Here is a 56,167-nt window from a genome sequence, read left to right as displayed (position 1 = left end):
CTGGAAGGACTATCGTCAGCGCCAACGCAGATTGTCGCGGCCAAGGTCGCTCAGCGTCTTCGCCCCCATCAATTTCATGCCGCGTTCGATTTCGGCGCGGAGCAATGTGCCGGCGCGCGCGACTCCATCCTCGCCCGCCGCGGCGAGCGCGTAGAGATAGAGGCGCCCGCCCGAACAGGCTTTCGCGCCGACCGACAAGGCCTTGAGCACATGCGTTCCGCGGGTGATGCCGCCGTCGCAGATCACCTCGACCTTGTCGCCGACGGCATCGACGATGTCCGCGAGCGCGTCGAAAGGCGAAATGCTGCCGTCGAGTTGTCGCCCGCCGTGGTTCGACACCATGATCGCGGTGGCGCCGATGTCGACCGCGCGTTTCGCGTCCTCGACCGCGACAATGCCCTTTAGGCAGAAGGGGCCGTCCCATGCCTTGCGAATGGCCTCGGCGCGGGTCCAGTCGAGGCTCTGGTCGAGCATCGAGGTGAAATAATCGGCCACCGACCTGGGCACGCTCGATCCCTCGGACACGTGGGTGGCGAGGTTGGGCAGGCTGAATTTCTCCCGGAGAACATAATTCAGGCCCCAGCCGGGTTTCGCGGCATAGCTCAGCATGTTCGACGCGGTGAAGCGCGGGGGCGAGGTAAAGCCCGAGCGCAGGCAGCGTTCGCGATTTCCCCCGACGATGGTGTCGACGGTCAGCGCAACCGCGTCGAATTTCGCTTCGCGCGCGGCGTCGAGCATCGCACGGTTGAGCCCCTCGTCCTTGTGAACATAGAGCTGGAACAACTTGGGCCCGTCGGTGAGGGCGCCGGCTTCGGCCAGGCTGATCGTCGCAAGGCTCGAAATGCCAGCGACCGTGCCCGCCTTCGCCGCCGCGCGCAGCACGGCGCGCTCGCCCTGCCAGTGGAACAGGCGCTGGAGCGCGGTGGGGGACAGGAAGAGCGGCATCGACACCTCGCGCCCGAACAGGGTCGTGCGCATATCGACGCTTTCCATCCCGGCGAGCACGCGCGGGATCAGGTCGCAGCGGTCGAAGGCGTCGCGGTTGCGGCGGCGCGTCACCTCGTCGTCGGCGGCGCCGTCGATATAATCGAACACCGGCCAGGGCAGCCGCCGTTTTGCGAGCGCCCGGAAATCGTCGATATTGTGACAGTCGGTCAGCTTCATTCTGCCCCGTCCGTTCGTGTCGAGCCCTTCGACTGCCTTGACAGGCGCCCAGGATAAACTTGGGATTTTCGCCGAAGTGGAGACGCCTCGCAAGGTTGCGCCAGATCGACGGGCATCCCGACTTCGCTCGAGGCGAACGCGGAAAGGACGGACGAGCGCGCGTGGCTTGCTGTCATGTTGACCCGCCTACCAACCGCGAGAGCGCCCATCGCGGCTCGACCGGCCGGCTCGCATCTTCGACATGCGCGGCCACGCGCCCCCCGATCGCAGGGGCGAGAGCAAAGGCGCGACCCGCGCCGCCGCCGGCGAGCCATACGCGCGGATGCCCGGGCAGGCGGTCGAGCAGCAGGTCGCCCGTTGCGGTGCGGCAATCGTGCGTCGCGGCACTCGCGACCACGGGCGCGTCGGCCAGACGAGGCAGCCGGGTCGCGACCCATTGCCGGGCCTCGGCAAGCGCCCGCCCGTCCGACCCGGCGTCGGTGCGTCGGTCGAAACTGTCCGGATCGACGCTGGCGTCGGGCGCGCTTTTCCACACGCGCACCCCGACACCTTCGACGTCGGGGATCAGGTTGAAGCCATAGGCGCGGTCGACGAGCGCCGGCATGGCGGGCGGGCGGTAATGGACGTCGCCCTGACCGGGACCGAAGTGGAAGACGGTGTAGCGTACCGCCGACAGATGGTGCGGCGTTAAAAGCTGGGGGAACAATTCGGTCAACCACGCCCCGCTGGCATAGACCAGCGTCCTGGCGGTGCCGCCGTCGGGCAGGACATACAGATCGCGCTTCTTGTCGTGCAGCGGCGCGGGCATCACCACGGTCTCCGGGTCGACCTGCGCATCGGGGATCGCTTCGAGCACGCCCCGCCGTCCCGCGAGCATCGCCCCGGCCTGGGCGACGAGGGCCGCTTCTTCGGGGCGCCACGCGACCTGCGTGTAGCGCGGACGGAGCGCATCTCCGCCGATCCGCGCGGTGCCGTCCGGCGGCACGACCGCGTCGGTTGCGGCGAGCGCGGTGACCGCTTCGCACGGGGTGAGAATCGGCAGGCTTGCACTGTCCGACAGGCGCGCCCACGCCTTGCGGCTCTCTTCGACCAGCGCCGCATACAGCGCGTCCCCGCCCTGGACCGGATCGAGCATCATCGTGGGAAGGTTCGACGCCGCGCGGCGGTTGCCCGCGCCATAGGCGTCGAACAGGCGGACATGCAGCCCGCGCCGTACCAGATGCCATGCGGTCCAGGCGCCGATCGCACCCGCGCCGATCACGGCGACATCGACGTGGCGCTCGGGCGGCTTGGCGCCCTTGCGCGCTCGCGAGCGGCGGGGTTCGGGCGCCTCGCGGCGCTTCGGCTCCTTCTTTGCGCCGCCGAGCGCGAGCGCCGTCGGCGCGGCCGCCATTGCGGCGAGCAGGCGACGGCGGCGCACGTCAGCCGCCCTTGCGCTTGTAATAGCGGTAGCCGCCGATCCAGGTTTCCAGCGGGGTCATGTTGCGGATCTCGCCGGGGCTGGCAAGCATCGGGTCGGCGTCGAGGATCAGGAAATCCGCGCGCATTCCCGGCATCAGCGTACCGATACGATCCTCGGCAAAACCCGCGAAGGCGGCGCTGCGGGTGAAGCCATCGAGCGCGGTTTCGCGGCTCACCGCCTCTTCGGGGTGCCAGCCGCCGAACGGCTGGCCGTCGGCGTCGGTGCGCGAGATCGCGGCGGCGATGCCGGGGAAGGGATTGGCGCTCTCTACCGGTACGTCCGATCCGAAGGCAAGGCGCACGCCCGCTTTCTCCATGCTGCGCCACGCATAGGCGCCCACCAGTCGCTCCGGCCCCAGCCGCGCTTCGGCCATCAGCCGGTCCGACGGCTGGTGGATCGGCTGCATCGAGGCGACGACGCCCAATTGCTTGAAGCGCGGAATATCGGCAGGGTCGACGATCTGTGCATGTTCGATACGCCAGCGGCGCTCGCCGGGCAGATCGGCGTTGAGGTCGGTGATCGCGTCGAGCGCCTCGGCGTTCGCGGCATCGCCGATCGCATGGATCGCGACCTGGAATCCGTCCATCGACGCGCGCACCATCTTGTTGCGCAGCTGGGCGGGGGTGAGCAGCGGCAGGCCCGTCTGTCCGGGCGCGTCGGCATAAGGCGCCTTCAGCCACGCGCCGCGCGATCCAAGGGCCCCGTCGAGGTAGAGCTTTACCCCGACCATCCGCAGCTTGTCGTCATAGAGCCAGGGCGTTGGCCCCGGTCCGCCGATCAGCGCCATATTGTCGACGTCGTGGCCATAGCTGATGATGCGGATCGCCAGCTGGTGCTTGTCGCCGGCGCGGCGATAGCTCTGCCAGTCGTCGATGGTCGTGCCCATATCGGCGATCGCCGTGATCCCCTGTTCGAGCAGCTTTTGCTGCGCGAGCAGGAAGGCGCGGTCGCGATCGCGCGCAAGCGGCTTGGGCACCGCCCCGCCCACCAGTGCGGTTGCGGCATCGACGAACACACCGCTCGGCTGACCCTTTGCCATTTCGATCCGGCCGCCCTCGGGGGCCTTGGTCGACGCGGTCACGCGCGCGGCGCGCATCGCGGCGCTGTTCGCCCATCCCGCATGTCCATCGACGCGTTCGAGCCATACCGGGCGATCGGGGACCGCGGCGTCGAGGTCGGCGGCGGTCGGGAAGCGGCCGAGCCCCCAGGCCTCCTGGTTCCAGCCGCCGCCGATGATCCACGGCAGCTCGGGGTTGTCGGCGGCATATTTGCGGATCGCGGCGAGCGCCTCGTCGAGCGACCGCGTGCCCGACAGATCGAGCGTCATCAGCGAAAAGCCCAGTCCCATGACATGCCCATGCGCGTCGATCACGCCGGGGATCAGCGTCTTGCCCTTCGCATTTTCCTCGAAATCGGGACGCTCCGGGCGCTTGTCCTTGCGGTCGAGGAGCTGCTTGACCTTGCCGTCCTTGTCGATGAGCAGTCCGGTGAAACGGATCAGCTTGCCGTCCTTGTCGAGCGTCAGGCCGTTGACATTGTCGATCAACGTATCGGCGTGCGCGGGTGCGGCGAACGCCAGCACCAGCGAAGCACAAAGGGCGGCGCGGATCACTTCGGCAGCCTCGTCACCAGCGAACTCGTGTCCTTTCTGCCGCCGCCGGCCTTTTGCACCTCGGCATAAAATTGGTCGACGAGCGCCGCGACGGGCAGCGTCGCCCCATTGACCCGCGCTTCGTCGAGCGCGAGACCCAGATCCTTGCGCATCCAGTCGACCGCGAAACCGAAGTCGAATTCGTCGTTCGCCATCGTGGCCCAGCGGTTCTGCATCTGCCAGCTGGCGGCCGCGCCGCCCGATACCGCTTCGAAAACCTTGTCGGTGTCCAGGCCCGAGGCCTGGGCGAAGCGCACGGCTTCGGACAAGCCTTGCAGCACGCCGGCGATCGCGATCTGGTTGACCATCTTCGTCGTCTGCCCGGCGCCCGCGCCGCCGATATGGACGATCCGCGCGGCATAGGCGCGCATTACCGGCTCGGCCGCGGCAAAGGCGGCATCGCTGCCGCCGCACATGATCGACAGCTTGCCCGCCTGAGCGCCCGATTCGCCGCCCGACACCGGCGCATCGACGCTGAGCAGCCCGTGCGTTTCGGCCTCCTGGGCCAGCCGCCGCGCGATTCGCGCCGATACGGTCGTATGATCGACAAAGACCGCGCCCTTCTTCATGGCGTCGAAGGCGCCGTCCGCCCCCAGCGTGACTTCGGCGAGATCGTCGTCGTTGCCCACGCAGGCGAGAACCGCGTCGGCGTCCTTCGCCGCTTCGGCGGGCGTCGCTGCGGCGCTGCCGCCATATTCGGATGCCCAGGCGTCGGCCCTGGCGCGGGTACGGTTGTAGACAGTGACGCTGTGGCCGGCCTGGACGAGATGCCCTGCCATCGGGCCGCCCATGACGCCGGTGCCGATGAAGGCGATACGCAATTTTTCTTCGCTCATGCGCGGTCCATAGCATTGTTTGCTTCATGCGCCAGATGGGGTAGGGCGCTTGCCGCTATGACCGATCAACTCACCCTGACCCCCGCTGCCGATTTTCCGGCGATCACGTTGGACGATGTGCGCGCGGCGGCGGAGCGAATTGACGGCGCGGTTGTCCGCACGCCGACGCTGAAATCGCAGACCTTGTCCGAACTGGTCGGCGCCGACGTGTGGCTGAAGTTCGAAAATCTGCAATTTACCGCGGCTTACAAGGAACGCGGTGCCCTCAACGCGCTGATGCTGCTCGACGATGCGGCCAAGGCCCGCGGTGTGATCGCGGCGTCGGCGGGCAACCACGCGCAGGGGCTGGCCTATCATGGCAAGCGGCTGGGCGTTCCCGTCACCATCGTGATGCCGAAGACGACCCCGCAGGTAAAGGTATCGCAGACCGCGAGCCACGGCGCGACGATCGTGCTGTTCGGCGAAAAGTTCGACGACGCCTATGCCCATGCGCTCGAACTCGAAAAGGAACGCGGGCTGACCTTCGTCCATCCCTTCGACCATCCGCACGTCGCGGCCGGGCAGGGAACGGTCGCGCTCGAAATGCTGGAGGATGTGCCCGAGCTCGACACGCTGATCGTGCCGATCGGCGGCGGCGGACTGCTGACCGGCATGGGGACCGCAGCGCGCGGGATCAAGAATGACATGCGCCTCGTCGGGGTGCAGGCCGAACTCTATCCGTCGATGTATGCCGAATTGAACGGCGTCGACATGGCGTGCGAGGGCGACACGCTGGCCGAAGGCATCGCGGTCAAGCAGCCCGGCGCCTATACGCGCAAGGTCGTCGCCGAGCTCAACGACGATATCGTCCTTGTCGCCGAACGCCACCTCGAGCGTGCGGTCAGCCTGCTCTTGCAGATCGAGAAGACGGTGGTCGAGGGCGCGGGCGCCGCGGGGCTTGCCGCCATGCTCGCCCACCCCGAAGAATTCGCCGGGCGCAAGGTGGGGCTCGTCCTGACCGGCGGCAATATCGACACGCGGCTGCTTGCCAATGTGTTGCTGCGCGACCTTGCGCGGTCGGGCCGCATCGCGCGGCTGCGTATCCGCCTTCAGGACCGACCCGGCGCGCTGTTCAAGGTGATGGAGGTGTTCAACGCGCACCAGGTGAACATCATCGAGATCTATCACCAGCGCATCTTTACCACGCTTCCCGCCAAGGGGCTGATCACCGACATCGAATGCGAAGCGCGCGACCGCGAGCATCTCGACGCACTGGTCAAGGCGCTGCGCGACGCCGGCTATATGGTGACGACGGTGGAACTCGCGTAGACTATGCCGATATTCAGCCCGTGACGGGCTGCGAACGGCCGTCTCCTGCGCTTCCGGTGCTCACGTACTGACGTACGCTGCGCGCCGGTTCTCGGAGCCAGCCATTCTCTCTCCACCGCGAACTGAATCTCGACATAGTCTGGACGGCCGATGAAAGAATTCTCGCTTCAACTCACAGCAACCCCGGATGCGATCGACGAACTCGGCCACGTCAACAATGCCGTCTGGGTCCAGTGGATCCAGCAGGTCGCCACCGGCCATTGGGACGCCGCGGCGCCGCAGAGCCACAAGAACACCTATATCTGGGTCGTGGTGCGGCACGAGATCGACTATCTGCGCGCGCTCGGCCCCGGCGAGAGCGTGACCGCGCGCACCTGGGTCGCCGACAAGCCGCGCGGGGCGAAATTCGATCGCTTCATGGAATTCACCGGCGCCGACGGCAAGGTCCACGTCCGTGCCCGCACGGTCTGGGCGCTGCTCGACAAGGCCAGCGGCCGGCCGCTGCGCGTGACCGACGACATCGTCGCGCCTTTTGCAGGGTAGCGGACGTCGGGACGCCCGAAAGTCGGCGCTATGCGTAGCCGACCCAGCCGCGCCAGGTGAAGGCGGTATAGAAGGTTTCCACACCGGTGAATCCCGCCGCGCGCAGCACCGCTTCATCCTCTTCGGGGCTCAGCATCGCGACGTGGGTGGCGACGGCCTGGCGGCCCTTGGCGACCTGTTCGGGATCGCCGCCCGAGGCGACGGCAAAGGCGGCATAGCGGTCGAGCCAGCGATCGCGCGCGTCGGCCGACTGTGGGAAGCTACCGTGCGCGGCGACGAAGGGTGCGCCGGGTTTCAGCCGCGCGCGAATTTCGGCCGCGGTGCGGATGCGTTCGGCGCGGTCGAGGAAATGGAGCGTCAGGAGGCAGGTTGCCCCGTCGAACGGGCCGGGCGGGGCATCGTCGATATACCCCTCGATCAGGTCGGCGCGGTCGGCATCGGGCCCCATCACCCGTTCGGCAAGGTCGAGCATCGCCCCCGCGGGATCGACCCCGGTGAAGCGCCAGCCCGGATGGGCGTCGGCCATCGCCTTCATCTCGCTGCCGCCGCCGGCACCGAGAACCAGGATATGCGCGTCGGACGGCGCGCGCTCGGCGAGCAGCAGCCCCGTCATTCGGTGCAGCCCGTCGAGCCCGGGGACGAAGCGGCGCGGCCCTTCGCCATAGTGCGCAACGGCGGCGGGGTCCTTGAAGCTGTCGAGGAAATATTGGACGCCTTCAGCCATGAACATGCTCCTGCGAGGGGGTGGGGCGCGCCGCCATGCGGCGATGGAAATCGGCGGCGAGCGCGGCGAGCGTCACGGTCTCGAAGCGCGCGAGCAGCAGGGCTTCGGCATCGCGAAAACTGGTGTCGAGCGCCGCGTTGACCGCCTGCTCGACAAGGCAGCCGGGCGCTTCCGTACGGTTGCCCATCGCCATCAGCCGGGGACGACCGATCGCATCGTAGATGTCGCGCATCGTGACCGTCGACAGGTCGCGCGCGATCGTCCAGCCGCCGCCGTGGCCCTTTTCCGAATGGACGAACCCGGCCTCGCGCAGGCCGCCGAGGATACGGCGGATTACGACGGGGTTGGTCTGCATCGCCTTGGCAAGGCGTTCGGACGTGAGCGGCGTGCCCGCCTGTGCCATGTGGAGGAGGACGTGCAGGACGCCCGAGAGCCGGCTGTCGCGTTTCATGTAACTTCTATTATTTCGTGAAATGCGGCGCGTCAAGGTGGCAGATTGCTGACGGTGCGCGACTCAATTGACAGCTGCGAAGGACGGGGGGTATCGGCGACCCGCCGGGGATTTTCTGTCATGTCGAGAATGTTATGAAAATTCTTCCCCTGCTGTGTCTTGTCTTGCTGGGTGCGTGCGCCGCCCATCCGCCGTTGCCGGACACGGCGGTGCATTCCGCCGCCGCGACGCCGACGAACCATGTGCTTGTCGCGCGCGATCGCGGCGGATGGACGGCGCATTTCCGGTTCGCGGCCGATGCGCCGATCTGGGCATTTCAGCGATCGGCCTTGCTGCGGATCGACGCGACCCCGTGGCGCCCGAAAAGCTGGCAGGTGGAAACGCCAGGCGTATCGCTGGCACGGATCGGCGATTTCGACGCCTTCGTCGCCGCCGACGGCAATGTCCCGTGCGAGGTGACGATAGCTTTTCAACCGCTTGGCGAGGATCTGGTCGCCGACTATGATCCCGCGATCATCCTGTCCGATGGCACGATGGCACTTTATGGCGGGCATTTCGCCACCTTTCCGATGGAAAGTCGCGAGGCGCTCGCGGCGCTGCGCGAGCCCGGCGACTATTCCAACGATATCGGGCTTACCGCTGGCGGCGCGCCGCTGTTGTTCGACGGACACCGGGTCACGCGGGCGGAAGATATCGGCGACAATTATGTCTATGTCGGCGACGTGGCGCTGTCGCCGGACGATCCCGTCGCGACGATCCTGGACCCCGGTCTGCCGGCGTGGATCGCAACGCGCCTGCGCGATTTCACTCCGGCGGTGTTTGGCGCCTACGAAGCCGAAATGGGTGCACACAAGGGCAGCCGGCCGACGGTGATCGCAAGCTGGGCCGGTGCGAATTTTGCCGGCGCCAGCACAGGCGGCAGCGTCTCCCCCGGCCTGATCACGATGCGACTGGAGGGCAAGCAATTACTGACCCAGTCGCCGGGCGCGCTCGATCAGATGCGCTGGTTCATCGCGCATGAGGCGGCGCATTTCTGGCTTGGGCAGACCATCGGCTACGCCTCTCCGGACGACGCGTGGATCACCGAGGGCGGCGCAGATTATCTGGCGATGCAGGTCGCGAAGCGTGCAGATTCGCATTATGACGCCGGCGCCTTCATGGACGAGGCACGGACCGATTGCATCGCCGCGCTCGCCAAGGGCTCGCTTGCCGACGCGCGCCGCCGGAACGACCAGCGCGCTTATTATGCCTGCGGAGCCCTGTTCGCGCAGGCCGTGGACGCCGCCGGCCGGCCGCGCGGCAAGGGCTTTGCCGATTTTGTTCGCGGCCTGATCGAAACCGATGCGGACGGCCGCGTGACGGCTGCCGAATGGCTGGATGCGGCGCGCGCCTTCGGGGTGCCGGCCGACCGGGTGGCGCGTATCGAAACGCTGATCGCCGGCGGTCCGGAGGCGGCGCCCGCGCTCGATGCGTTGCTCGGCGATTGACCGGCACGGGAAAGGCGCATAGACCCGCTCGCGATGACCGGTAACCGATCCACTCCTTTCAGCGTGTATTGGCGCTCCTTTATCTAGGAGCGGCATGGCATCATCCTGTGACCATCGCCGCCGTGTTCGGACAGGCGAATGGTCATCATCACACCACTACCCCCTCCGGTCACGGCGTGCGCTTTTGAAGAAGACGCGACATGACCGATACCTTGCTTGCCTTGTCGACCGACCATTGTCGCATCACGCCCCTGTTGGCGGACGATGCGCGTGCCCTGTCTGCGATCACCGATGCTTCGGTGACGTCGCAGGTGCATTTCCTGCCCGATCCGTTCACCGAAAGCGATGCGCGCGCCCTGATCGCGGCATCGGGCGGAGGCGACGTGTACCATGCGGTGCGCGACCGGCGCGATGCGGCCTTGGTTGGCGTTATCGGCGTTCACCGCCGGCCGGGCCGGGAATATGAAGTCGGTTACTGGTTTGCGGCGGCGGCACGGGGCAGGGGACTGGCGACCGAGGCGGTCGGCGCGATGGTCGCGTCGCTTGCGGCGTCGCGGCCGGACTGTGCGATCGTCGCCGAATGCCATCCGGCCAACGAGCGTTCGCGCGCGCTGCTGCGGCGGCTCGGTTTCGCGGCGACGGGCGAGAGGGGATGCCGCCCAGGACGGATGCGTTTCCGGTGGCGCGCCGGGGCGGGCTATCGCATCGACGTATGCTGAGGGCGAAAACGGAAGACGCCGCTCGCCGTTGTCCGCAAGCCGCTTTCAAAGACATCGTAGCGGGCGACTTCCCGAAGTCGATCGAGCGGTAGCGGGCGGCGCCACGGATCGCCGACGAGGATATCGAGCCCCGCATCGAGGCAGCGGGCGAGAAAGGCGGTAACGCGGCCGGCGAGGTCTTCGGTGTAGAAGAGGTCGCCGACCAGCACGAGGTCGGCGTCGGGGACGGGCAAGGCGCCGACATCGGCATGGCACACCGCGACGTCGACGTCGTTCAGCGTCGCATTGAGGCGTAGCGCCGCGACCGCGTGGCGATCGCGTTCGACCGCCGTGACCGACGTCGCTCCGGCTATCGCCGCGGCGATTCCAACGAGTCCCGATCCCGCGCCAAGATCGAGGACTCGGCGGCCGCGCACGATCCCGGGTCGGTCGAGCGCATGGCGAGCAAGCGCAAGCCCGCCCGCCCAGCGATGCGCCCAATAGGGGGCGGCGACGCCGGCCCGGTCGTCCTGCGCCAGCCGTCCGATGCCGCTCGAGGGCACGGCGCCGTGCAGGCGGATTTCGGGAATGCCGGGGACGGGTGCGACGGGCAGGTTGGCGCGGATGAAGTCCGCGAGATCGGCGTCTGTCATCGGGTCGCGGCGGCGTCCTCGTCGACCTTCTCGGTCAGGGCTTTCGCGATCGCTGCGACCGATGTCGGGGCATAGGCGAAGCCCATATGGCCGCAATCGACCTCTATCTGCCGGTCGCTTTCGTGCGGAAGGCCGCGCGCGCTGTTCACCGCGATGACGCCGTCGTGCTTCGACCAGAGCGCGAAGGTCGGCATTTCCGGGCGCGGGGCCGGGTGGAAATCGATCGGCGGATTGTCGACCGGGTGGCGCGCGATCAGGTGATAGAGGCGCCACGCGCGATTGGCGCGGCGGCTGCCCGAGAAAGGCGACCCCAGCGTCACCACGCGCGCGACCTTGCCTGGATGATGCTTCGCATATTCGCGGGCATAAATGCCGCCCAGGCTCCAGCCGACGAGGGCGGGCGCTCGTCCGGTGCGCGCCATGATCCACTCGACACGGCCGTCGATGCGCTCGATGATGTCGGCGGTCGCGCCGCGATTGAAGCCCAGGCCCCAGGCGTAGCAGCGGAAGCCCGCGCGGCGCAGGTCGGCGCGCAGCGCTTTGGTGGCCCAGTCGCCCGACAGGAAGCCCGGCAGGACCATGACGGGCGGATAGGGGCTGTCCGGATTGGCTTCGGGCGGCATGGGCCGGACGCGGCCGCCGATCGCGCGCAGCAAGGCCCCCGCCTCGCGCCACAGCAGTCCGAGCCGGGGGGGCGCGTCGGGATCGGGCACGCGCGCCGGCCATTCGGCGCGGCGAGAGAGGAAGGCGCGGATCATCAGCCCTTCGGAACCAGCTTCACCAGCTTGCCGTCCTTCCCGTCGGTCAGGAGCCAGACCGATCCGTCCTCGTTGACCTCGACCTCGCGGATGCGCGTCCCGAAATCCCAGCGGTCGGACTTGTGCAGCGCGTCGCCGTCGATCGCCATGCGGATCAGCCCTTCGCCCGACAGCGCGCCCATCAGAAGGCTGTTCTTCCAGCCCGGATAGAGGCTGCCATCGTACCAGGCGAGCCCGGCCGGCGAAATCGACGGATTCCACCACAGCTTGGGCGCGGTGAATTCGGGATGCGTCGGGTGGTCGGGGATATCCTTGCCGTCATAATGGTCGCCGTTCGATACGATCGGATAGCCGTAATTCGCGCCGCGTTCGACGAGGTTGACCTCGTCGCCGCCCTTTGGTCCCATCTCCTGCTGCCACAGCCGTCCGGTGCCGTCGAATGCCAGCCCCAGCAGGTTGCGGTGGCCGAGCGACCAGATTTGGGCGGTGATGCCGTTCCGATCGGATCCTGAAGCGTCGGCAAAGGGATTGTCGGCGGGAATGCTGCCATCGGGCTTCAGGCGGATGACCTTGCCCAGATTCTTGTCCATGTCCTGCGCGGGATCGAATTTCTGCCGCTCGCCCGAACTGATGAACAGATATTGCCCGTCGGGCGAAAAGGCGAGCCGGTGCGAGAAATGGCCGCGGCCGGGGACTTTGGGGTCCTGTTTCCAGATGGTCGCGAGCCCTTCGAGACGCGGCGAGGCGCCATCGACCAGCCTGGCCTTGCCGACGACGGCGCCATAGGTGTCGCCGCCGCCCGCCTCGATCCAGCTGAGATAGACGCTGCCGCTCGATGCGAAATCGGGCGCCAGGATCACGTCGCCGAACCCGCCCTGCCCGCCATAGGCAACCGTGGGGGCGCCCGCGACCTCCAGCGTCTCGCCGTCAGCCTGCCACAGCTTGAGCTTGCCGGCCTTCTCCGTGACGAGCGCGCGCTTGCCGCCGGGCAGGAAGGTCATGGCCCAAGGTTCGTCGAATTCGGCGACCTCCTCGACGGTGAAGGGCGCATCCGCGAGCGGGGCGGCGGGCTGCTTGCCCGACGCATCGAGTGCGGCCATGTCGCCCGACGCGGCTTCGCTCGGCGCGCTGCCGGCCGAACAGGCGGCAACGACGAAGACCGCGGCGAGCGTGAATGTCGGAAGAGTTTTCATGCCGGACGTCGCCTTGTTGTGGAGGACAGCGCCGTTCTGGCGCGGCGATGCCGCAAAGTCGAGGGGGCAGGATCGGGAGCCTATCGTTCGCTTCCGCGCCGCGCGGCGATTTCCTCGACGCTGCCCATGATCGCGTCGACCGCCTCGCTCGCCGGCGGTGCATCCGACCGTTTTTGCGAAAATTGGCCGCTCGCCATGATGTCTTCGAGCGCCGTTCGCGCGCGCGAAACCCGGCTCTTCATCGTGCCGAGCGCGCAGTCGCAGATCTGTGCCGCCTCTTCGTACGACATGCCGCCGGCACCAACGAGGATCAGCGCCTCGCGCTGGTCCTGCGGCAATTCCATCAGTCCGCGTTGCAGGTCGGCCATTTCGCCCGAATCCTCCTGCGCGGCCGGCGTCGCGAGCGTGCGTTCGACGACGCCTTCGTCATATTCGCCCTTGAACTTGTTGCGCCGCATCTGGGACAGAAAGGTGTTGCGCAGGATAACGAAGGTCCAGGCCTTGATCGACGTTCCGCGCTCGAATCGTGCGCGCGACGCCCATGCCTTGACCATCGTATCCTGAGTCAGGTCGTCGGCCAGGTCCGGATTTCCGCACAGGCTTCGCCCATAGGCGCGCAAATGGGGAATGACGTCCGCGAGCAACGCCTTGAATTCGCTGTCGGACAGGCCGTTGTCGTCGGAGGGCTGCAAAGCAGCTTGGGGACGGGTCATTCGGGGCTTTTCTGATCGAGCTGGGACAGGAGGTCGAGCATGCGGTCGGGAAGATCCTCCGCAACGATATTGCCATAGATCATGCGCAGTTTCGCGCTCACCGGCTCGGGCGACTGACGCCCCGTAAGCGCGCGGTGCCACTGATCACCGCCCGTGCCGGGGAAGCTCCCTCGGGCCTTCGGGGACGCGTCGGTCACCGGGCGCGGAGCGCCTTTGCCGTTCATCCTGTTATCGCCGTGCGTTGCCATGACAAAGCAACGACAGAAGGGGGCGCAAGTTCCCGGCGCGTGCGATTTTTCGAATTGGGGCGTTGCCAAGAAACCACAGTTCGCCCTAACTCAGATTAACGCCACAGCGCGGGCGAGCGACTAGAACAGCTCTCTGGCGGCTTAGCGCCAGTTCAAGGAAAGGGCCGCACTTGCTCTCCGTCATCTATGTCAGCGTGGCCGATCCCGGCCTGACGCAAGACGATATCCTCGCCCTTCTCGAAACCGCGCAGCGCAATAACGCGCGCGACCAACTGACCGGTGCGTTGATCTATAACGGCCAGAATTTCATGCAGCTTCTCGAAGGGCCGATCGAAAAGGTCGAGGCGTGCCTTGCCGCGATCCGCGCCGACCGGCGTCACAACGGCATGATCGAAATTCGGCGGCGCGTGATCGAAGAGCGCGAATTTGCCGGGTGGTCGATGCTCTATACCCCGCTGTTCCGTGGGCACGACGAAAATCTGGCCCGGCTTGCGGCGAACGGCCGCCTCGATCCGCAGGACGAGCATATGCTTGCGAACTTCCTGGCGCTGGGGCATCGCAGCGGCACAGCCGTGTGACGGCCCGGCCGGCACGAGCGGCGCCTCCGCACTTGGGCTTTGCTTTGCCCGCGCCACCGGCTAAGCCGCGCGAAGATGAAATATATTTCCGTTCCGCCTCTCCAGCGCCCGGGCCTTAGCAGGCGATGACGACCGATATCGCTCCCCAGCCGCTCGACGACGCGAGTTTCAAGCGCGAACTCGCCGCGATGCTGCCGCACCTGCGCGCGTTCGGGCGCAGCCTGTGCGGCAATGCCGACATGGCCGACGACCTGGTCCAGGAAACCATGCTCAAGGCGTGGAAGGCGCGCGCGCAATATGTGCCGGGTCCATCGAGCATGAAAAGTTGGGCCTTCGTCATCCTGCGCAATTGCTTTCTGTCGCAGATGCGGCGCAAGAAATTCACCGCCGATTACGACGAACTCGCCGCCGAGCGGCTTTTGGTGGCACCCGACGATCAGGACGACAGCCTGCATCTGGCCGACGTTCAGCGCGCGCTGCTGCAATTGCCGGTCGATCAGCGCGAGGCGCTGGTGCTTATCGGGGCGGGCGGCCTCAGCTATGAAGAAGGCGCCGCCATCTGTGGCTGCGCGGTCGGCACGATGAAAAGCCGCGTCTCGCGCGCCCGCTCGGCCTTACACGATATATTGGATGGCGGTGACATGCCGCTGCGCAGTACCGATGTCCTGCCTGCCAGCGAAACCTTTGCCGCGATCATGGACAAGGTCGACGATCTGACCGCGAACGGTCCCGGCGCCGACGGTTAGCGACCGCTTCCGGGGTCAGGCCGCGAGCTCCGGGGTGAAGAGCAGGCTCTGGCTGATCGCCGCGCGCACGGTATTTTCACGAAACGGTTTCGAGATCAGAAAGGTCGGTTCGACGCGGTTTCCGGTCAGCAGCCGTTCGGGGAAGGCGGTGATGAAGATCGTCGGCACCGGGGCGAGCGCCAGAATGTCCTGCACCGCGTCGATCCCCGACGACCCGTCGGCCAGTTGGATATCGGCGAGCACGAGCCCGGCTTCGGTCCTCTCGAATGCCGCGACGGCATCGGCGTGGGTTGCGGCGACGCCGGCGACTTCGTGACCCAGGCCGCGCACGATTTCTTCGAGCTCCAGCGCGATCAGCGGCTCGTCCTCGATGATGAGGACCGAGGTGCGCGATTCGCGGTCGAGGTCGGCAACCGCTTCGCCGAGCAGGGTCTCGACGGTCGCTTCGTCGGTTCCTGTTATCCGCGCCGCCTCGTCGGTCGAAAATCCTTCGAGCGCGGTCAGCAACAGGATCTGACGGCCGAGCGGGGTGATCCGCGCCAGCCGCCGGTTCGCGGCGCGCACCAGCGCGTCTTCGTCGCTGTCGTTTTCGCCGTCGTCGATGAACGCGCTTTCCCAGATGCGATGGAAGGCGCGGTAGAGGTCGATACGCGTCCCGTCGCCGGACGCGAATTCGTCGGGCGCGGCAACGATCACTTCGAGCAAGGTGTGAACGAAATTGTCGCCGTGCTGCTGGCTTCCCGTCAGCGCGCGCGCGTAGCGGCGCAGGAACGGCAGATGTCCGCGAATTTCATCGCCCAGGCTCATGCAGAAGACCTCCCTCTTAAAGGGGTCATACGCCCTCCGCGGCGGTCTGGTTCCCATCTCGCGCGACAAAAGCGCCAAAAAGGGCTGCAACTTGTTACGGGATAATGCGTAATCGTGGACGGGACGCTTCGGGGCCGGGGCCCGGACCGTTGATTTGTCAGCGGTTGGGTCCGTTTTTTGGGGCCAGCATGCTTTTGTAGGGACCAGTTTCATGGCACAGCGGCCCTGGAAATCGAACGATGCGGCGGCATCGGCAGGCGAGGGGGGGCGGCAGTTGGCGGACGGTGGGGAGAGGGACGCGGAGTTCGAAGAGCGCCGGCGGCTGAGGACCCTTCGCGAATACCGCATCATGGATACCGGCCCGGAACAGGCTTTCGACCGTGTGACCAAGCTGGTCGCCGACCTGTTCGACGCGCCGATCGCGCTGGTGTCGCTCGTCGACGACTGCCGCCAATGGTTCAAATCTGCCTATGGTCTCGATGTGCCGGAAACGCCGCGCGATATCAGCTTTTGCGAGCATGTGATCGCCGACGACAAGCCGCTGATCGTCGCCGATGCGCGGCTCGACCCCCGCTTTCGCGACAATCCGCTCGTCACCGGCGAACCGGATATCCGTTTCTATGCCGGAGTTCCGCTGCGCGCCTATAATGGCGCGGTGCTCGGAACTCTGTGTATCATCGACCGCAAGGTTCGACCGGGGCTCGATCGACGCGAACTGGAACGGCTCGAGGATTTTGCCGCGATCATCATGGCGGAAGCCGAACTGCGCCGCACCGCGGTCGAACGCGACGAAGCGCGCCATATGCTCGAACGGGCGCTCGATTTCTCGGGCATCGCGACGTGGCTTTATGACGCGCGGACAGGGGAGGTTCGCTGGCGCGGCGCGGTCGCCGACCTGTGGGGCGCCGACCATGCCGACGCGCTCGGCGATGTCGACGGCGTTTTCGATCGCATGCATCCCGACGACCGCGACCGGGTGCGCAAGGTGCTTGAGGAATCGGTGGCGTCCGGCGGCAGCTATGTCACCGAATATCGCGTCGTCCATCCCGAAAAGGGGGTGCGCTGGCTCGCCGCACGCGCCGATTGGGACGTGCAGGCGAACGATGCGGTACTGATGGGGATCAGCCTCGACATCACCGAGCAAAAGAGCCGGCAGGAAAATGCCAATCTGCTGATGCGCGAACTGCATCATCGGATGCGTAACCTGTTCGCCACCGTCGGCGCGATCATCTCGCTCACGCGCCATTCGGCGCACGACGTCGACGATTATGTCGAACGGATCAGCAGCCGGCTCGACGCGCTGAACCGCGCGCAGAACGTCCTGCTCGGCGCCAATTTCATGACCGGGTCGATGTATGCGCTGATGCAGGAGGTCGAGGCTGCCTTTCCGCGTGTGCGCTGGTCGGGCCCCGACCTGCTGTTGCCCGAAAATGCGCTCGTTGCCATGGCGTTGCTGTTCAACGAGCTGGCGACCAACGCGGTCAAGCATGGCGCGCTGTCGGCCGAAGGCGGCCGCGTCGACGTTACCTGGTCGCAGGACGAAGGCGACGCGGAGGACAGGCAGTTCCGGATGACATGGGCCGAAAGCGGGGGAAGCGGCGATGTGATCGCACCCGACCGTACGAGTTTTGGCACCTTGCTGATGGAACGCAGCGTTCGTAATAACCTTGGCGGGACGATCGAGCGCCTGTGGGAGCCGACGGGCCTGGTCGTTAACATCACGCTGCCGGCAAAGTGGCGCGAAGCATAGGGGCGGGGCGATGAGCCCCGGGGACGGGGACGAAATGGCACTCGAGGCGCTGATCGCGCGGCTGCATTATTACAGCGATCTGGGGGAGGCGGAGCGCGCGGCGCTTGCGGGACTGTCGGTCGCGCCGCGCCGTTTTTCGGCGAATACCCAGATCATCAGCGCGGGTCAGGAAATGGACGCGGTGCTGGTGATGCGCGACGGATGGGCCGCGCGTTTCAAGGCGCTCGAGGACGGGCGACGCCAGATCCTCAACATCCTGCTGCCCGGCGATATCTTCGACTTGCAGGTCCTTGTCGCGGCCGAGGCCGACCATAGTATCGTCACGGTGACCGACGGGTCGCTCTACGCGGTCGCGCCCGGCGCGGTGCGCGACATATTGGCGGGCTCGGGCGCGCTGAGCATGGCCTTTTGGTGGACGCAGGTGCAGGAAGAGGCGTTCCTGCGCGAACAGATCGTCCGCAACGGCCGCCAGACGGCGCAGGAGCGCATCGGTCACCTGCTCCTGGAACTGCATCGCCGTGCCCGGATCGTCAACCAGGCAAGCGAGGATGCGATGCCCCTGCCGCTAACCCAGACACAGATTGCCGACACGCTTGGCCTGACGCCCATTCATACCAACCGCGTCTTGCGCCGCCTCGTGCGGGCTGGCCTGATCGAAATGAACCGCCAGCACATCCGCTTCCTCGATCAGGATGCGCTGGCTGAAATGTGCGATTTCGATCCGAGCTATTTTCACCTCGACGCGTTTCGTATGCGGCTTGGCCGCGGCGTCGGCGGACGCTGAAGGGCGAGCCGGGAAGGGGCGCGCGGCGGCGGCCCCCCTCTTCCGGCCGAGGCTTCACGCTGCAAGGGCGCGGAGCATCCAGGCATTTTCCTCATGCTTACCGATCCGCGCGGTCAGCATGTCGGCGGTAAACACGTCGTCGGCTTCTTCGGCGACCGCAACGAAATCGCGCATCCGTTTCGCAGCGGCCTCATTGTCCGCGATCAGCACCGCCAGCATGTCTTCCGCCTTGTGCGGGACCTTGTCGCTGGTGATCTGGGACAGGTCGCCGAATTCGACGAACGAGGCGGGGGCGAGTTCGCCGAGTGCGCGAATACGCTCCGCGATCGCGTCGATCGCGTCGTCGAGGTCGGTATATTGCTCTTCGGTCAGCTTGTGGACGCTGTAGAAGCCCGCACCGACGACGTTCCAGTGGACGCCGAGCGTCTTCAAATAGAGGGTGAAGCTGTCGGCCAGGGCTTCGCGAAGCGTCTGCGCGACCTTCTTGCGCTTGGCGGAGGTGATCCCGGTGTCGACCTTCGTGGGCTTGGTGACGGCTTCCATCGTGTCGCTGGACATGGACGGTCCTTTCTCTTGTCTGTGATTGAGGGGCGCCGAACGGCGCTCGCTCTACTAACGGCACAGTGCGGCCAGCCGTTCCATCGACGCCGCCGATGACGGCCAAAGAAAAAGTCGATCAGGCTAATTCATGTTTGTTCTTGCTTCGTTCCGAATGCTAAGCTGGCGCGATGAACGACAAGTCGCCCCTTCAAAAGCTCGCGATTCTTGCCGATGCCGCCAAATATGACGCCTCCTGCGCGTCGTCGGGAACGGTGCGGCGCGATTCGATGGCGAGCAAGGGGATCGGGTCGACTGAAGGCATGGGCATATGCCACAGCTATGCGCCCGATGGCCGCTGTATCTCGCTGTTGAAAATATTGCTCACCAATTTCTGCGTGTACGATTGCCGGTTCTGTATCAATCGAGCGTCGAGCAACGTAGCGCGGGCGCGGTTCGCCCCGCACGAGGTCGCTGCGCTGACGCTCGATTTCTACAAGCGCAATTATATCGAAGGCCTGTTCCTCTCTTCGGGGATTATCCGGTCCGAAGATTATACGATGGAGCAGCTGGTCGAGGTCGCGCGCCTGTTGCGCGAGGAGCATCGCTTCGCGGGCTATATCCACCTGAAGACGATCGCCGGCGCGGACCCGGCGCTGATCGCGCTTGCTGGTCTGTATGCCGACCGCCTCTCGACCAATGTCGAGCTTCCGACCGAAGCGGGGCTGGCAAGCTTCGCGCCCGAGAAGAAGCCGGCGACGATCCGCAAGACGATGGCGTCGGTCCGAACCCGCGAAGCCGACGTGCTCGACGCTGCGAAGAGCCGGTTGATCGGCAAGGCGAAGCCGCCGCGCTTTGCGCCGGCAGGCCAATCGACGCAGATGATCGTCGGTGCCGACGGAGCCCGCGACGACGATATATTGCAGGCCGCGACCAATCTCTATTCGGGCTATCGGCTGCGCCGCGTCTATTATTCGGCTTATAGCCCCATTCCCGACGCGAGCGGCGACCTGCCGCCGGTGCGGCCGCCGCTGATGCGCGAGCATCGGCTCTATCAGGCTGACTGGCTGCTCCGTTTCTATGGGTTCGAACGCGCCGAAATCATGGCGGGCGCGTGCGACGGCATGCTCGACCTGTCGATCGACCCCAAGCTCGCCTGGGCGCTCCAGCGGCGCGAGGCTTTCCCGGTCGACGTCAATCGCGCCCCGCGCGAGATGCTGTTGCGGGTGCCGGGACTTGGCACGCGCGCGGTCGAGCGAATCGTCGCGGCGCGGCGGTTCGGCGCGCTGCGGCTCGGCGATCTGGCGAAGCTGACGATTTCGGTAAGGAAATTGCTGCCTTTCATCGTCACGCCCGATTGGCGTCCCGGCAAGCTGACCGACAGCGCCGACCTGCGCGCGCGCTTTGCGCCGCCGCCCGAACAGCTCGCGTTCGCGCTGTGAGGGAGGTGGTCCTCCATACCCCGGGCGATTTCGCGGAATGGCGGCGCGCGGCGCGGCTTTTGCTGGCGGAGGGCGTCGCGCCCGAAGCAGTAAGCTGGCGCGGCGTCGATGAGAGCGCCTCTTTGTTCGGCGCGCCGCCACCTGCGGCATCGGCCGGGGCCACCGTGTCCATCCCGCGCGACCTGCTGGCCATTGCGGAACGTGTCGCCTGTCACCGCGATGGCGATGTGCCAGCGCGCCTCTATCGCGTGATCTGGCGCGCGGTCGCCGACCGGCATCTGCTCGAACGCCGCACCGATCCGGACGTCGACTGGTTGATGAACGCCGACAAGGCCGTCCGCCGCGACATGCACAAGATGCACGCCTTCGTGCGCTTCCGCCGCATCGGCGAAGCCGCGGGGCGTGAGAGTTTCGCCGCGTGGTTCGAGCCCGCGCACCGCATCGTGCGGCTGACGGCGCCTTTTTTCCAGCGCCGCTTTACCGGCATGGACTGGGCGATCGTCACCCCCGACGCGCGGGCGATCTGGAAGGATGAGGCGCTGAGCTATGGTCCCGGCGGTACGCGCGACGAGGTTCCGGACAGCGACGTGGTCGAGGATCAGTGGCGAACCTATTATGGCGCGATCTTCAACCCCGCGCGGGTCAAGGTCGCCGCGATGCGCGCGGAGATGCCGAAAAAATACTGGAAGAACCTTCCCGAGGCGCAGGATATCGCGTCCCTCCTGGCGGGCGCCGGGGCGCGGGTGGAACGGATGCGCGCGGTGGCCGTTTCGGCTGCGAACTCGCGAACGGAGAAATGGCGCAAGCGCATGACCGACGACGATGTCCCCGCCGAAGCGATCGAAACGCTCGACCAGCTCGCGCGCGCGGTCGATCGCTGCACGCGATGTCCGATCTATTGCAACGCGACACAGGGCGTGACGGGCGAGGGGCCAAAGGATGCACGGATCATGCTTGTCGGCGAACAGCCCGGCGATCGGGAGGATTTGCAGGGCCGCCCCTTTGTCGGTCCGGCGGGGCAGCTTCTCGACGACGCACTGGCGGCGGCCGGCCTCGATCGACACAGGCTGTTCCTGACCAACGCGGTCAAGCATTTCAAGTTCGAACCGCGCGGAAAGAGGCGGCTTCACCAGACGCCGACCGCAGGCGAAATCGACATCTGCCGTTGGTGGCTCGACAAGGAACGCGAACTTGTCGCGCCCCGGCTGATCGTCACCCTGGGCGGCAGCGCGCTGCGCGGGGTGGTCGGCAAAAGCGTCAGCATCGCGTCGATGCGCGGCGAAGTGCACGACCTTGCGGGCGGAGCGAAGCTGATCGCGACGGTCCATCCCTCTTTCCTGCTGCGCCTGCCCGACCGCGATCGTGCCGCGCAGGAGCGCAAGGCGTTCGTCGCCGACCTTGTCCATGCGCGAAAGCTCGCCGCCTGATGGCAAAGGCGACGCACTGGCTCGAGCCGCATCCCCACGGCCTTTATGTCAGGCCCGCCGACCTGTGGATCGACCCCTCGCGCCCCGTCGCGCGCGCGGCAGTGACCCACGGCCATGCCGACCATGCGCGTAGCGGGCATGAAGCGGTGTTCGCGACCCCCGAAACGCTGGCGATCATGGCGCTGCGCTATGGCATCGACGCCGCGGCGAGCCATAATGCCGCCTTGTCCTACGGCGACGGGTTCGAGCGTGGCGGCGTTCGCTTTTCCTTCCATCCGGCGGGCCATGTTCTCGGCAGCGCGCAAATCCTGATGGAGCATGCCGGCGAGCGGATCGTGGTCACCGGCGATTACAAGCGCCGCGCCGATCCGACCTGTATGCCGTTCGAGGTCGTGCCGTGCGACATCTTCATTACCGAGGCGACTTTCGGTCTTCCGGTCTTCCGGCACCCGCCGACCGCCGAAGAGATCGCCAAGCTGCTCGCCGCGGTGCGCGCCGAACCCGATCGCGCGGTGCTGATCGGCGCCTATGCGCTGGGGAAGGCGCAGCGCGTGATCGCCGAGCTGCGCCGCGCCGGCTGGGATGCGCCGATCTTCATCCACGGCGCGCTCGAACGCATGTGCGCGCTCTATGCCGAGCATGGCGTCGACCTGGGCGAGCTACGCCTCGTCAGCGATGCCGACAAGGCGGAGATGGCGGGGCAGATCGTGCTCGCGCCGCCGGCGGCGCTGAACGATCGCTGGTCGCGGCGACTGCCCGATCCGGTGACGGCGATGGCGTCGGGCTGGATGCGCGTGCGCCAACGCGCGCGGCAACGCATGGTCGAGCTGCCGCTCGTCCTGTCGGACCATGCCGACTGGGACGAACTCACCGCGACGATCGCCGAGGTGAACCCGCAGGAAAGCTGGATCACCCACGGCAGCGAGGACGGCCTGCTGCGCTGGTGCGAACTCCACCAGCGCAAGGCGCGCGCGCTGCATCTGGTCGGCCGCGACCTGGAGGAGGAGGCGTGAAGCGTTTCGCGGCCCTGATCGACCGGCTGATCTACACGCGCTCGCGCAACACGAAGCTCGCGCTGATCGTCGACTATCTGAAACATACCCCCGATCCCGACCGCGGCTGGGCGCTTGCGGCGCTGACCGATGCGCTCGATTTTCCGGCGGTGAAGGCGGGAACGGTGCGCGCGCTGCTCGCGACCCGCGTCGACGAGGAATTGTTTCGCCTGTCGCGTCAATTCGTTGGCGATACGGCCGAGACGGCGGCGCTGCTGTGGCCCGAACCTGTTCGCCCCTCCCCTTCAGGGGAGGGGACGGGGGTGGGGGCCAGAGGCCTTGCGCAAGGTATCGAGCCCCCACCCCAAACCCCTCCCCTGAAGGGGAGGGGCTTAACGGTTTCCCAGGCCGTCGCTGCGCTCTCCGCCGCCAGCCGCAGCGACGCGCCCGCAATTCTCGCCGCGCTGCTCGACCGGCTCGATGCCGACGGGCGGTACGCCTTGCTAAAGCTCGCGCTCGGCGGAATGCGCGTCGGCGTGTCGGCGCGGCTCGCCAAACAGGCGTTCGCGCAGGCGTTCGACGTGCCCATCGACGATGTCGAAGAGCTTTGGCATGCGATCCCAGCGCCTTACCAGCCGCTCTTTGCATGGGGCGAAGGGCGGGCTCCGCGCCCCGACCTTGCCGATGTCCCGTTCTTTCGTCCCTTCATGCTCGCCCATCCGCTCGAGCAGGAGGCGATCGACCTTGCAGATTTTGCTGCCGAATGGAAATGGGATGGCATCCGCGTCCAGATCGTACGAGCCGGTGGCCGGAGGGGCGGCGAGACGCGCATCTACAGCCGCGGCGGCGAGGAGATAAGCGGCGCCTTTCCCGAACTCGTCGCAGCCTTCGACCAGGATGCGGTGATCGACGGCGAATTGCTTGTGCGCGGCGAAGCGCAGGGCGGGGTCGAGGGCGGCGCGGCGAGCTTCAACGCGCTCCAGCAGCGGCTGGGGCGCAAGACGGTGACGAAGAGGATGCTCGCCGACTTTCCCGCCTTTGTGCGCGTGTACGACCTGCTCGACGTCGACGGGGAGGATCTGCGCGGCCTGCCGTGGGAGGCGCGGCGGCGGCAGCTCGAAGCCTTTGTTCCGCGCCTTGCGGAAAGCCATTTCGACCTGTCGCCGGTGATCGAGGCCGATCATTTCGATCATCTTGCCGAACTGAGGGCCGGCGCGCGCGACGCGGCGATCGAGGGGGTGATGCTCAAGCGGCGCGATGCGCCCTATGTCGCGGGACGCCGCGCGGGCCTGTGGTATAAATGGAAGCGCGACCCGCTCACCGCCGACTGCGTGATGATGTATGCCCAGCGCGGCAACGGGCGGCGCGCGAGCTTCTATTCGGATTATACCTTCGGCTGCTGGACCGACGCGGGCGAATTGTTGCCGGTGGGAAAGGCCTATTCGGGTTTCACGGACGAGGAGCTGAAATGGCTCGATAAATTCGTCCGCGATCACACCGTCGACCGCTTCGGTCCGGTGCGCGAGGTCGAAAAGGCACTGGTGCTCGAAGTCGCCTTCGATTCGATCCATGCGTCGAAGCGCCACAAGTCGGGGCTCGCGATGCGCTTTCCCCGCATCGCGCGCATCCGCCGCGACAAGCCCGCCGAAGAGGCCGACCGGATCGCGACGTTGCAGGCGATGGTGACGTGATGCTTTCCTGCCATCGTCATCCCGGACTTGATCCGGGATCCATTGCCGCGGTCGTAGCTTGGATCCCGGATCAAGTCCGGGATGACGATGAATGACAGATCGCCTTTTGGTCGATAGCGGCCGAGGCTTGCAAATGGACTGATCGCTTCTTCGGAGAAGGAAGAAGGTGATGAATATTTGCCTTCACAGGGTTGCAACCGCTAAGCGCGATACCGAGTTAGTGACCCCATAGTTCATACAGAAAATGGAGACTGCCATGACGATCGCCTTTCCGCCGCTGCCCTATGCCGAAGACGCGCTGGCGCCGCATATTTCGGCCGAAACGTTGCAGACGCATCATGGCAAGCACCACAAGACCTATGTCGACAAGGTGAATGCCGCGATCGAGGGCACCGACCTTGCCGACAAGAGCCTCGAGGAGATCATTCACCACGCCGAAGGGGCGGGCAACAAGGGTCTGTTCAACAATTCGGCGCAGTCGTGGAACCATGCCTTCTACTGGAACAGCATGGCGCCGTCGAAGACCGCTCCCTCGGGCGACCTCGCCGCGGCGATCGACCGCGACTTCGGTTCGCTCGACGAGCTGAAAAAGAAGCTCAAGGACACCGCGGTCAACCACTTCGCGTCGGGCTGGGCGTGGCTCGTTGCCGAAAACGGCAAGCTGTCGGTCACCGATACGCACGACGCCGGCACCGAGCTGACCAAGGGCATCAAGCCGCTGCTGGTCATCGACGTGTGGGAACATGCCTATTACATCGACCGCAAGAATGTGCGCCCCGACTATGTCGGCGCCGTGGTCGACGAACTGCTCAACTGGGACTTCGCCGCCGAAAACCTCGCGCGCGACGGTGCCTGGACCTATCCGGGCTGAGCAGCGCGTCAATAGCTGTAACCCCATAGCTGAAACGATGTGTGCTCCCGCGAAGGCGGGAGCCCATCCCCGGCCCCGGTCGGTGCTATCGTGAAACGGCCGGTGATGGGTCCCCGCCTTCGCGGGGACACACAAGATTATTCTTTGGCCTTGGCATCGCTGACCGGGATTTGGGGCCTGTCGCCCCGGGGCGCCTTCGCCTATACGCCGCCGCCATGACGATCAGTCTCTTCGAACTCTTCAAAATCGGCGTCGGCCCTTCGAGCTCGCACACCGTCGGCCCGATGGTCGCGGGACGGCGCTTCGGACTGTGGCTGGGCGAGCATAACCTTCTCGACCGCACCGCGCATGTCGAGGCCGACCTCTATGGTTCGCTTGCGCTGACGGGGAAGGGGCACGCCTCCGACACCGCGCTCGTCGCCGGGCTCGCGGGCGAAATCCCCGCCGAAACCAGCCTGTCCGCAATCGAGGCGCATTGGGCGCGCGCCGAAGCCGAGGGCGCGCTCTATCTGCTCGGGCGCCGTCGCGTCCGCTTTCAGCCGAAGCGGGACCTTCATTTTCTCACCCGCCAGCGCCAGCCCTTCCACACAAACGCGCTGTCCTTCACCGCGCGCGATGATGCCGGCGAAATCCTGGCGAAGCGCATGTATTTCTCGATCGGCGGCGGCTTCGTCGTCGACGAGGAGGAGGCGGGGCGCAACAGCCGCGGCGGCGAGGACGAGGTCGAGCTGCCCTATCCCTTCACCTCGGGCGCCGACCTGATCGAGATGGGCGCGGCGTCGGGCAAGAGCTTCGGCGAGATGATGCTCGACAACGAACTCGCGCACCGCAGCCGCGAGGAAGTCGAGGCCGGGATCGATGCCGTCGCGGCGGCGATGGACGCCTCGATCGATGCGGGTTGCTGTAGCACCGGCACCCTGCCCGGCGGGCTCAAGGTCCGCCGCCGCGCGCCGCAGATCGCCGCCGACATCCGCGAACGCCACGAGGCGAACCTGTCCGAACCGCTCGCGATGATGGACTGGATCAACCTGTGGGCGATGGCGGTCAACGAAGAGAATGCCGCCGGCGGCCGCGTCGTCACCGCGCCGACCAACGGCGCCGCCGGGATCATCCCCGCGGTGATCCGCTATTACAAGCGGGGCTGCCGCGGCGATGCGAAGGGCGTGCGCACCTTCCTCCTCACCGCCGGGGCGATCGGGGCCTTGTATAAACGCAACGCCAGCATCTCGGGCGCCGAAGTCGGGTGCCAGGGCGAGGTCGGGGTCGCCTGTTCGATGGCGGCGGCGGGGCTGACCGCGGCGCTCGGCGGCACCAACGCGCAGATCGAAAATGCCGCGGAGATCGGCATGGAACATAATCTCGGCCTCACCTGCGATCCCATCGGCGGGCTGGTGCAGATCCCGTGCATCGAGCGCAACGCGATGGGCGCGATCAAGGCGATCGACGCGAGCCGCATCGCGATGATCGGCGACGGCACGCATGTCGTCAGCCTCGACACGGTGATCGCGACGATGCTGCAAACGGGCCGCGACATGCGCGACAAGTATAAGGAAACGTCGAAGGGCGGGCTGGCGGTCAGCGTGGTGGAGTGTTGAGCCCGACACCCTTTTCATCGTGGGAGCGAGTGGCGAAGGCGAGGGATCGCGCGCTCGCATCTTGCATTGCTACCCCATTTGCCTGATTGGAGCGCGCAAGAAGGAGACCGCCCATGAAGACCCGCGCCGCCGTTGCGTTCGAAGCGAAGAAGCCGCTGGAGATCGTCGAACTCGATCTCGAAGGCCCGAAGGCGGGCGAGGTGCTGGTCGAGATCATGGCGACGGGAATCTGCCACACCGACGCCTATACGCTCGACGGCTTTGACAGCGAGGGCATCTTTCCGAGCGTGCTCGGCCATGAGGGCGCGGGCGTCGTGCGCGAAGTCGGCGCGGGCGTCACCAGCGTGAAGCCCGGCGACCATGTGATCCCGCTCTACACCCCCGAATGTCGCCAGTGCAAAAGCTGCCTTTCGGGCAAGACCAACCTCTGCACCGCGATCCGCGCGACGCAGGGCAAGGGACTGATGCCCGACGGCACGACGCGCTTTTCGTACAAGGGCCAGCCGATCTTTCACTATATGGGTTGCTCGACCTTCTCGAACTTCACCGTGCTGCCCGAGATTGCGGTCGCGAAGATCCGCGAAGACGCGCCCTTCCAGTCTAGCTGCTACATCGGTTGCGGCGTGACCACCGGCGTCGGCGCGGTCATCAACACCGCGAAGGTGCAGGTCGGCGACAATGTCGTCGTTTTCGGGCTCGGCGGCATCGGGCTCAACGTGATCCAGGGCGCGCGGCTGGCTGGTGCGAACAAGATCATCGGCGTCGACATCAACGCGACCCGTGAAGAGTGGGGCCGCAAGTTCGGCATGACCGAATTTTTGAACTCGAAGGGCATGAGCCGCGAGGATGTCGTCGCGGCGATCGTCCAGATGACCGACGGCGGCGCCGATTACACCTTCGACGCGACGGGCAATACCGAGGTGATGCGGATCGCGCTCGAGGCCTGCCACCGCGGCTGGGGCACCTCGATCATCATCGGGGTCGCCGAGGCGGGCAAGGAGATTGCGACGCGGCCCTTCCAGCTCGTCACCGGGCGCAACTGGCGCGGCACCGCCTTCGGCGGCGCCAAGGGGCGCACCGACGTGCCGAAGATCGTCGACATGTACATGCAGGGCAAGATCGAGATCGACCCGATGATTACGCATGTCATGGGGCTCGAAGAGATCAACAAGGGTTTCGACCTGATGCACGCGGGCGAGAGCATTCGCAGCGTCGTCGTATTCTGACGCGGAGAGGGACACGCCATGTTCAGCCATGTGACCCTGGGGTCGAACGATATCGCCGCGAGCAAGCGATTTTACGACGCGATCCTCGGCGTGCTCGGCGCGCCCGAGGGGGTGATCGACGAGCGCGGGCGGCTCATCTACATGCACGCCGGCGGCCGGCTGGTGATCACCCGGCCGGTCGACGGCAAGGCCGCCGCATGCGGCAACGGGCACACGCTCGGTTTCCTGGCATCGTCGCCCGAAATGATCGACGCCTGGCACGCGGCGGGAGTCGCGAGCGGCGGCACCACCGCCGAAGACCCGCCGGGCGTCCGCAACGCGACCGAGGGGCGCGTCGTCTACCTTGCCTATCTGCGTGATCCGAGCGGCAACAAGCTCTGCGGCTTCCACAAGATTTCGGGCTGACATGACCGACGATCGCGGGCCCGCCTATGTGCTGACCTTCAGCTGCGTCGATGCGGTGGGCATTGTCGCGGCCGTGACCGGACTTCTCGCCGACACCGACGGCTTCATCCTCGACAGCCAGCAATATGCCGACCTCGATTCGGGGCGCTTTTTCATGCGTGTCGAGTTTCGCGGCGCGGGGCCGCGCTTTCCGCAAGGCGCGGATGCGGTGCGCGCGGCCTTCGTGCCGGTCGCCGAGCGCTTTGCGATGGACGCGCGGATCAGCGACGCGAACGCCAAGCCGCGCTTCGTCATCGCGGTGTCGCAGGGCAGCCACTGCCTCAACGATCTGTTGCACCGCTGGTCGACCGGCAATCTCGCGATCGACATCGTCGGCGTCGTGTCCAACCACGAGCATCTGCGGCGTCTGACCGAATGGCACGGCGTGCCGTTCCACTATCTGCCCGTCGACAAGGATAATCGCGCCGATCAGGAAGCCGCGATCCTGCGGGTGATGGACGAAGGGCAGGCCGATTACCTGGTGCTCGCGCGCTATATGCAGATCTTGTCGGAGGATATCTCGTCGAGGCTCGCAGGGCGATGCATCAACATCCACCACAGCTTCCTTCCGGGCTTCAAGGGCGCGCGGCCCTATCACCGGGCGCATGAGCGCGGGGTCAAGCTGATCGGTGCGACCGCGCATTTCGTGACCAGCGACCTCGACGAAGGGCCGATCATCGAACAATCGGTCGAGCGCGTCGATCATCGCGACCCGGTCGAGGCACTGATCCGCATCGGCCGCGATATCGAGGCACAGGTGCTCGCGCGCGCGGTGCGGTGGGTCGCCGAACAGCGCGTGCTGATCGACGGGCGCAAGACGGTGGTCTTTCGTTAGTCACGCGAAGCGGATAAGTCCCGAATCGCAACGAATCAGGAGGAGCCAGAGGCGATGTACAGTCACAATATGGTCGGATCGAACGACCTCGACGCATCAAAGAAATTCTATGACGCAACCTTTCAGGCGATCGGCGGCAAGCCGGGGATCGTCGACGACAAGGGGCGGCTGATCTACATGCACAATGGCGGGCTGTTCCTCGTCACCGCGCCGATCGACGGCCAGCCCGCGACCGCAGGCAACGGCTGCACGATCGGCATCGCGATGGAGGGTCCCGAACAGGCCGACGCCTGGCACAAGGCGGGCGTCGAAGCGGGCGGCACCGCGATCGAAGACCCGCCGGGCGTGCGCGAGGGCAATGGCATGAAAATGTATCTCGCCTATCTGCGCGATCCGTCGGGCAACAAGCTCTGCGCGCTGCACCGCGTCGTCTGATCGCGCCGACGGGATGATGCGCGGTGAAGACGGATTGCTGGCGGACCTCGATGCGCTCGCCATTCCCTTCGCCGCGCACGAGCATGTCGCGGTGTTCACGGTCGCGGAGAGCGACGATGTGAACGCCGCGATCCCCGGCGCGCATACCAAGAATCTGTTCCTCAAGGACGCCGGCGGCGCCTTCTGGCTCGTCACCGTGCCGGGGGAGAGCCGCGTCGACCTGAAGGCGCTGCCCGCTGCGATCGGCTGCAAGCGCGTGAGTTTCGGCAAGGCCGACGACATGCAGCGCCTGCTCGGCATATCGCCGGGGTCAGTGACGCCGCTCGCCGCGATCAACGCCGCGCCGGGGAGTGTCACGGTGGTGCTCGACGCGGGGCTTGCCGCGGCGCCGCGTGTCAACGTCCATCCGCTGCGTAACACCGGCACGCTCGGCTTGTCCGGCGCCGCGATACTGGACCTGCTGCGCCATTGGGGCCATGAACCCCGGACCGCCCCCATTCCGATGCAGGACAGCCCATGACCCTCGAAACCCTTTCGACCAACCGCAGCCACGGCGGCACCCAAGGCGTCTACAAGCACAAGAGCGCGACGACCGGTACCGACATGACATTCGCGGTCTTCGTTCCCGACCATGACGAGGGCGTCAAGCTGCCCGTCCTGTGGTATCTGTCGGGACTGACCTGCACCCACGCCAATGTCATGGAAAAGGGCGAATATCGCGCCGCCTGCGCGCAGCATGGCGTCATCTTCGTGGCGCCCGATACCAGCCCGCGCAGCGAGGATGTACCCGACGATCCCGACGGCGCGTGGGACTTCGGGCTCGGCGCTGGCTTCTATGTCGATGCGACCGAGGCGCCGTGGGCGGCGAACTATCGCATGCGCTCCTATGTCGAAGACGAACTCCCGTCGCTGATGCTCCGCCACTTCCCGATGGCCGACATGACGCGGCAGGGGATCAGCGGCCATTCGATGGGCGGCCACGGCGCGCTGACCGTCGCGCTGCGCACCCCCGACCGCTTCCGCTCGGTTTCGGCCTTCGCGCCGATCGTGTCGCCGCTGCAATGCCCGTGGGGCGAAAAGGCGCTGTCGAACTATCTCGGGGAGGATCGGGGGGCGTGGAGCGCCTATGACGCCTGCGCGCTGATCGAAGGCGGCGCGCGCGTGCCCGACCTGCTCGTCGATCAGGGCGAGGCCGATACGTTCCTTGCCGATCAGTTGAAGACGCACCTGCTGGCCGAGGCGTGCGAGAAGGCCGGGCAGACGGCGACGATCCGCGTGCAGGCGGGGTACGACCACAGCTATTATTTCATTTCGACCTTCATGGCCGAGCATGTCGGCTGGCATGCCGCGCGGTTGAAGGCTTGAACATCCCCTCCCGCTTGCGGGAGGGGCAGCGAGGCTCGCGAGCTTGCTCGCTAGCCGCAGGGGGGTGGGTCATTGCGCCGTCGCTGCCCACCCCCGACCCCTCCCGCAAGCGGGAGGGGAGCTAGGGTCAGGACCCATTAATTCCACGTTCGAGGCGTCGAAATGGCGAAGATATCGGGCTTGGGCGGGTGCAGCGGGTAGCATCGCTACCCGCAAGGCCGCGCGAGCCTGAGATCGAAGCCATTTCGACGTCCCTCCGGGATTTGACCGATTTTGCCCATGGCATCGTCGAAAGGTCTTGAAATATTGACATATTCCTTCGCCCCTTCTCCTCGCCCTGAGCAAAATCGCTTCAAACCTCGATCGCGGAATTAATGGGTCCTGACCCTAAGGCATCAGCAGCGTCGATCCCGTCGTGCGCCCGGCCTCCAGATCGGCGTGCGCCCGCGCCGCATCGCGCAGCGGATAGCGCTGGCCGATCGTCACCTCGACCGCGCCGCTGCCGATCATCTCGAACACCCGCGCCGCGCCCGCCGCGCGCTCGCCGGGACCCCGATAATAGTCGAACAGCGTCGGGCGCGTCACGAACTGCGATCCGTGCTGCGCGAGGATACCCAGATTGACGCCGGTCACCGGCCCGCCGGCATTGCCATAGCTGACGATCAGCCCGCGCCGCGCGGTGGCTTTCAGCGAGACGTCCCATGTCGCCATGCCGATGCCGTCGAAGGTCACCGGCACGCCCTGGCCGTCGGTGATTTCGCGCACATGCGCCGCTACATCCTCCTTCTTGTAGCGGATGACATGATCGACACCGGCTTCGCGCGCGGCATGGGCCTTTTCCTCGGTACTCACCGTGCCGATGACCGTCGCGCCGATCGCTTTCAGCCACTGGACCAGGATCAGTCCGACCCCGCCGGCGGCGGCGTGGACGAGCACCGGCCAGCCCGCCTCGACCTTCGCGCAGCGTTCGACGAGCGCCTCGACCGTACAGCCCTTGAGCAGCGCCGCGGCGGCGGTTTCGTCCTCGATGTCGGCGGGCAGCTTGAACAGCGACGACGCGTTGACGAAGCGCGCGCCCGCATAGGCGCTGCGATCTGGACCGAAGGTCGCGACGCGGTCGCCGGGCTCGAGTCCGTGCACGCCATCGCCGACCGCGAGAACCTCTCCCGCGGCTTCCATGCCCAGCCCGCTCGGCAGCTCGACCGGATAGGTGCCGTCGCGGTGATAGGTGTCGATATAGTTCAGCCCGACCGCGGTCTGCCGCACGAGCACCTGCCCTGGCTCGGGCGTGCCGAGCGCGACGTCGCGCCACTCGATGACCTCGGGACCGCCCTGCTTCTCGATATATGCCTGGATCGCCTGCATCTGCCGTCTCCTGCCGCCTTCAATCTGGAGGGTGGGGCGAGGCGGCGCAAGGGGGGCGTGGCCGGCTGCCCGATGCAGTCACTTCGTCCAAATTTCCCGAGTGCTCCCGCAAAGGCGGGAGCCCATCACCGGTCGGTGGGATGTGGAACCGGCCGGAGATGGGTCCCCGCCTTCGCGGGGACACACGGCATTTTGTCCTGGAGTCGCGAATTCTACCCCTGCCGGCCCTTCTTGCCTTTCGCATAGGGTTTCGCCTTGAACCCGCCGCCCGGCTTGCCGCCGCCACGGGGCTTGCGCGGGGCATCGCCGCGCGGGCCGCCCTTGAACGGACGCTTGTCGCGCCGCGGCGGATAGCTGCTGCCCTCGGGCGCCGGCGTGATCGTGACGCCGCTGTCGTCTTCGCCGCCGTCACGGCCGGCCGTGCGCTCGATCGCCTCGGCGAAGCGGTCGGCGATGGCGAGCGGGATGTTGAACAGCGTTTCGTTCGGTCCGATGCGGATCGCCCCGATCTCGTTTTTCGTTACGTGGCCGCGGCGGCAGAGCAAAGGCAGGATCCAGCGCGGGTCGGCATTCTGGCGCCGCCCGACGTCGAGCCGGAACCAGACGCTGTCGTCGAAGCCTTCGCGGCGCGGACCGCGGTCGGCGCGCTCGCTGCGTTCGCCGCGGGCCGGGGGCGAATTGTCGATCAATTCTTCGGGCGAGGGCATCGTCGCGCGGTGTGCGCGAACAAGGCTGGCGGCGATATCTTCGGCGCTGCGCTCGGCGAGCAGCCGCTGCGCGAGTTCGATGTCGTCGGCCTCGTGCTCGACGGGGGCCAGCAGCGCCTCGATCAGCCGTTCCTGGTCGCGTGCGCGCACGTCGGCGGCGGTCGGTGCCTGCATCCACTGCGCCTCGATCCGCGCGCCGCGCAGCATCGCGTCGACGCGGCGGCGGCGCGGATAGGGGACGATCAGCACCGCGGTACCTTTGTTCCCCGCGCGTCCCGTGCGGCCCGACCGGTGCTGGAGCGTTTCGGCATCGCGCGGAATTTCGACATGAACGACCAGGCTCAGGCTGGGCAGGTCGATCCCGCGCGCCGCGACGTCGGTCGCGACGCATACGCGGGCGCGGCGATCGCGCAGTGCTTGCAGCGCGTGGTTGCGCTCGTTCTGGCTATGCTCGCCCGACAATGCGACCGCCGCGAAGCCGCGATTGACCAGCCGCGCATGGAGGCGGCGGACATTGTCGCGCGTCGCGCAGAACAGCATCGCGGTATCGGCTTCGTGCAGGCGAAGCAGGTTGATCACCGCGCCTTCGATATCGGCGGGCGCGACCGTGACGACCTGATAGGCGATGTCGCCGTGCCCGCGCGTGTCGCCGACGGTGGAGATGCGCAGCGCGTCCTTCTGATAGCGCTTGGCGAGCTGGGCGATCGGTTTGGGAATCGTCGCCGAAAACAACAGGGTGCGACGCGTGGCCGGCGTCGCGTCGAGGATCTCTTCCAGATCCTCGCGAAAGCCCATGTCGAGCATCTCGTCGGCCTCGTCGAGCACCGCGACGCGAAGCGCGGCCAGATCGAGCGCACCGCGCTCCAGATGGTCGCGCAGCCGTCCGGGCGTGCCGACGACGATATGCACGCCCTGGTTGAGCGCGCGCCGCTCGCGGCTCGCGTCCATGCCGCCGACGCAGGTCGCGATGCGCGCGCCGGCCTGCGCATAGAGCCAGCCGAGTTCGCGGCTGACCTGCAGCGCCAGTTCGCGCGTCGGCGCGACGATCAGCGCCAGCGGCGAGGCTGCGAAGGGCAGACGCCCGTCCTCGAGCAGTTCGTCCGCCATCGCGAGCCCGAAGGCGACGGTCTTGCCCGATCCGGTTTGCGCCGAAACGAGCAGGTCGCGGCCGTGCGCCTCGGCTTCGGTGACCTGCGCCTGCACGGGGGTGAGCGCTTCATAGCTGCGCGCGGTCAGGGCGTCCGCGAGGACGGGTGAAAGATGATCGAAAGTCATTTTGTTCTTCTTTTCCGTGACGGGCTGCGCCGCCGATTCTCTAATTCGTCATGCCGGACTTGATCCGGCATCCATGCGTCACTTGCCACGAAGCGCTGAATGGACCCCGGATCAAGTCCGGGGTGACGAGGCTGATGGGTTGTCCATTTTCCTAAAGCGCCAGCGCAGCCGCATATCCGCTGGCCCAGGCCCATTGAAAATTATAGCCGCCCAGCCACCCGGTGACGTCCACGGCTTCGCCGACCGCATAGAGCCCTGCGACGCTTTTGGCCATCATTGTTTGCGATGACAGGCCGGCGGTCGAAATGCCCCCCGCGGTGACCTCTGCCTTGGCGAAGCCTTCGGTGCCGTTGGGGTGGAAGCTCCAGCGTTTCAGCCGCACCTCGGCGTCGGCAAGTTTCCGGTCGGCCTGTGCGCCGAGTTCGCCGGGCAGCACAAGCCGCTCGGCGAGCGTCTGCGCGAGCCGGTCGGGCAGGGCGGCGCCGAGCGCGGCGGCGAGCGTCGCGCGCGGGCGCGCCCGCTTCGCCTCGACCAGCCAGCCCGGCGCGGCATCGGGCAGAAAGTCGATCGTCACCGGTTCGCCGTGGCGCCAATAGCTGCTCGCCTGCAGGATCGCGGGGCCGGACAGGCCGCGATGGGTGAACAGCGCCGCCTCGCGGAACGCCGCCTTGCCCGCGCACGCCTTGACCGGCGTCGCAACCCCCGAAAGCTCGCGGAAGAGCACATCGCCGCCGCCGAGCGTCAGCGGCACCAACGCCGGGCGCGGCTCGACGACCTTCAGCCCGAATTGCCGCGCCAGGTCATAGGCGAACCCGCTCGCACCCATCCTGGGGATCGACGGCCCGCCGGTGGCGATCACCAGATTGGGCGCGGTGAAGGCCTGTTCACCAAAGGTCACGCGAAAGAGCCCGTCCGCATGGTCGACGCCGCGCACCGGCGCGCCGCAGCGGACATCGACCCCGCCTTTCGCCGCCTCTTCGAGCAGCATCGCGACGACCTGCTTCGCCGACCCGTCGCAGAACAGCTGCCCCAGCGTCTTTTCGTGCCAGGCGATGCCATAGGCGTCGACGAGCGCGATGAAATCGGCCGGCGTGTAGCGCGCGAGCGCCGATTTGGCGAAGTGCGGGTTCGCCGACAGATAGCGTTCCGCCACGGTATGGATATTGGTGAAGTTGCAGCGGCCGCCGCCCGAGATCAGGATTTTCTTGCCCACCTGGTCGGCATGGTCGAGCAGCAGCACCCGCCGTCCGCGCTGTCCGGCGGTGGCGGCGCACATCAGCCCGGCCGCGCCGGCGCCCAGCACGATGGCGTCGTAATCGCTCGTCGTCATCGGATCGTCAGCGCAGCTTCGCGATCGACAGGCCGTCTTCCTTGGCGCGCGCCTTCACCGATTCCTCGCTGCGGGTCAGCGCCTTGGCGATCGCCTTCAGCGCCATGCCCTTTTTCGCCAGCGTGTGCAGCTTCTGCACCTCGGCGGGCGTCCACGGCTGCTTGTGGCGTTCGAACCGGTCCTTCATGCCTGCACCTTCGCATCGGCCGCCACGGCGAGAATCTCGATCGCGTCCTCGCGGTCCTGAAACGCCACCCTATCGCCGGCCTCGGCGCCCATCAGCGCGCGGCCGAGCGGCGCGGTGAAGGCGATCAGCCCGGCGGCGGGATCGGCCTCGTCGTGCCCGACGATCGTCGCCGCACGCTCGGCACCGTTTAGCGTATAGCGCACCGCGCTGCCGACCCCGACGACGCCATCGTCGGGCGCGGCCTGTATCTCTGCGGTCGCGTGGCGCGTCGCGACATAACGCTGGCGGCGCTGGAGTTTCTTGCGCGCGTCGGCGTCGGATTCGGCGGCAATCGCGGCTTCGAGCGCAGCGAGTTCTTCGCCGAGCAGGCGGAGGCCGCGCGGCGTGACCAGGTTTGCACCCGGCGGAATCGGCCATTCGAAGACCGGCTCCATATGCTCGTCATCGCTTTCGCGGCGAAACGCTACGCTCACTATTCTCTCGCTTTCGGGGGAGGGGAGCCATCCTATTACGCGCCGAAGGTGGCGACAAGATGGCGGGCGTAACCTTTACGGTCGCTGCGTCGAAGGAGGAGTGATGCCGCCGCAATCCCGCCTATCGCGCTCCGTCACCCCGCCCGCTAGAGTGCAGCGCCGATGAAGATAGACGAGCCTTCGCTTGCGCGCCTGATGGCCGCGTCGCAGCGCGGGGACCGTGCGGCCTATCGCGCGCTGCTCGGCGATTGCCGGATATGGCTCGCGCGCTATTTCGCGCGTCGCATCGCCCCGCATGCGGTCGACGACCTGGTTCAGGAAACGCTGGTATCGATGCACCGCAAGCTGGCGACATGGGACAGCGGCCGGCCGTTTCTGCCGTGGCTCGCCGCGATCGCGCGCTATCGCTGGATCGACATGCTGCGGCGGCAGCGCGACGAGGCCGAACTCGGCGACAATGACGCGGCGGTGCGGGCGGAGGACGAGGCGGTGCACGCGCGGCTCAGTCTCGACCGGCTGCTCGGCCTGCTGCCGGCCGGGCAGGCACAGGCGATCACGCTGGTCAAGATCGAAGGCGCGTCGATCGCGGAGGCCGCGCGGATCAGCGGCCAGAGCGAATCGCTCGTCAAGGTGAATATCCATCGCGGGCTGAAGAAGCTCGCGGGACTCGTGGAAAGCGAATGAGATGACGAATCTGTCGGTCGACGATCTGATCGAGGGGCTGGCGGGCGACCTGCGTCCCGTGCGCCCGCGCCGGCTCGCGCGGGGGTGGTTGCTCGTCGGGGCGGGATGGCTCGCGACCGCCGGGCTTTTGCTGCGCCTGTTCGGCATGCGGCACGATGCGGGCGCGATGCCCGCGATGTCGATGCTGTCCTTCTGGCTCGTCGCCGCGGTCGCGGTCGCCGCGATCGGCAGCGCGTTGCGGATGGGGCTCCCCGGCGTGGGGCGCGACTATAGCGGCTGGCGCTGGGCCGGACTCGCGGCGCTCGCTTTGCCGCTCTCGGCTCTTTTCGTCGCGATGGGCGACAGCCACACGGCGGTACAGGCGATGCACGACGACGGGCGGTGCCTGCTCGTCGGCCTGCTTGCCGGGCTGGGCGTCGGCGGGGCGCTTTTCGCCTGGCTGCGCGCGGGCGCGCCGACCTCGCCCGAACGCGCGGGGTGGGTGATCGGGCTCGCCGCGGGCGCCTCGGGCGCGACGATCGCTGCGCTGCATTGCCCGGTCGACAGCATCGTTCATATCGCGCTCTGGCACGGTGGCGGCGTCCTCGTCGCGACGCTCGCCGGCCGCTGGTTGCTGCCGCCGCTGCTCCGCTGGTAGCGCCGCGCAAAGCGCTGGACACGATCTCCTTGTGTGTTATGATTGTAACACACAAGGAGATCGATATGCGCAAGTGGACGACGATGGCACTGCTGCCGCTGGTACTGGCGACCGCGACGGGTTGCAGCGGGGCCGACAAGGGGCGCGACAGCACGCGTCCCGCCGACATGGGACCGGCGACGACGAAGAATTTTGCCCTCGACGGCTTCACCGGGGTCGAAATGGCTGGACCCTATGACGTGACCATCCGTCATGGCGACGCCTTCAAGGTCGAGGCAAAGGGGCCGCAGGCCGAACTCGACCGGCTGGAGATCGATACCAGCGGCTCGACCTTGTCGATCAGCCGCCAGCGTAACAGCTGGAGCTTTGGCCGGCAGGACAAGGTCGCCATCGCGATCACTTTGCCCAAACTCGAAACCGTGCGTCTGACCGGATCGGGCTCGATCGACGCCGACAGCGTCGAAGGCGACGCGGTGAAGGCGGCGGTGACCGGATCGGGCGACCTCAAGATCGCCCGATTGACCGCGACGAGCGCCGACCTATCCATGTCGGGTTCGGGCGAGCTGGAAGTGGCGGGCGGCAAGGTCGGCTCGGGCGATATCGGCGTCACCGGATCGGGCGACATCGATGCCGGCGGCCTCGTCGCCGACACGCTCGACGTGTCGGTGACCGGTTCGGGCGATGTCGAGGCGCACGCGACCGGCAAGGCCGATGTCCGGGTGCTCGGCTCGGGCGACGTAACGGTCAAGGGCGGCGCGACCTGTTCGACCCACAAGACCGGGTCGGGCGACATCAACTGCGGATGATGCGGGCGCTGGCGCCGGTCCACCGGAGGGAGTAGGCTGGCGCCATGACCGCTCTATACCGTCCCGCCGCAGTTGCGGCGGCCATCGCCCTTTGTGCAACGTCCGCCGCGGCCGCCGAAAAGCGCTTTGGCCTGACCAGCTTCGAATCGATCGAGCTCGCGGCCGACGTCGACGTCGTGGTGACGGCGCGCGCGCCGGTAAGCGGCGTGGCGACGGGGTCGCAGGACGCTCTCGACCGCCTGAGCGTCGAGGCGCAGGACGGCCGGTTGGTAATCAAGATGCGCCAGTTCGCCGGCGACGATGAACGCCGGCGCGGCGGCGACCCCGTGACGCTGCGGGTGAATGCCGCCAATCTGCGATCCGCGATGGTCGTCGGGGCGGGGTCGCTCGATATCGATACGCTGCGCGGCGATCGCGTCACCATCGGACTGCGCGGCCCCGGGCGCCTGAGGGTGGCCCGGATCGACGCCGACCGCCTGTCGGTGGCGATGGTCGGAAATGGCACGATGACCCTTGGTGGCGCCGCGAAGCAGGGCGAGGTGCTCCTGTCCGGGTCCGGGGCGCTCGATGCCGGCGGCCTGACGATCGATAATCTGACAAGCGATAGCGAGGGGGCGGGCGATCTGATCTTTCGGGCGGCGAAAAGCGCGACCGTCACGTCGCGCGGGGTCGGCAAGACCGTCGTGTACGGCCGACCGACCTGTACCGTGCGCAACGTCGGCAGCGGCAGCGTCGAATGCGGCGTGACGGACGAGCGATAAGGGCAAGAGAATAGACGCTTATGCCCTCGCATGACGCATGCGGATGCGAGGAGCATGGGCTCCAACAGAATATCTGCCGCGGCGTAGCCGCAGGCAAAGCGGTCCCTCAGCGCCCCGCCGCGCCGAGTCCGTCGATCTTCTTCGATTGCTTTGCAATCAAACCGGGAAAGAAGCGCGCGAGCCGCGACAGGCGTTTTGCCATCTTGCCCACCGGCATATGCACGCGGTCGCCGTGCACGGCGTCCCACGCGGCCTTTGCGACATCGTCGACCGGCGAAATTTCGAATCCGCTTGCCGACAGGCGGTTGCGCGCCGGTTCGTTGCTGTCGGCGCTGACCTGATCGAGCAGCGGGGTATCGATAAAGCCTGGCATCAGCGAGCGGACCTTTATGCCATATTTGGAAAATTCGATTTCGAGCGCTTCGGTCAGGCCGCGCACCGCGAATTTCGTCGCCGAATAGACCGCAAGCCCCGCCACGCCGTAAAAGCCCGATGCCGACCCGGTGTTGAGGATTGCCGATCCGGGGGTCGCGCGCAGCAGCGGCAGGGCGGCATAGATGCCGTTGACCACGCCGCCGAAGTTGATCGCGATCAACCGGTCGGCCTCGGTGGGAGGCATGTCGACAAACTGCCCGCCCGATCCGATCCCGGCATTGTTGAACAACACGTCCAGTCGTCCGCCGCTCGCTGCGGCAAATTCGGTGAGCGCGGCCTGCCATTGGTCGCGGTCGCGCACATCCATCGCATGGCGCGACGACGCACCTTCGGGAAGCAGCGCGGCGGTCTCGTCGATCCCTTGCGTGTTGACGTCGGCGATGCCGACGAACCAGCCCTGGCTCGCGAAATGTCGGGCGGTTGCGCGGCCGATGCCCGATCCGCCGCCGGTGATGAAAATCGCCTTTCGCGCCATGGCGCACCCTCCCTTACATTGATGTCAGTGGGAATGAAAGCGATGCCGGTTCAAAGGTCAAGCCGCAATTGCGCCTTGGCAAGGCGCGGCCTCGCTGGCTATCAGGGCGGCATGACCCATTGGCGCTTGCTGCTCTTCGCCCTTTCCATCTTCGTCCTCTGCACCGCTGCGCCGGCGCAGGCCAAGGTGGTCGTCAGCTTTTACAGCCATGATTTCGGGGAACGCTTTCCCCACGGCTTCATCACGTTGAAGGGGCGGGTCGATTCGACCGGCCAGACGGTCAACTACAATTACGGCTTCACCGCGCGATCGGTGACGCCGGCGATCCTGCTCGGCGCGGTAAAGGGCTATGTGCAGAGCAAGGAAGAAAAATATGTCACCAAGAGCGACAGGCAGTTCAGCGTGACAGTCGACGATGCGACCTATGGCCGCCTGCTCACCAAGGTGCGCGAATGGCAGGATCGCAAGCAGCCCAGCTATGATCTCGGGTCGGCCAACTGCGTCCATTTCCTGATGGAGATGGCGGTCGCCGCGGGGCTGAAGGTCAACCGCGACAGCAATTATTTCAAGAAGCCCAAGAGCTTCTTGCAGGAGGTCAGGCGGCTGAACCCCGGACTCGACTGAACGGTACAAGGGGGGACAAGGGCATGGTCGCTGCACTTTGGATATTGGCTTTGGTCGCGCCGACAGCTCCGGGCGCAATGGCGGAGGCCGCCGACCTTTCCCAAGCCGGAACGCCGGCCAACAACCCCGGAAGCTGGGTAACCAACGACGATTATCCTGCCGAAGCGATGCGAGCCGAGCATGAAGGCGTTACGGCATTTCGTCTGACCTACGATGCCACCGGCAGGACGACGGGGTGCGAGGTCACGTCGTCGAGCGGTCATGCCGAGCTCGATGAGGCCACGTGCCGGCTTCTCGCGGAACGGGCGACCTTCATCCCCGGACGCGACGCGGCCGGCAAACAGACCGGAGGAACCTACAGCAATCGCGTCCGCTGGCAGATCCCCGACGGCGACTATGCAGAGATGCAAACCGCCTTCATGCCCGAAAACATCTTCGGCAACTGGCCGCGCGGAGCCTTTCCCAAAGCGGAAATGGTCGCGCTCGATCCGGCGGACTTCTATCCCGAAACCGCGCGCAAGGCGGGCGAGGAGGGGATCGTCCACATGCGCCTCTCGATCGATGTCGAGGGCAGGGTGACGGGCTGCGAGGTGACCGACAGCAGCCTTTCGCAAACGCTCGATACCGCGGCCTGCGCCCTGATGCGCGACCAGGGCGCGTTCGAGCCGGCGCTCGATAGCGAGGGAAAGCCGGCGCCCGCGACCTTCGCGGCGCATTTCGACTGGACGCTGCCGGTCGAGGAAAGCGTGGAGGACAAGGAACTCGCCAAGACGCTGGCGGCGGCGCCCCCGCGCGCGAAACCCTTTCCGATGAGCGAACCCGGAAGCGCCCATCTGTCGATCGTGATAAATGCCGACGGGCGTGTCGGCGATTGCAGCTTCGAAGGGTCGGGCCAGATGGCCGGCACCCCGGAGATGTCGCCTTGCGTTCTGTTCGGTGGCGAGGATCAACGATATCAGCCGTTTGCCGACAAGGATGGAAAGCCCGTCGCGCGCCGGGTGACCGTCGAAACCAATGTCAGGATCGAAGACGCGGCGGCCGACACCGACTAGGACCGGGCTTGGCGTTTATCTGCCTCGTATCCGTAACCCTCGATCCGTCCTTGCGAGGAGCGCAGCGACGAAGCGATCTCCGCCCATCGGCGGGTTCGCACAATGGCTGGAGATTGCTTCGCCCCGCTCGCAATGACGCATAGGGACGCGAACGGGATAGACGCCGGTTGGCTTCCCTCTGGACCTTTTTTCGCTTTCACCCTATGTTCAGCGTCCCGCGGGCACTCAATCGCCTGCCGGATCGACAGAGGGGCATCTCTTGCGTTTATTCCTGACCTTGCTCGCACTTCTGACCGGCCTTGCCGGCGCAGATCGCGCGCAGGCCGCTCCGGCCACGCCGGCGGCGATGGGCGCGCTCGTGATGCTCGCGGAAACCGCCGGTCAATCGGACAATGCCGACAAGGCTCGGCGGCCGGCCGATCCGCCCCCCTCGCGCCGCGCGTCGTGCGGTTGCCGCAAGCCGGTGCGTCCGGCTCCTCCCTATCTGCCGGGCATCCTCGGCCGATCGGACCGCGCGCTCGAATAGCCCCGACCGCCGGGCGCCACGTTCGCGCCCGATCGATTTTCAGCGGCCGCATGCGATGCGGCCGGGCAACCATTCGCGTTGCCGCCTTCAGCATTATCCAAGGAAAACCGCCATGTTCGGCAGCATTGCCAAAAGCCTGTTCGGCTCGTCCAACGAGCGTTACGTTAATTCCATCCGCAAGATCGTCGACAAGATCAACGCCTTCGAGCCCCAGATGGAGGCATTCGACGATGCGGAGCTGAAAGCGCAGACCCCGAAATTCCGTGAACGCCTCGCGGCGGGCGAAAGCCTGGACGACATCCTTCCCGAAGCCTTTGCCACGGTGCGCGAGGCGGCGCGCCGCACGCTGGGCATGCGTCATTTCGACGTACAGATGATCGGCGGGATCGTCCTGCACCGCGGCGAGATTGCCGAGATGGCGACCGGCGAGGGCAAGACGCTGATGGCGACGCTGCCCTGTTACCTCAACGCGCTCGAAGGCAAGGGCGTCCACGTCGTCACGGTCAACGACTATCTGGCGAAGCGCGATGCCGAATGGATGGGCGAAGTCTACAGTTTCCTTGGCCTGACGACGGGGATCATCGTCCCGAACCTCAACGAGACGCAGCGGCGCGAGGCATATAACAGCGACATCACCTATGCGACGAACAACGAGCTCGGCTTTGACTATCTGCGCGACAATATGAAGTTCGAGCGGTCGCAGATGGTGCACCGCCCGTTCAACTTCGGCATCGTCGACGAGGTCGATTCGATCCTGATCGACGAGGCGCGCACCCCGCTGATCATCTCCGGCCCCACCGACGACAAGTCCGAACTCTACATCCGCGTCAACGAGGTGGTGCACCGGCTCGGCGAAGAGGATTATGAAAAGGACGAAAAGGCGAAGTCGATCAGCCTGACCGAGGAAGGCACTGAGCATGTCGAGCGCCTGCTCGAGGCCGCGGGCCTGCTCCAGGGCAGCAATCTCTATGACATCGAAAACACCCAGGTCGTCCATCACGTCAACCAGGCGCTCAAGGCCATCGTGATGTTTCGCCGCGACACCGACTATATCGTCAAGGACGACAAGGTCGTGATCATCGACGAGTTCACCGGCCGCATGATGGACGGGCGCCGCTGGTCCGACGGCCTGCACCAGGCGGTCGAGGCGAAGGAGGGCGTGCAGATCGAGCCCGAGAACCAGACGCTGGCCTCGATAACCTTCCAGAATTATTTCCGCATGTATCCGAAGCTTTCGGGGATGACCGGTACCGCGGCGACCGAGGCGGCCGAATTCTTCGAAATCTACAAGATGAACGTCGTCACCATCCCGACGAACCGCCCGATCGCGCGGATCGACGAGGAGGATGAATTCTACAAGAACATCAACGACAAGTTCGGTGCGATCGCGCGCACGATCCGCGAAGCGAACGAGCGCGGCCAGCCGGTGCTCGTCGGCACCGTGTCGATCGAGAAGTCCGAACTGCTCTCCTCCTATCTCGAAAAGGAGGGTGTGCCGCACAGCGTCCTCAACGCGCGTTTCCACGAGAGCGAGGCGCACATCGTTGCGCAGGCCGGCCGGACCGGCGCGGTGACGATCGCCACGAACATGGCGGGCCGCGGTACCGACATCAAATTGGGCGGCAGCGAGGAATTCCGGATCGAGGACGAACTCGCCGACATGCCCGAAGGACCCGAGCGCGAGGCGGCCGAAGCGCGGATCCGCGAGGAAGTCGCCGCCGAGCGCGAGGCGGTGAAGGCCGCGGGCGGCCTGTTCGTACTCGCCACTGAACGCCACGAAAGCCGTCGCATCGACAACCAGCTCCGCGGTCGTTCGGGGCGCCAGGGCGATCCCGGCCTGTCGAAATTCTATCTGTGCCTCGATGATGACCTCTTGCGCATCTTCGGCCCCGACACGCTGTTCGCGAAGATGATGAACAAGAATCTCGAGGATGGCGAGGCGATCGGGTCGAAGTGGCTGTCGAAGGCGATCGAGACCGCCCAGAAGAAGGTCGAGGCGCGCAATTACGACATCCGCAAGCAGGTCGTCGAATATGACGATGTGATGAACGACCAGCGCAAGGTGATCTATGACCAGCGCGGGGAGATCATCGACAGCGAAACGGTCGATGATGCGATGCTGGGTATGCGGGCCGAAACAGTCAACGCAATCGTCGCCGACGCCTGTCCGCCGGGCAGCTATCCCGAGCAGTGGGATATCGCGGCGATGAAGGAACGGGTCGCCAACGTCCTCGAGCTCGCTCCGCCTATCGATGCGTGGATGCAGGAAGACGCCGTCGACCCCGAGATTTTCGAGGAGCGCATCCAGTCGCTTGCGGACGCCGCCGCGGCCGAAAAGGCGGCGCAGGTCGACCCCGAAACCTGGCGCGGCATCGAAAAATCGATCCTGCTCCAGACGCTCGACCATCACTGGAAAGAGCATCTTTCGACGCTCGACGCGCTGCGTCAGGTCGTCTTCTTGCGCGCCTATGCGCAGAAGCAGCCGATCAACGAATATAAGGCAGAGGCCTTTGCCCTGTTCGAGCGCATGTTGCAGAACATTCGCGAGGACGTGACGCGGACCGTCGCGCGCATCGATTTCCAGTTCCAGGAACCGGAGCCCATGCCGCTTCCCGAACTGCCCGATTTCCTGACGACGCACATCGACCCGTTCACCGGCGAGGACAATAGTGCCGACATCGACGCGGGATCGCTCGGCGTGATCGCCGACACGCTGCCGCCGATGCAGGCGCCGAGGCCGTCGGCGGGCGGCGAGAACCCCTACGCCGACATGGAAATCAGCCGCAATGCGCCATGCCCGTGCGGGTCGGGTCGCAAATACAAGCATTGCCACGGCGCCATGTAAGTCTGCGCGCGCCTCTCTCCGAATGGGGAAGGCGCGCGCGCACGATCCGACACGCCCGCTTGCCAAGGGCGCCGGCGCGGATTAGCATCGCTTCCCATAAGCTTGGTGGCCACGGAGCCGACAGGCACGCAGCAGCAGGGACCTGAGTGCCGCACCCGTTGTGCGGCAGAAAATATGTGCTGCGTGGAAAGGGTCGGAGTATCAGCTTCTTCGACGAAATGACGAGCGACGGAGGCGGCATACGCCCGCCATATCGCGAATATTTCGATTGGTTCGATGGCGAGGATGCGCAGCGTATTCACCGCAAGGCGCAGCAGGCCGAGGCCTTTTTCCGCACGATCGGTATCACTTTCAACGTCTATGGCCAGGCCGATGCCGATGAGCGGCTGATTCCCTTCGACGTCGTGCCGCGGATCATCGCGGCGAGCGAATGGCGGCGTCTGTCGCGCGGGATCGAACAGCGCGTGCGCGCTCTCAACGCCTTTCTGCACGACATCTACCATCGGCAGGAGATATTGCGCGCGGGCCGCGTCCCGACCGACCTGATCGCGCGTAACGACGCCTTCCTGCCGATGATGATGGGAATGGACCCGCCCGGCGGAATCTACACCCACATCAGCGGCATCGACATCGTCCGCACCGGGCCTGATGAATTCTATGTGCTGGAAGACAATGCGCGCACACCGTCGGGCGTGTCGTACATGCTCGAAAATCGCGAAACGATGCTCCAGATGTTTCCCGAACTCTTCGCGAAGGTCGCGGTGCGCGAGGTCAGCGATTATCCGATCAACCTTTTGAAGTCGCTGTCGGCCTGTGCCCCGCCTCTGTGCCAGGGAACTCCCACGGTCGCGGTGCTGACCCCCGGCATTCACAACAGCGCCTATTTCGAACACAGTTTCCTGGCCGACCAGATGGGCGCCGAACTGGTCGAGGGGCACGACCTGCGCGTCGTGGACGGGCGGATCGCGATGCGCACGACGCAGGGCTATCGAGCGATCGATGTCCTGTATCGCCGCGTCGACGACGATTTCCTCGACCCCCTTAATTTCCGTCCGGATTCGCTGCTTGGCGTACCGGGCATCTGGGACGTGTATCGCGCCGGCGGGATCACGATCGCCAATGCGCCGGGGACGGGGATCGCCGACGACAAGGCACTCTATAGCTATATGCCCGACATCATCGAATTCTATACCGGTGAAAAGGCGCTGTTGCCCAATGTGCCGACCTGGCGCTGCTCCGACGAGGAGCATCTGCGCGAGGTGCTCGATCGACTGCCCGAACTGGTGGTCAAGGAGGTCCACGGGTCGGGCGGCTATGGCATGCTGGTGGGGCCGGCGGCGAGCAAGCGGGAAATTTCCGCTTTCCGCAAGAAGCTGGAGGCGAATCCGGGCAATTATATCGCCCAGCCTACCTTGTCGCTGTCGACCGTGCCGATCTTCACGCGGCAGGGCCTCGCGCCGCGGCACGTCGACCTGCGACCCTTTGTCCTGATGTCGCCCCGGGGACTGACGATCACGCCCGGCGGGCTGACGCGCGTCGCAATGAAACGTGGGTCGCTGGTCGTCAATTCGAGCCAGGGCGGCGGGACCAAAGACACCTGGGTGCTGGAGGACTGATGCTCGGGAAGACCGCAGGAGCCCTGTTCTGGATGGCGCGCTACCTTGAGCGCAGCGAGAATAATGCGCGCTTGATCGACGCCGGATTCCGTATCGCCCTGACCCGGTGGCAGACCGCGCCGTCCGAATGGAAATCGATTCTCGAAACGGCAGGGGTCGATCACGCATTCATGGCCGCGCACGACGAGTATAGCTCGGCCCGCGTCGTGGATTTTCTTTTGCGGGATTCGGCCAATCCGTCGAGTATCGTGTCGCTTTCGAAACAGGCGCGTGACAATGCCCGGACCGCGCGCACCGCGCTGACCCGCGAAGTGTGGGAAGCGGTGAATATCAGCTGGATGACGATAACCGGCCTGCTCAAGCGGCAGGTGCGCGAGGACGACCTGCCCGACGTTCTCGCGGCGATCCGGCAGCAGGTTGCCCAGGTCCGCGGCGCATTGGCGGGCACGATGCTGCGCAACGACGGCTATAACTTCGCGCGGCTCGGCACCTTCCTGGAACGCGCCGACAACACGGCGCGCATCCTGGACGTCAAATATTATCTGCTGCTGCCTTCGGTCGCGCATATCGGAAGCTCGATCGACAATGTGCAGTGGGAGACGATCCTGCGCTCGGTTTCAGCGCACCGCGCCTATCGCTGGCTCTACGGCGCCGAAATCAGCGCGCTCAAGATCGCCGAGTTCCTGATCCTCTATGGCCAGATGCCGCGCAGCCTGGCCTTCTGCTGCGACAAGATGCAGGACAATCTCGGCTGGCTCCAGCGCGGATATGGCGAAGAGACCGAGGCGGGGCGGATGGCGATCGCCATCTGCCGCGACAAACTGTCGGCGCCGATCCAGACGATCTTCGATGGCGGGCTGCACGAATATCTGCGCGGCTTCCTGTCGGCAAATGCCGCGCTCGCGCAGCAGATCGAGCGCGATTACCGGTTCGTGGAGTGACGATGCGCCTGTCTGTCGAACATATCACCCATTATCAATATGACGCGCCGGTGGGCTATGCGCTGCAACAGGTCCGGCTGATGCCCAAGGAACGCCCCGGCCAGCAGAGCGTCCACGACTGGACGATCGAGGTCGAGGGCGGGACGAAGCAGCTACATTATACCGACCATCACGGCAATGGAGTCGACCTGATTGCGCTCGACACCGGCGTCCGGGAACTGGTTATCCGGTGCCGCGGCGAGGTCGAGCTGCACACCACCGATGGCGTGATCGGCGCGCATCGCGGCGCGATGCCGCTGTGGATATTCCTGCGTCCGACGGCATTGACGCGGGCAGGACGCCATGTCCGGTCGCTGACCGCGTCACTGGGGCGCGACTTCGAATCGGATATCGAACAGGCGCACGCGCTGTCGGCGCTGATCCTCGAAAGACTCGCATACAAGGTCGGTGTGACCGATGCCGAGACGAGCGCCGAACAGGCTTTGGCAGGCGAAGGCGGCGTATGCCAGGACCACGCGCATATCTTCATCGCGGCGATGCGCCACCTAGGCTATCCGGCGCGCTACGTGTCGGGGTATCTGCGCATGGACGACCGCACCGAGCAGGATGCGACCCACGCCTGGGCGGAGGCCTATTTCGACCATATCGGCTGGATCGGCTTCGACGTGAGCAATGGCCACTCGCCCGACGCGCGCTATATCCGCGTCGCGACGGGGCTCGACTATCGCGATGCCGCCCCGGTTCGCGGCATGCGCTATGGTGCGGCGCAAGAAAATCTGGTTGTCCAATTGCAGGTCCAGCAATAATCGGGACCGGACGGGCGGATTTGCGGGGGCGAACAGCGATTCGATGACTTATTGCGTTGGTATGCGGCTTAACAAGGGGCTGGTGTTCATGTCGGACACCCGCACCAACGCGGGCGTCGATGATATTTCGCAGGTTCGCAAGATGCGCAGCTGGCACGTGCCCGGCGAGCGGGTCATCACCTTGATGTCGGCGGGTAATCTGGCCACGACGCAAGCCGTGGTCAGCCTGCTCGACGAGCGTACGAAGGCGCCCGAAGAGCGCCACCCCTCGATCCTCGAATGCCCTTCGATGTTCCAGGTCGCGACGACGATCGGCGAAGTGCTGCGCGGTATCGTCATGCGGCACAATGACGAGGGACCGGTCGCCGAGTCGATCTTTCGCGCGTCGCTGATCGTCGGGGGGCAAATCAAGGGCTCCGAGCCACGGCTGTTCCTGATCTATCCCGAGGGCAATTTCATCGAGGCGGGAGAGGACAACCCCTTTTTCCAGATCGGCGAAACCAAATATGGCCGCCCGATCATCGTGCGCAGCTATGATCCCGCCATGTCGTTCGAGGATGCGGTGAAGCTGCTCTGTGTGTCGTTCGATTCGACGATCCGCGCGAACGCGGGAGTCGACCTGCCGATCGACCTCAAAATCCACGAGCGCGACGATTTCACGACGGTGCGCGAGCGTCGCTTCGAGCGCGACGACCCTTATTTCCGTCGTGTGTCGGAGGGCTGGGCCGAAGCGCTGGGGATCGCGCTGGCCGAACTGCCGGATTTTCATTTTTAGCGGTTCCCCTCCCGCTTGCGGGAGGGGAGATGATTACCGATTCTTCCGTCCCTCGATCAGCCCGTCGACCAGGCTGGGGTCGGCGAGCGTCGAGGTGTCGCCGAGCGACCCGAAGTCATTCTCTGCGATCTTGCGCAGGATGCGGCGCATGATCTTGCCCGAGCGCGTCTTGGGAAGCGCGGGGGTGAAGTGGATATGGTCGGGGGTGGCGATCGGGCCAATTTCGCTGCGCACCTGTTGCCGCAGTTCGGCGAGCAGGTCGTCGTTGGGGTCGATCCCGGCGTTGACCGTGACATAGGCGTAGATGCCCTGGCCCTTGATGTCGTGCGGATAGCCGACCACCGCCGCTTCGGCCACCTTGTCGTGAAGCACCAGTGCGCTTTCGACTTCGGCCGTGCCCATGCGATGGCCCGACACGTTGATCACGTCGTCGACGCGGCCGGTGATGCGCCAATAGCCGTCGGCGTCGCGGCGACAGCCATCGCCGGTGAAATATTTGCCCTTGTAGGTCGAAAAATAGGTCTGAACGAAACGATCATGGTCGCCATAGACCGATCGCATCTGCCCCGGCCAGCTGTGCGTGATGCACAGATTGCCCTCGGCCGCGCCGCCGGTCTGTTCGTCGACGAGCACACCGCCCTCCGCATCGACGAGCTGCGGACGGATGCCAAAGAAGGGACGCCCGGCGCTGCCCGGCTGCATCGCGTGCGCGCCGGGCAGGGTGGTGATCATGATGCCGCCGGTTTCGGTCTGCCACCAGGTATCGATCACGGGGACGCGGCCCTTGCCGACGACGTCGTGATACCAGCGCCACGCCTCCGGGTTGATAGGCTCGCCGACGCTGCCGAGCAGACGGATCGACGACAGGTCGTGCCGCGTCACATAATCGTCGCCCTCGCGCATCAGCGCGCGGATCGCCGTGGGTGCGGTGTAGAGGATGTTGACCTGGTGCTTGTCGACGACCCGCCAGAAGCGGTCGTGGTCGGGATAGTTGGGAATACCCTCGAACATCACGCTGGTCGCGCCGTTCTGCAGCGGGCCATAGACGACATAGCTGTGACCCGTGACCCAGCCGATGTCGGCGGTGCACCAAAAGACTTCGCCGGGACGATAGTCGAACCCGTACCAAAAGGTCATCGCGGTCCACACCGAATAACCGCCGACCGTGTGCAGCACGCCCTTCGGCTTGCCGGTCGAGCCCGAGGTGTAGAGGATGAACAGCGGGTCTTCGGCGTTCATCGGCTCGCACGGGCAATCGGCGTCGACGTCGGCGGAGAGCGCGTCATACCAATGATCGCGCCCTTCCTTCATCGCGACGTCGCCGCCGGTGTGTGCGATGACGAGCACGCCCTTCACCGCGACCTTTTCGAGCGCCTTGTCGACATTGGCCTTCAGGGGAATCGTTTTGCCGCCGCGCAGCCCTTCGTCGGCGCAGATCACCCAGTCGCTCGCGCAATCCTCGATTCGGCCGTGGATCGCCTCGGGCGAAAAGCCGCCGAAGATGACGCTGTGGATCGCCCCGATACGCGCGCAGGCGAGCATCGCGACCGCCCCTTCGGGCACCATCGGCATATAGATGGTGACACGATCGCCCTTTTTGACGCCCAGCTTTTTGAGAGTGTTCGCCATGCGGATCGTGTCGGCGAGCAGCGCGGCATAGCTGATATGACGCGTTTCGCCGTCGGGGGCGTCGGGTTCGAAGATGATCGCCGTGCGTTCGCCATGCCCCGCCGCGACATGGCGGTCGAGCGCATTGTGGCACAGGTTCAGGACGCCGTCCTCATACCATTTGATGCTCACCGGGTCGTAGGACCAGTTGGCGATCTTCGTGGGCGGCACGATCCAGTCGATGCGCTTCGCCTGATCGGCCCAGAAGCCGTCGGGATCGGCGATGCTTTGCGCATAGAGGCGGTCGTAATCGGCCGCGCTGCAATGCGTGTTCGCTGCGGCATCGGCGGGAACGGGGACCAGCGGTTCGGAGGGGGGTAGGTCGGACACGTCAGCTTCTCCCGCTTTCGGTTTCAATCTCGTCTTCCCTGCGATACTCCGCGGCCCGCAAGTTTCAAGGGCAGCGCGCCAGATAGGAAAGGATAGGCGATGACCGCGATCGGCAAAGAGGTGGGACGGCTGCTCGACGGGCTGGGTATCGACCGCAAGCTGTGGAGCGACGGGTCGATGCCGGCGGTTACGCCGTTGAGCGGCGAACGCATCGGCCTGGTCCGCATCGCCGACGCTGCGACGATCGACGTGGTGCTCGACACCGCGACGGCAGCGTTTCGCGCGTGGCGGCAGGTGCCGGCTCCGCATCGCGGCGAACTCGTCCGGTTGTTCGGCGAGGAACTCCGTGCCGCAAAGGACGATCTGGCGAAGCTCGTCACGATCGAGGCAGGCAAAATTCCGTCCGAAGGCGCGGGCGAGGTGCAGGAGATGATCGACATCTGCGACTTCGCCGTCGGCCTGTCGCGCCAGCTGTACGGCCTGACGATCGCGACCGAGCGCGCCGGACATCGGATGATGGAGGTCTGGCATCCGCTCGGGGTCGTCGGCGTGATTTCCGCCTTCAACTTCCCCGTCGCCGTGTGGGCATGGAACGCGGCACTCGCGCTCGTTTGCGGCAACAGCATCGTTTGGAAACCATCGGAAAAGACGCCGCTGACCGCGCTCGCGACGCAAGCGATTTTCGAGCGCGCGCTCGCGCGGTACGCCGACGCGCCGGCGGGGCTGTCGCAGCTGCTGGTCGGCGGGCGCGAGGTCGGCGAGGCACTGGTCGACGATGCGCGGGTGGCGCTGGTATCGGCGACCGGATCGACGCGTATGGGCCGATCGGTGGCACCCCGGCTCGCGGGCCGCTTTGCACGCGCCATCCTGGAACTCGGCGGGAACAACGGCGTGATCGTCGCGCCGTCGGCCGACCTCGACCTCGCGCTGCACGGGGTGGCATTCGGGGCTATCGGGACCGCCGGACAGCGCTGTACCACGACGCGGCGCCTGTTCCTGCACGACAGCATCTACGACGAATTCGTGGCCAGGCTGAAAGCGGCGTATGCCAGCGTCCCGGTCGGTAACCCGCTAGAGAAGGACGTGCTGGTCGGGCCGCTGATCGATGGGGCGGCCTATGAAGCGATGCGGGTGGCGCTTGCAGCAGCCGAACGCGCCGGCGGGGTCGTTCATGGGGGCGATCGCGTCGGGGAAGGCGAATGCTATTATGTGCGCCCCGCACTCGTCGAGATGCCCGGTCAGGTAGGACCCGTGCGCGAGGAGACCTTTGCGCCGATCCTCTATGTCATGCGTTATGACGACCTGGATGCCGCGATCCGGCTGCACAACGATGTGGCGGCAGGGCTGTCGTCGGCGATCTTCACCACCGACATGCGCGAGGCCGAGCGTTTCCTCGCGGCGAGCGACTGCGGCATCGCCAACGTCAACCTGGGCACGTCGGGCGCCGAGATCGGTGGGGCATTCGGCGGCGAGAAGGAAACCGGCGGCGGACGCGAGTCGGGGTCCGACAGCTGGAAATCCTATATGCGCCGCGCGACCAACACGGTGAATTATTCGGATGCGCTGCCGCTGGCGCAGGGAGTCAGTTTCGAAATCCAGAGCGGGAATTAGGGTCAGGATCCATAGAGGTCTGGGCGGCCCGCCACCCGTACCCCTCTGCAAGCGCGACCATTTGCCCGGCCGTCCCGACCGGTTCCCGCGTTCCATCTGTCAGAAACGCCAGCATCGCCGCGTCGTTTACGTCGACATGCGCGAGCGTGCGCTGGCCCGCAGGGGTGCGTGCGACCACGACGCCGGCTTTCGGGGCGCCGTCGCGGGCATAGAAGATCGTATAGCTTTCGATCGTCGCCGGGCCGGCATAATCCTGGACCAGCTCGGGTACTCCGCCGCGCTTTGCTTCGGCTTCGGCTTGATAGTCGAAATCCTGAGGAAACTGCGCCGCTGCGATCGGCCCCTTGCCCAGCACGATGCAGTGATTGTCGGTCGCGAAGCCGCCGTTGGCGAACAGGAAGCCATAGCGCCCTTCGCGGCGCAGGCGCTCGGTCATCGAAACGATCGCGTGGCTCATATAATTGGCGATCGGGCCGCCGCCGAAGGTCAGGCCGCCGAACACGGTCGCGGGCCAGTCGGCCGGCCAGCCGAGCACGCGGCGCGCCATCTTGGGTACGCACGGGAAGCAGCTGTAGAGTTCGACGCAATCGAAATCCTCCGCGGTCATCCCGTTCAGCGCGAGCGTCCGGGCGATCGATGTTTCCATGCTGACGCTGCCGTCGTAACGGTCGCGGGCGAGGATGCTGGCGGGCTCCTTCGCCGCGGCCCCCATGCCGACATAGATCAGGCGATCCTCCGCAATCCCGCGCCGTCGCGCTTCGGCAAGGCTGGCGACGAGGAAGCCCGCACCTTGATTGACCGACGAGTTGGCGACCATCAGCTTGGAGTAAGGAAAGGCGATAGGCCGGTTGCGCTCGTTGACGCGCAGAATGTCGGCGGGGGAGGCGGCTTTCCGGATCCATGCGCCCTCGTTGCCGGCGGCGACTTGCGAGAAGCGCGACCAGATTTCGGCGCTTTCGGCCTGGGCTTCGGCGAGGCTTTGGCCCCAGGCCGCGCGGGTGGCATTTTCATAGAGCGGGTAGACGTCGACCGGCGCGGAGAGGCCATGCCGCTGCGCATAGTCGGGCTCGCGCCGCGTCGCGACCTTGCGGATGGCATTATAGCTTTTGTCCTCGCCGCTCGCAGCCTTCGCGGCGCGGCCCGCCGCGGTGCGCAGCGCCTCGGCGCCGACGATCGCGGCGAGTTTGACCTCACCCGCGCCGATACGGTTTGCGGTTTCGTTGAGGAGGCGGACCGGGGTGTCGCCGTGCGGCGCCGCCGACTGATAATTGACCGTCGGGTTCGCGCCGATCGCGGCGGCGAGTGGGTCGCAAAGCTTGCCAAGACTGTAAAAGCTTATCTGGTCGACGATCGCGAGGCTGTCTATCTCGGCGAGCGGCACTCCGGCGTCCGCCGCCGCGCGCTCGAGTGCCGCGACCATCAGGCCGAGCGAGTCGAGGCCCTGGCCGGGATCGTCGGGGCGGTCGTTGACCTGCCCGACGCCGACGATGACGGGAATGCGCTCGGGATCGGTCGTCGCCATCATCAGCGCGCCTTCCACTCGGGCTTGCGCTTTTCGGCGAAGGCGCGCGGTCCTTCGCGGGCATCCTCGCTGCGCATCAGGGCAGCACGTTCGATCGTATTATGCTCCCAATAGGGCGCATCGGCGGCGATGCGGCCGTCCTGAATGCCGAGCGCGACGCGCTTCGACGCCTGTACCGAGAGCGGAGCATTGGCGGCGATCTTGTCGGCGAGCGCGATCGCGGTGGGCATCAGATCGGCGAGCGGGACGACGCGGTTGACGAGGCCGAACTGCGCGGCGCGCGCGGCGGGGATCGGGTCGCCGGTCAGCATATGCTCCATCGCGAGCTTGCGCGGCATCTGCTGCGCGAGGCGGAATGCGCCGCCCGCCGCGGCGAAGAGGCCGACCTTGACCTCGGGCAGCCCGAATTGCGCATGATCCGCCGCGACGATCAGGTCGCTCATCAGGGCAATCTCGCACCCGCCGCCAAAGGCGAAACCATTGACCGCGGCGATGATCGGCTTCGAGATCGGGTGCGCCACCATGCCCGCGAAGCCCCACGCCTGTTGCTCGGCATTGTCGGGCGCAAGACTTTCGCCGCGCGAGAGGGCGACCAGGTCGGCGCCCGCGCAAAAGCTCTTGTCGCCCGCGCCGGTTATGATGACGGCGCGGATTTCGGGGTCGTCTTCCGCCACTTCGAGCGCGGTGCCGATGCCGACATGAACCGCGGCGTTGACCGCATTGCGCGCCTCTGGCCGGTTGATCGTGAGGATCAGGATATGGCCGCGGCGTTCGGTGAGGATGGTGGTGTCGGTCATCGCGAATCTCTCCCTTTCGGGCGAGTATCGCGGGAGGTTGACGTTTACGTCAACTGGAAAGGGCGGCCGCGCACATAAGCTGTGCGCTGCCGCGAAGGCGGGAGCCTCTCACCGGCCGGTGCTATTTGAAACCGGCAGGAGATGGGTCCCCGCCTGCGCGGGGATTCACCATTGTTGCAGGTTTCGTAAAATCAGATCGACTGGCCGGTCTTCGCCCAATCCGCCAGAAAGCCTTCGATGCCCTTTTCGGTCAGGACATGCTTGAACAGCCCCTTGATGACCGCCGGCGGCGCGGTCATCACGTCGGCGCCGATCTTCGCGGCTTCGAGGACATGGATGCCGTGACGAACGCTCGCTACGAGGATCTCCGTCGCGAAGTCATAATTGTCGTAGATCAGGCGGATGTCGGCGATCAGGCCCATGCCGTCGAAGCCATTGTCATCGTGGCGGCCGACAAAGGGGGAGACAAAGGTCGCGCCGGCCTTCGCCGCGAGAAGCGCCTGGT

The 56,167-nt window shown here is 66.1% G+C and carries 56 protein-coding genes (1 of these 56 running past the window's edge); 33 read left to right on the top strand and 23 right to left on the bottom strand.

The window, feature by feature from the left end; translation table 11 throughout:
- Positions 1–15: 15 nt before the first annotated feature.
- The 4 genes from AC58D2_RS03705 to AC58D2_RS03690 form a co-directional block, all read right to left on the bottom strand.
- Positions 16–1,164 carry an alpha-hydroxy acid oxidase gene (locus AC58D2_RS03705; RefSeq protein WP_497387452.1) on the bottom strand — a complete coding sequence of 383 codons (1,149 nt, stop codon included), beginning with the start codon at positions 1,162–1,164 and terminating at the stop codon, positions 16–18.
- Between the two features lie 172 nt (positions 1,165–1,336).
- Entirely contained in the window at positions 1,337–2,584 is a 1,248-nt protein-coding gene (locus tag AC58D2_RS03700) for an NAD(P)/FAD-dependent oxidoreductase (RefSeq protein ID WP_497387450.1), read from the bottom strand.
- A 1-nt stretch (position 2,585) separates the two neighbouring features.
- A complete protein-coding gene (locus AC58D2_RS03695; RefSeq protein WP_497387448.1) occupies positions 2,586–4,238 on the bottom strand; it encodes an amidohydrolase in 1,653 nt (550 codons plus the stop codon).
- Entirely contained in the window at positions 4,235–5,113 is an 879-nt protein-coding gene (locus AC58D2_RS03690; protein ID WP_497387446.1) for an NAD(P)-dependent oxidoreductase, read from the bottom strand. Before AC58D2_RS03690 ends, AC58D2_RS03695 begins: the two co-directional genes overlap by 4 nt.
- 57 nt (positions 5,114–5,170) lie before the next feature.
- On the opposite strand from AC58D2_RS03690, the gene AC58D2_RS03685 reads away from it, so the two are divergent.
- Together AC58D2_RS03685 and AC58D2_RS03680 are read left to right on the top strand one after the other, a co-directional pair.
- Positions 5,171–6,421, top strand: coding sequence for a threonine ammonia-lyase (locus AC58D2_RS03685; RefSeq protein ID WP_497387444.1), 1,251 nt, complete (start codon positions 5,171–5,173; stop codon positions 6,419–6,421).
- A gap of 150 nt (positions 6,422–6,571) precedes the next feature.
- Positions 6,572–6,964: an acyl-CoA thioesterase gene (locus AC58D2_RS03680; RefSeq protein WP_497387442.1), complete on the top strand. Its 393-nt coding sequence runs from the start codon at positions 6,572–6,574 to the stop codon at positions 6,962–6,964.
- Between the two features lie 28 nt (positions 6,965–6,992).
- Here AC58D2_RS03680 and AC58D2_RS03675 read toward each other — a convergent pair whose 3' ends face one another.
- On the bottom strand, positions 6,993–7,688 hold the full coding sequence (locus AC58D2_RS03675; RefSeq protein ID WP_497387440.1) for a class I SAM-dependent methyltransferase: 696 nt from the start codon (positions 7,686–7,688) through the stop codon (positions 6,993–6,995).
- Complete coding sequence (locus AC58D2_RS03670; protein ID WP_497387438.1) at positions 7,681–8,139, bottom strand: RrF2 family transcriptional regulator; 459 nt, start codon at positions 8,137–8,139, stop codon at positions 7,681–7,683. Before AC58D2_RS03670 ends, AC58D2_RS03675 begins: the two co-directional genes overlap by 8 nt.
- 134 nt (positions 8,140–8,273) lie before the next feature.
- Between AC58D2_RS03670 and AC58D2_RS03665 the strand changes: the two genes are divergently transcribed.
- Together AC58D2_RS03665 and AC58D2_RS03660 are read left to right on the top strand one after the other, a co-directional pair.
- Positions 8,274–9,626, top strand: a complete 1,353-nt coding sequence (locus tag AC58D2_RS03665) for a M1 family aminopeptidase (protein WP_497387436.1) — start codon at positions 8,274–8,276, stop codon at positions 9,624–9,626.
- A 200-nt stretch (positions 9,627–9,826) separates the two neighbouring features.
- Positions 9,827–10,345, top strand: coding sequence for a GNAT family N-acetyltransferase (locus AC58D2_RS03660; RefSeq protein ID WP_497387434.1), 519 nt, complete (start codon positions 9,827–9,829; stop codon positions 10,343–10,345).
- Here AC58D2_RS03660 and AC58D2_RS03655 read toward each other — a convergent pair.
- From AC58D2_RS03655 to AC58D2_RS03635, 5 genes are all read right to left on the bottom strand, one after another.
- Entirely contained in the window at positions 10,324–10,977 is a 654-nt protein-coding gene (locus AC58D2_RS03655; protein ID WP_497387432.1) for a class I SAM-dependent methyltransferase, read from the bottom strand. The genes AC58D2_RS03660 and AC58D2_RS03655 overlap by 22 nt on opposite strands.
- Positions 10,974–11,735 carry an esterase/lipase family protein gene (locus tag AC58D2_RS03650; RefSeq protein ID WP_497387430.1) on the bottom strand — a complete coding sequence of 254 codons (762 nt, stop codon included), beginning with the start codon at positions 11,733–11,735 and terminating at the stop codon, positions 10,974–10,976. Before AC58D2_RS03650 ends, AC58D2_RS03655 begins: the two co-directional genes overlap by 4 nt.
- Positions 11,735–12,928, bottom strand: coding sequence for a PQQ-dependent sugar dehydrogenase (locus AC58D2_RS03645; RefSeq protein ID WP_497387428.1), 1,194 nt, complete (start codon positions 12,926–12,928; stop codon positions 11,735–11,737). The genes AC58D2_RS03650 and AC58D2_RS03645 overlap by 1 nt, the downstream gene beginning before the upstream one ends.
- An 80-nt stretch (positions 12,929–13,008) precedes the next feature.
- Positions 13,009–13,641, bottom strand: coding sequence for a sigma-70 family RNA polymerase sigma factor (locus tag AC58D2_RS03640; protein ID WP_497387426.1), 633 nt, complete (start codon positions 13,639–13,641; stop codon positions 13,009–13,011).
- Positions 13,638–13,838, bottom strand: coding sequence for a NepR family anti-sigma factor (locus AC58D2_RS03635; RefSeq protein WP_497387424.1), 201 nt, complete (start codon positions 13,836–13,838; stop codon positions 13,638–13,640). Before AC58D2_RS03635 ends, AC58D2_RS03640 begins: the two co-directional genes overlap by 4 nt.
- Positions 13,839–14,059: 221 nt before the next feature.
- Here AC58D2_RS03635 and AC58D2_RS03630 point away from each other — a divergent pair, with 221 nt between their 5' ends.
- Together AC58D2_RS03630 and AC58D2_RS03625 are read left to right on the top strand one after the other, a co-directional pair.
- Positions 14,060–14,467: a BLUF domain-containing protein gene (locus AC58D2_RS03630; protein ID WP_497387422.1), complete on the top strand. Its 408-nt coding sequence runs from the start codon at positions 14,060–14,062 to the stop codon at positions 14,465–14,467.
- A gap of 125 nt (positions 14,468–14,592) precedes the next feature.
- Positions 14,593–15,213, top strand: a complete 621-nt coding sequence (locus AC58D2_RS03625; RefSeq protein WP_497387420.1) for a sigma-70 family RNA polymerase sigma factor — start codon at positions 14,593–14,595, stop codon at positions 15,211–15,213.
- Positions 15,214–15,228: 15 nt separating this feature from the next.
- On the opposite strand, the gene AC58D2_RS03620 is transcribed toward AC58D2_RS03625, so the two are convergent.
- The gene (locus AC58D2_RS03620) at positions 15,229–16,020 is read right to left on the bottom strand and encodes a response regulator (RefSeq protein WP_497387418.1); all 792 of its coding nucleotides are present in this window, start codon (positions 16,018–16,020) and stop codon (positions 15,229–15,231) included.
- Between the two features lie 349 nt (positions 16,021–16,369).
- Between AC58D2_RS03620 and AC58D2_RS03615 the strand changes: the two genes are divergently transcribed.
- Together AC58D2_RS03615 and AC58D2_RS03610 are read left to right on the top strand one after the other, a co-directional pair.
- Complete coding sequence (locus AC58D2_RS03615) at positions 16,370–17,770, top strand: sensor histidine kinase (protein ID WP_497387416.1); 1,401 nt, start codon at positions 16,370–16,372, stop codon at positions 17,768–17,770.
- Positions 17,771–17,780: 10 nt separating this feature from the next.
- Positions 17,781–18,554, top strand: a complete 774-nt coding sequence (locus tag AC58D2_RS03610; RefSeq protein ID WP_497387414.1) for a Crp/Fnr family transcriptional regulator — start codon at positions 17,781–17,783, stop codon at positions 18,552–18,554.
- A 54-nt stretch (positions 18,555–18,608) separates the two neighbouring features.
- Here AC58D2_RS03610 and AC58D2_RS03605 read toward each other — a convergent pair whose 3' ends face one another.
- A complete protein-coding gene (locus tag AC58D2_RS03605; RefSeq protein WP_497387412.1) occupies positions 18,609–19,112 on the bottom strand; it encodes a Dps family protein in 504 nt (167 codons plus the stop codon).
- A gap of 170 nt (positions 19,113–19,282) precedes the next feature.
- On the opposite strand from AC58D2_RS03605, the gene AC58D2_RS03600 reads away from it, so the two are divergent.
- The 12 genes from AC58D2_RS03600 to fghA all read left to right on the top strand — a co-directional run bounded on the left by AC58D2_RS03600 (position 19,283) and on the right by fghA (position 31,414).
- Entirely contained in the window at positions 19,283–20,533 is a 1,251-nt protein-coding gene (locus tag AC58D2_RS03600) for a putative DNA modification/repair radical SAM protein (protein WP_497387410.1), read from the top strand.
- Positions 20,534–20,538: 5 nt separating this feature from the next.
- On the top strand, positions 20,539–21,960 hold the full coding sequence (locus tag AC58D2_RS03595) for a UdgX family uracil-DNA binding protein (protein ID WP_497387408.1): 1,422 nt from the start codon (positions 20,539–20,541) through the stop codon (positions 21,958–21,960).
- Positions 21,960–22,973 carry a ligase-associated DNA damage response exonuclease gene (locus AC58D2_RS03590; RefSeq protein WP_497387406.1) on the top strand — a complete coding sequence of 338 codons (1,014 nt, stop codon included), beginning with the start codon at positions 21,960–21,962 and terminating at the stop codon, positions 22,971–22,973. Before AC58D2_RS03595 ends, AC58D2_RS03590 begins: the two co-directional genes overlap by 1 nt.
- Complete coding sequence (locus tag AC58D2_RS03585; protein ID WP_497387404.1) at positions 22,970–24,643, top strand: cisplatin damage response ATP-dependent DNA ligase; 1,674 nt, start codon at positions 22,970–22,972, stop codon at positions 24,641–24,643. Before AC58D2_RS03590 ends, AC58D2_RS03585 begins: the two co-directional genes overlap by 4 nt.
- Positions 24,644–24,899: 256 nt before the next feature.
- Positions 24,900–25,514, top strand: a complete 615-nt coding sequence (locus tag AC58D2_RS03580; RefSeq protein WP_497387402.1) for a superoxide dismutase — start codon at positions 24,900–24,902, stop codon at positions 25,512–25,514.
- Positions 25,515–25,729: 215 nt separating this feature from the next.
- On the top strand, positions 25,730–27,109 hold the full coding sequence (locus AC58D2_RS03575; protein WP_497387400.1) for an L-serine ammonia-lyase: 1,380 nt from the start codon (positions 25,730–25,732) through the stop codon (positions 27,107–27,109).
- A 113-nt stretch (positions 27,110–27,222) separates the two neighbouring features.
- On the top strand, positions 27,223–28,335 hold the full coding sequence (locus AC58D2_RS03570; protein ID WP_497387398.1) for an S-(hydroxymethyl)glutathione dehydrogenase/class III alcohol dehydrogenase: 1,113 nt from the start codon (positions 27,223–27,225) through the stop codon (positions 28,333–28,335).
- Positions 28,336–28,353: 18 nt separating this feature from the next.
- The gene (locus tag AC58D2_RS03565) at positions 28,354–28,740 is read left to right on the top strand and encodes a VOC family protein (protein WP_497387396.1); all 387 of its coding nucleotides are present in this window, start codon (positions 28,354–28,356) and stop codon (positions 28,738–28,740) included.
- Between the two features lies 1 nt (position 28,741).
- Positions 28,742–29,614: a formyltetrahydrofolate deformylase gene (gene purU / locus AC58D2_RS03560; RefSeq protein ID WP_497387394.1), complete on the top strand. Its 873-nt coding sequence runs from the start codon at positions 28,742–28,744 to the stop codon at positions 29,612–29,614.
- Positions 29,615–29,668: 54 nt separating this feature from the next.
- Entirely contained in the window at positions 29,669–30,049 is a 381-nt protein-coding gene (locus AC58D2_RS03555; RefSeq protein WP_497387392.1) for a VOC family protein, read from the top strand.
- A gap of 16 nt (positions 30,050–30,065) precedes the next feature.
- The gene (locus tag AC58D2_RS03550; protein ID WP_497387390.1) at positions 30,066–30,569 is read left to right on the top strand and encodes a prolyl-tRNA synthetase associated domain-containing protein; all 504 of its coding nucleotides are present in this window, start codon (positions 30,066–30,068) and stop codon (positions 30,567–30,569) included.
- Entirely contained in the window at positions 30,566–31,414 is an 849-nt protein-coding gene (fghA, locus tag AC58D2_RS03545; protein WP_497387388.1) for an S-formylglutathione hydrolase, read from the top strand. Before AC58D2_RS03550 ends, fghA begins: the two co-directional genes overlap by 4 nt.
- Positions 31,415–31,801: 387 nt before the next feature.
- Here the strand turns inward: fghA and AC58D2_RS03540 are convergent, their stop codons facing one another.
- The 5 genes from AC58D2_RS03540 to AC58D2_RS03520 all read right to left on the bottom strand — a co-directional run bounded on the left by AC58D2_RS03540 (position 31,802) and on the right by AC58D2_RS03520 (position 36,751).
- Entirely contained in the window at positions 31,802–32,779 is a 978-nt protein-coding gene (locus tag AC58D2_RS03540) for a quinone oxidoreductase family protein (protein WP_497387386.1), read from the bottom strand.
- Positions 32,780–32,991: 212 nt separating this feature from the next.
- Positions 32,992–34,761 carry a DEAD/DEAH box helicase gene (locus AC58D2_RS03535; RefSeq protein ID WP_497387384.1) on the bottom strand — a complete coding sequence of 590 codons (1,770 nt, stop codon included), beginning with the start codon at positions 34,759–34,761 and terminating at the stop codon, positions 32,992–32,994.
- Positions 34,762–34,912: 151 nt separating this feature from the next.
- A complete protein-coding gene (locus AC58D2_RS03530) occupies positions 34,913–36,091 on the bottom strand; it encodes a BaiN/RdsA family NAD(P)/FAD-dependent oxidoreductase (RefSeq protein ID WP_497387382.1) in 1,179 nt (392 codons plus the stop codon).
- A gap of 7 nt (positions 36,092–36,098) precedes the next feature.
- Positions 36,099–36,278 carry a hypothetical protein gene (locus AC58D2_RS03525; protein ID WP_497387380.1) on the bottom strand — a complete coding sequence of 60 codons (180 nt, stop codon included), beginning with the start codon at positions 36,276–36,278 and terminating at the stop codon, positions 36,099–36,101.
- On the bottom strand, positions 36,275–36,751 hold the full coding sequence (locus tag AC58D2_RS03520) for a GreA/GreB family elongation factor (RefSeq protein ID WP_497387378.1): 477 nt from the start codon (positions 36,749–36,751) through the stop codon (positions 36,275–36,277). Before AC58D2_RS03520 ends, AC58D2_RS03525 begins: the two co-directional genes overlap by 4 nt.
- A gap of 162 nt (positions 36,752–36,913) precedes the next feature.
- On the opposite strand from AC58D2_RS03520, the gene AC58D2_RS03515 reads away from it, so the two are divergent.
- The 4 genes from AC58D2_RS03515 to AC58D2_RS03500 all read left to right on the top strand — a co-directional run bounded on the left by AC58D2_RS03515 (position 36,914) and on the right by AC58D2_RS03500 (position 39,639).
- On the top strand, positions 36,914–37,435 hold the full coding sequence (locus AC58D2_RS03515; RefSeq protein WP_497387376.1) for a sigma-70 family RNA polymerase sigma factor: 522 nt from the start codon (positions 36,914–36,916) through the stop codon (positions 37,433–37,435).
- A gap of 1 nt (position 37,436) precedes the next feature.
- Positions 37,437–38,072 carry a DUF1109 domain-containing protein gene (locus AC58D2_RS03510; RefSeq protein WP_497387374.1) on the top strand — a complete coding sequence of 212 codons (636 nt, stop codon included), beginning with the start codon at positions 37,437–37,439 and terminating at the stop codon, positions 38,070–38,072.
- Between the two features lie 65 nt (positions 38,073–38,137).
- Positions 38,138–38,878: a head GIN domain-containing protein gene (locus AC58D2_RS03505; protein ID WP_497387372.1), complete on the top strand. Its 741-nt coding sequence runs from the start codon at positions 38,138–38,140 to the stop codon at positions 38,876–38,878.
- A 44-nt stretch (positions 38,879–38,922) separates the two neighbouring features.
- Entirely contained in the window at positions 38,923–39,639 is a 717-nt protein-coding gene (locus AC58D2_RS03500) for a head GIN domain-containing protein (protein WP_497387370.1), read from the top strand.
- A 106-nt stretch (positions 39,640–39,745) separates the two neighbouring features.
- Here the strand turns inward: AC58D2_RS03500 and AC58D2_RS03495 are convergent, their stop codons facing one another.
- The gene (locus AC58D2_RS03495; RefSeq protein ID WP_497387368.1) at positions 39,746–40,549 is read right to left on the bottom strand and encodes an SDR family oxidoreductase; all 804 of its coding nucleotides are present in this window, start codon (positions 40,547–40,549) and stop codon (positions 39,746–39,748) included.
- A 111-nt stretch (positions 40,550–40,660) separates the two neighbouring features.
- On the opposite strand from AC58D2_RS03495, the gene AC58D2_RS03490 reads away from it, so the two are divergent.
- The 8 genes from AC58D2_RS03490 (at position 40,661) to AC58D2_RS03455 (ending at position 49,734) form a co-directional block, all read left to right on the top strand.
- Positions 40,661–41,173, top strand: coding sequence for a hypothetical protein (locus AC58D2_RS03490; RefSeq protein WP_497387366.1), 513 nt, complete (start codon positions 40,661–40,663; stop codon positions 41,171–41,173).
- Between the two features lie 23 nt (positions 41,174–41,196).
- Positions 41,197–42,225: a TonB family protein gene (locus tag AC58D2_RS03485; RefSeq protein WP_497387364.1), complete on the top strand. Its 1,029-nt coding sequence runs from the start codon at positions 41,197–41,199 to the stop codon at positions 42,223–42,225.
- Between the two features lie 259 nt (positions 42,226–42,484).
- Positions 42,485–42,751 carry a hypothetical protein gene (locus AC58D2_RS03480; RefSeq protein WP_497387362.1) on the top strand — a complete coding sequence of 89 codons (267 nt, stop codon included), beginning with the start codon at positions 42,485–42,487 and terminating at the stop codon, positions 42,749–42,751.
- A gap of 112 nt (positions 42,752–42,863) precedes the next feature.
- Entirely contained in the window at positions 42,864–45,596 is a 2,733-nt protein-coding gene (gene secA, locus AC58D2_RS03475; RefSeq protein WP_497387360.1) for a preprotein translocase subunit SecA, read from the top strand.
- A gap of 218 nt (positions 45,597–45,814) precedes the next feature.
- Positions 45,815–47,212: a circularly permuted type 2 ATP-grasp protein gene (locus AC58D2_RS03470; RefSeq protein ID WP_497387358.1), complete on the top strand. Its 1,398-nt coding sequence runs from the start codon at positions 45,815–45,817 to the stop codon at positions 47,210–47,212.
- The gene (locus tag AC58D2_RS03465; protein WP_497387356.1) at positions 47,212–48,153 is read left to right on the top strand and encodes an alpha-E domain-containing protein; all 942 of its coding nucleotides are present in this window, start codon (positions 47,212–47,214) and stop codon (positions 48,151–48,153) included. Before AC58D2_RS03470 ends, AC58D2_RS03465 begins: the two co-directional genes overlap by 1 nt.
- A 2-nt stretch (positions 48,154–48,155) precedes the next feature.
- A complete protein-coding gene (locus AC58D2_RS03460) occupies positions 48,156–48,959 on the top strand; it encodes a transglutaminase family protein (protein WP_497387354.1) in 804 nt (267 codons plus the stop codon).
- A gap of 43 nt (positions 48,960–49,002) precedes the next feature.
- On the top strand, positions 49,003–49,734 hold the full coding sequence (locus tag AC58D2_RS03455) for a proteasome-type protease (protein WP_497387352.1): 732 nt from the start codon (positions 49,003–49,005) through the stop codon (positions 49,732–49,734).
- 33 nt (positions 49,735–49,767) lie between these two features.
- On the opposite strand, the gene acs is transcribed toward AC58D2_RS03455, so the two are convergent.
- The gene (gene acs, locus AC58D2_RS03450; protein ID WP_497387350.1) at positions 49,768–51,732 is read right to left on the bottom strand and encodes an acetate--CoA ligase; all 1,965 of its coding nucleotides are present in this window, start codon (positions 51,730–51,732) and stop codon (positions 49,768–49,770) included.
- Between the two features lie 99 nt (positions 51,733–51,831).
- Here acs and amaB point away from each other — a divergent pair, with 99 nt between their 5' ends.
- Positions 51,832–53,343: an L-piperidine-6-carboxylate dehydrogenase gene (gene amaB, locus AC58D2_RS03445; protein WP_497387348.1), complete on the top strand. Its 1,512-nt coding sequence runs from the start codon at positions 51,832–51,834 to the stop codon at positions 53,341–53,343.
- Here amaB and AC58D2_RS03440 read toward each other — a convergent pair.
- The 3 genes from AC58D2_RS03440 to fsa form a co-directional block, all read right to left on the bottom strand.
- Positions 53,315–54,865, bottom strand: a complete 1,551-nt coding sequence (locus tag AC58D2_RS03440) for an acetyl-CoA acetyltransferase (RefSeq protein ID WP_497387874.1) — start codon at positions 54,863–54,865, stop codon at positions 53,315–53,317. The two genes, amaB and AC58D2_RS03440, sit on opposite strands and share 29 nt — an antisense overlap.
- 2 nt (positions 54,866–54,867) lie before the next feature.
- Positions 54,868–55,662, bottom strand: a complete 795-nt coding sequence (locus AC58D2_RS03435) for an enoyl-CoA hydratase-related protein (protein WP_497387346.1) — start codon at positions 55,660–55,662, stop codon at positions 54,868–54,870.
- A gap of 191 nt (positions 55,663–55,853) precedes the next feature.
- Positions 55,854–56,167, bottom strand: partial view of a fructose-6-phosphate aldolase gene (gene fsa, locus AC58D2_RS03430; RefSeq protein ID WP_497387344.1) — the end only. 337 nt of this gene lie beyond the right edge of the window; only the last 314 of its 651 coding nucleotides appear in the window; its start codon lies off the right edge, out of view; it ends in the stop codon at positions 55,854–55,856.

The organism is Sphingopyxis sp. CR5 (assembly GCF_059693785.1).
The sequence above is the reverse complement of the archived record's forward strand: the minus strand, read 5'-3'. Positions and strand labels throughout refer to the sequence as shown.

Coding starts and splice junctions, on each gene's coding strand:
- AC58D2_RS03705 (WP_497387452.1), bottom strand. CDS start 1,164: ATGAAGCTGACCGACTGTCACAATATCGACGATTTCCGGGCGCTCGCA.
- AC58D2_RS03690 (WP_497387446.1), bottom strand. CDS start 5,113: ATGAGCGAAGAAAAATTGCGTATCGCCTTCATCGGCACCGGCGTCATG.
- AC58D2_RS03685 (WP_497387444.1), top strand. CDS start 5,171: ATGACCGATCAACTCACCCTGACCCCCGCTGCCGATTTTCCGGCGATC.
- AC58D2_RS03680 (WP_497387442.1), top strand. CDS start 6,572: ATGAAAGAATTCTCGCTTCAACTCACAGCAACCCCGGATGCGATCGAC.
- AC58D2_RS03675 (WP_497387440.1), bottom strand. CDS start 7,688: ATGGCTGAAGGCGTCCAATATTTCCTCGACAGCTTCAAGGACCCCGCC.
- AC58D2_RS03670 (WP_497387438.1), bottom strand. CDS start 8,139: ATGAAACGCGACAGCCGGCTCTCGGGCGTCCTGCACGTCCTCCTCCAC.
- AC58D2_RS03665 (WP_497387436.1), top strand. CDS start 8,274: ATGAAAATTCTTCCCCTGCTGTGTCTTGTCTTGCTGGGTGCGTGCGCC.
- AC58D2_RS03660 (WP_497387434.1), top strand. CDS start 9,827: ATGACCGATACCTTGCTTGCCTTGTCGACCGACCATTGTCGCATCACG.
- AC58D2_RS03655 (WP_497387432.1), bottom strand. CDS start 10,977: ATGACAGACGCCGATCTCGCGGACTTCATCCGCGCCAACCTGCCCGTC.
- AC58D2_RS03650 (WP_497387430.1), bottom strand. CDS start 11,735: ATGATCCGCGCCTTCCTCTCTCGCCGCGCCGAATGGCCGGCGCGCGTG.
- AC58D2_RS03645 (WP_497387428.1), bottom strand. CDS start 12,928: ATGAAAACTCTTCCGACATTCACGCTCGCCGCGGTCTTCGTCGTTGCC.
- AC58D2_RS03640 (WP_497387426.1), bottom strand. CDS start 13,641: ATGACCCGTCCCCAAGCTGCTTTGCAGCCCTCCGACGACAACGGCCTG.
- AC58D2_RS03625 (WP_497387420.1), top strand. CDS start 14,593: ATGACGACCGATATCGCTCCCCAGCCGCTCGACGACGCGAGTTTCAAG.
- AC58D2_RS03620 (WP_497387418.1), bottom strand. CDS start 16,020: ATGAGCCTGGGCGATGAAATTCGCGGACATCTGCCGTTCCTGCGCCGC.
- AC58D2_RS03615 (WP_497387416.1), top strand. CDS start 16,370: ATGGATACCGGCCCGGAACAGGCTTTCGACCGTGTGACCAAGCTGGTC.
- AC58D2_RS03610 (WP_497387414.1), top strand. CDS start 17,781: ATGAGCCCCGGGGACGGGGACGAAATGGCACTCGAGGCGCTGATCGCG.
- AC58D2_RS03605 (WP_497387412.1), bottom strand. CDS start 19,112: ATGTCCAGCGACACGATGGAAGCCGTCACCAAGCCCACGAAGGTCGAC.
- AC58D2_RS03600 (WP_497387410.1), top strand. CDS start 19,283: ATGAACGACAAGTCGCCCCTTCAAAAGCTCGCGATTCTTGCCGATGCC.
- AC58D2_RS03590 (WP_497387406.1), top strand. CDS start 21,960: ATGGCAAAGGCGACGCACTGGCTCGAGCCGCATCCCCACGGCCTTTAT.
- AC58D2_RS03580 (WP_497387402.1), top strand. CDS start 24,900: ATGACGATCGCCTTTCCGCCGCTGCCCTATGCCGAAGACGCGCTGGCG.
- AC58D2_RS03575 (WP_497387400.1), top strand. CDS start 25,730: ATGACGATCAGTCTCTTCGAACTCTTCAAAATCGGCGTCGGCCCTTCG.
- AC58D2_RS03570 (WP_497387398.1), top strand. CDS start 27,223: ATGAAGACCCGCGCCGCCGTTGCGTTCGAAGCGAAGAAGCCGCTGGAG.
- AC58D2_RS03565 (WP_497387396.1), top strand. CDS start 28,354: ATGTTCAGCCATGTGACCCTGGGGTCGAACGATATCGCCGCGAGCAAG.
- purU (WP_497387394.1), top strand. CDS start 28,742: ATGACCGACGATCGCGGGCCCGCCTATGTGCTGACCTTCAGCTGCGTC.
- AC58D2_RS03555 (WP_497387392.1), top strand. CDS start 29,669: ATGTACAGTCACAATATGGTCGGATCGAACGACCTCGACGCATCAAAG.
- AC58D2_RS03550 (WP_497387390.1), top strand. CDS start 30,066: ATGCGCGGTGAAGACGGATTGCTGGCGGACCTCGATGCGCTCGCCATT.
- fghA (WP_497387388.1), top strand. CDS start 30,566: ATGACCCTCGAAACCCTTTCGACCAACCGCAGCCACGGCGGCACCCAA.
- AC58D2_RS03540 (WP_497387386.1), bottom strand. CDS start 32,779: ATGCAGGCGATCCAGGCATATATCGAGAAGCAGGGCGGTCCCGAGGTC.
- AC58D2_RS03535 (WP_497387384.1), bottom strand. CDS start 34,761: ATGACTTTCGATCATCTTTCACCCGTCCTCGCGGACGCCCTGACCGCG.
- AC58D2_RS03530 (WP_497387382.1), bottom strand. CDS start 36,091: ATGACGACGAGCGATTACGACGCCATCGTGCTGGGCGCCGGCGCGGCC.
- AC58D2_RS03525 (WP_497387380.1), bottom strand. CDS start 36,278: ATGAAGGACCGGTTCGAACGCCACAAGCAGCCGTGGACGCCCGCCGAG.
- AC58D2_RS03515 (WP_497387376.1), top strand. CDS start 36,914: ATGAAGATAGACGAGCCTTCGCTTGCGCGCCTGATGGCCGCGTCGCAG.
- AC58D2_RS03510 (WP_497387374.1), top strand. CDS start 37,437: ATGACGAATCTGTCGGTCGACGATCTGATCGAGGGGCTGGCGGGCGAC.
- AC58D2_RS03505 (WP_497387372.1), top strand. CDS start 38,138: ATGCGCAAGTGGACGACGATGGCACTGCTGCCGCTGGTACTGGCGACC.
- AC58D2_RS03500 (WP_497387370.1), top strand. CDS start 38,923: ATGACCGCTCTATACCGTCCCGCCGCAGTTGCGGCGGCCATCGCCCTT.
- AC58D2_RS03495 (WP_497387368.1), bottom strand. CDS start 40,549: ATGGCGCGAAAGGCGATTTTCATCACCGGCGGCGGATCGGGCATCGGC.
- AC58D2_RS03490 (WP_497387366.1), top strand. CDS start 40,661: ATGACCCATTGGCGCTTGCTGCTCTTCGCCCTTTCCATCTTCGTCCTC.
- AC58D2_RS03485 (WP_497387364.1), top strand. CDS start 41,197: ATGGTCGCTGCACTTTGGATATTGGCTTTGGTCGCGCCGACAGCTCCG.
- secA (WP_497387360.1), top strand. CDS start 42,864: ATGTTCGGCAGCATTGCCAAAAGCCTGTTCGGCTCGTCCAACGAGCGT.
- AC58D2_RS03470 (WP_497387358.1), top strand. CDS start 45,815: ATGACGAGCGACGGAGGCGGCATACGCCCGCCATATCGCGAATATTTC.
- AC58D2_RS03465 (WP_497387356.1), top strand. CDS start 47,212: ATGCTCGGGAAGACCGCAGGAGCCCTGTTCTGGATGGCGCGCTACCTT.
- AC58D2_RS03460 (WP_497387354.1), top strand. CDS start 48,156: ATGCGCCTGTCTGTCGAACATATCACCCATTATCAATATGACGCGCCG.
- AC58D2_RS03455 (WP_497387352.1), top strand. CDS start 49,003: ATGACTTATTGCGTTGGTATGCGGCTTAACAAGGGGCTGGTGTTCATG.
- amaB (WP_497387348.1), top strand. CDS start 51,832: ATGACCGCGATCGGCAAAGAGGTGGGACGGCTGCTCGACGGGCTGGGT.
- AC58D2_RS03440 (WP_497387874.1), bottom strand. CDS start 54,865: ATGGCGACGACCGATCCCGAGCGCATTCCCGTCATCGTCGGCGTCGGG.
- AC58D2_RS03435 (WP_497387346.1), bottom strand. CDS start 55,662: ATGACCGACACCACCATCCTCACCGAACGCCGCGGCCATATCCTGATC.